Here is a 53,945-nt window from a genome sequence, read left to right as displayed (position 1 = left end):
GCTATTCGAAGGATGGGAAGACGATCTATATCGACCGGCATATGCCCAGCGAATGGGAATATAAGGGCCGCAAGATCAACACCGACCGTTTCCTATTGTTGCACGAGGAGGTCGAGAAGTCTTTGATCGACCAATTGGACCTGCACTATCTGCACGCCCACCAAATCGCCACTCGGGCGGAAGAAGCCGCAGTGCGAGCGGCCGGCATCTCCTGGCGTGACTATGACCGCTTCATGCAGAAGTACGTGAAGACGATGGACGATGAACGGCTTACCAAAGTGCCGGCAGACCTCGACCTCAAGCCCTACCGCGACGAACACGATACCGATCTGCTGGAGCGCATGGCGACTAGTATCGAGAAGGGCATTCACCCCGCAGGCGTCGACAAGGCCAAATTGCACGCCAAGATCAAGGGCCAACTTAAGACGGTCATGACCCACACGCATCAGCCGAAGGGCCGTGCGGCGGCGAAGGCCAACCCTGCCGCGAAGAAGGCGACGAGGCCGCGTTAGCCAAGGCAAGTCAGGACCACCGTGGAGAGCCACTGTGGCTCTCCTTTCGCGGACCGAGGCCTAGCCGTCTCAGGCGTGGTGTTGGGCTCACCGTTTTATAAGGCCTTCGGCCGATTTTAGGTGCCGCGCGAAAATCGCCAGCTTGTTGGGGTAGGTGAGCCGCACCTTGGCCTTGCAGCCGTCGCATTTGAAACTGGCGATCACTACAAGCCATGAGCCACTCTTCACCATTGGAGATGAACAGTTGGGGCATTGAAACTCCATCGGAACGTCGCGCAGTTTATCGGAGAGGGGCATGGCGTCCATTCTTAAAAGTCGGCGATCAGTACCCAACAAACTGAAGGGCCGAAAGTTTCATGGCTGGCCCTTTTGCGCATAAAATATAACGCGGATCGGGCTGACTGCCGAGTTGATCATTTCAAGCTATCCCAACTGCTCATTAGATCGGCGGAAAGCGCCCTGAAGCCAGGGCGAGAAATTGGCCGGCGCCATTTTATTAGCAATAACTAATGTGCTATGTCTGCGCATGTCGGGGGCTTTGCCATGACTAAGGCGCCCAAGGGGCACCACGATGCCGACCAGGTGATGACAACCTATGTCGTGAGCGTATTCGAGGCGCCGCACTGGCGCACCGTGCTGACTACCGAGGATAAGGCCAAAGCGCTGGCCTGGGCGAGAGAGATCGGCGACAAGGTGCGGGTCGAAGAGATCACGCCGAAGGTGAAACGGCACTAGAATAGTTTGATTAGCCTAGCGACCCGCGCGCCAACGCCGATGATCAATTGGCCGTCGTTGGCGGCAAAGTCCCAGCAGCAGAATGCCAGCCAACCAAAGAGCAGAAGCGAAAAGCGCATGCACCAAGCTCTAAATTAGCTGAATTGAATAATGCCTAAATGGCACGGACTTGAGGGAACGATCGCATTAGCTTCATGAGAAAAGGCCGGCGCCATCGAGGAGAGAGGGTTGCCTGATTTGGCGCCGGCCAGACGGTCCCACTAGGTCCGCCGCACTTTAGCGATAGCTGATTCTTGACGTCACGTCATGTGGTTCGGCCACTAAGCCTTTGCTTTCAGCTTCGCAGGCACCTTCTTTACTGCCGTCTCAGGCACTGACTTGCGGCCCAGGACGCGCGGGGCTCGAGTCCACGTGCCAATCTTCAGGAACGGGCTGAGCGGAGGTCGCCAAGCTCGTTGTCCTCGCCGGATAGTCGTTTGAGTTAAGGGACTTCCCGATGGTGCGAGGGCACTCCACACCCTGGCCCGCCCGTCCTCGGATTCGGCTCTGGTCAATTGCTACGTTTGCACAACCTGTCGCGTTCCAAAGTCGACAACAGCAAAAGTCCGCCACATGCGCGACACCGAACTGATCGAGCAGTCCGGCTGCTGACGTAAATAGTGGCGCGCGGAGCGCTGTTTTGCCTCGATCCTTGACAGGTCGCCTCATCGCGAGGCAATCCTTAGCCTTGAGGGCGAAATAGGGGACGACAAATGAAGAAGACATACGAAAAGCCTGTTCTGACCAAGCGTGATCGTCTCGGGTCCGTGACGGCCCTGGCGGTTATTTCTGGGCCGGTGGCCTGACAATCGGTCATTTCAAAAAGCCCGCGACCGAAGCCATCGGGCTTTCTGTTGCGTTCCCCGCTATAGTTCCATCGTGAGGGGATTGGCCAGATCCTAGCGGTAGCCCTGCGATTGTATGATGACCCGAACTCTGTCCTTCGAGATTCTCGCGCTGGTTGTTTGAGATTAAAAAGGGACAATGTTGCAGGGCTTCACAAAGTGTAGGAAGCTTCGGCTGTTCGTGACATTGTTGGTCGCCCTGTCTGTCACTGCGGGCTACGCTTTCTTTAAACGCAAAATATTATGGGAGTTTGTGCAGGCCTGCGCGCTCGCAAGTCCGCGCCTTGGCGTCGCCTTCCCCTGCGAAGAGGTGATACTGACCAAGCAAGGGGATTATGGATCGGTCCTCATCAAATCACCTCTACACCGGACCGAGTATCTGCTGGCCCCAATCACAGCAGTTGCGGGCTTGGAGAGCCCATCCGCCCGTTCCACTGATAGCGCCCAACTATGGAACCGAGCATGGGAAGCCCGACAGAAAGTTGAAGCAAGACTCGGACATGGCCTGCCCCGATCAGCCGTTGGCTTGGCCGTGAATTCCCGAATTGAGCGGTCCCAGGACCAGTTACACATCCACGTCGATTGCTTGCTAGAGTCGGTGGAAAGGACGCTTGCCTTAGATGGGCCGAAGAAAGACGGGCCTTGGCAACCGGTTCCACTGATCTTGAAGGGGCATCCATATTGGATAATGGCAGTGGATGAGCCGGATCTGCGAACCACTAACGTGGTCGGCCTGGTTGTTGCCGGTTTGCCTCAGGCACGACACGCTATGGATGATCTAAATGTACTCGTCGTCGGGGCAACGCTGGCTGACGCGAGGCCGGGATTCTATATTCTGGCGAACTGGGGAAAGGCAGCTGAGCGCCTCCTTGATCACAGATGTACTTCGCGCTAGGCCACCGCCAGCCGGTCATCCCCGGCGTTTAGCGAGGCGGTCGAAGCTGCTGCCGCACAAAGAGTATAATGCCCGCCACAATGAGGCAGCGGGCCAAATGCGACAGGTCGTCGTATTTCAGTAGTGGTAGTAGTGCCTATGGTGGTGATGCCTGTGGTGGTGGTAATGCCGGTAATAGTGCCGGTGGTGGTATCGGTAGTACGGGCGATATTGCTCCTCATAGTACTGGTCACCACCATAGTAATCTCGGTTGTAATAGTGGCGATAGGGGGGCGGAAATCCTCCGAAGCCACCAAAAAAGTCACCGTTGTAGCCCCCGAAGGGCGAGAAGAGAAATTGCGCTTGCGTCGGTTCAACTACAGCGGCCGTGCCAGCAATCGCGAGCACGGATGCGAGTATCAGCTTCCTCACGGTTACCTCCATCGGTTCGATTGTGAATAACGCGAAGGCTGGCCGACTCGTTCCTCCCGCGACCGGGCTCTGGATCAGTTTCCGCAGTCGCGTGCAAAAGCCCGCCACAGTGACGGCAGCGGGCTAAATTGCATCCGACGCAACGTGCTGCAGCTCATTAAGCAGCGCCGCCTTCGCTTAGGCTCGTTCCATTCCATACGGTTTTGTAAGCAGACCGCCATGCCGGCGCCAAAGTCGTTCACGAACTTGGGAATGTAGGGACAAGCTCGCTGAATGGAGAAATGAAATGTTTCGCAAAGTAGCCATTGCCACTGCACTCGTAGCCGTTTGCAGTATGCCAGCTTTCGCAGCCACAGAATATTGGGTGGCAAAGGATGCCACCACGAAGAAGTGTGAAGTCGTTACGAAAAAGCCGGACGGAACGAAATTGACGGATGCCGGCAAGAAAACCTACGCCACTAAGGGCGATGCCGACAAAGCCCTGAAGCTTCTGGCCGATTGCAAATAATTTGGTAGCGCTCTCTAGCGTAATCTTCAGACCCGTCCCAGGCGTGGCTTGGGGCGGGCTTTTTTTGAATACAAGGTACAAATAGAACTGCTGTGAGAGGCTTAGTAGGAAAGGTCATTGTAGGCATTGCGGCGCTGGCGTTCCTTCTCGCTGCGGCGTCAACCATCCATTCCTTGATTTTCGGCTGTCCGCATGGCGGCAAGTACCATTGTGAGCAGCGCATTAATCGCTACGTCTGTGGCTGTCCGGAATCGTAGCGCCGATGCCCGGAGATAGCCTGCGGCGGTTTGCCTGCAACTCGATAGCATAAATGAAGGGGAAAGCCGTCGCGCTAAGCCCGTTTCATCTGGCGGATTAACCACCTTCGCATCGCCGCTCGTTCAACCAGTCATTTCTCACCTTGGGCCGCCTCCCGTGCTGGCGTCACGTCTTGTCGCCGTTTGGATTTGGTACTGGTGCCTCTCGCACGTCTCGCGGCGGCGGATCGATATGCTTAGGCTCCGGGGCTGCTTCGTCATCGACAGGCGTCTTTTTCGGGTCGGGCGCGGGCCGTGGCTTTTTGGCTTGATTTGGCATCGGTTCCTCCGTCACCTGAAACCAAATAGCCGTTGTCTTTGTTCCGGTGTCGGCAACTTAAAGGCCCGTCACCAGAGGCAGCGGGCATCAACTGTCATAAGGGCAATGATCAGCAGCGTACCACGAATACGAAGCCGGTCTGATGGTCGACCTGGACCCGCCAATCCCCACCATGGATTTCGGCCATCGCATTTGCGATCGAAACCGCCGCCTGCTCGACCAGCGCTGCCGCCTCAACCATAGGCGACATGCCAGCGGCCATTCCCCGCAATTGCGCCAATGCCTCCTCGGCCCTCATAAGGACACCAGCACTTCCTGCGACTTCAAGTCGTCGTGCCACATGACGGTTTCGCCATCTTCTAACGGTTCCGGCTCGTCGCCTGCGTCCTGCTCGCCATCGAACAAAGAGACATCGCGCGCGGTGCCGTAGTCGGCCAAGGCAAGATGCTGGTCGGTGGCGCTCGACCAGCCGAGAGAAGGCTCGTGCTCGTCGCCGCTGTCCTCTAGGTCGGCATCGTCCATTTCACAATCGTCGTTCAGCCCGCCAGCTTGCGGGCCTCGATCCGTCCAGCCGATTGACGGCTCATCGTCTGCGGTTTCCTCCAGATCGCAATCGGCCTCCATGAGATCCAGCGCGGTAATCAGGCTCATAGCTCGGTCTAGGAGGTCGTTCAGGCGCTTCTCGACCGACTGGCGCCATATGCGAGGGTTCACCCCCTTCGGCATCCCGAGGGGCTTCAAGACGGCGCTCATGCTGCACCGCCTTCCGAGGCCCTAACCGCGTCTTCCAAGGCCTCGACCGGCAGGAACGACCAGAGCAGCGCGTCAATATCTTCGGACTGAAGGTCGCCATATCGGCCGGTGCAGAATTCAAGCAAAAATTCCGCCTTGATCCCATGTTCTTCCATGCTGGTGCACCGGTAGGCACAGACGGCGTTGATCGAACTGCGCTCTGCGTCGGAAGCTGCGTCGCGCTCTGCAAGGGCCTGTTCAAGACCAACGGCACTACGCCTCGCGCGCTCTTCCTTGATCAGCCTCTTCAACGTCCGCAGATCGGTCTGCTCGGCCTTGCGAAGCGCGGCGGTCGAGTGCTTCGCGAGGTCGGGAGCGACCTTGTGCAGCGCAATCAATTTCTGCGCCTGCTCACGGTAGCGGCGCTTTATGTCGTCACGCAGATCGTCTTCCACGCGCTCCAGTTCTGAATAGTGAAGGCTGTGCGATTGCCCTCCGCCGATTGAAAGCGGAACATAAAGCTCGGCTGTCTTCGGCAGGTATTCCTCTTCCAAGGGGGTGGCGCGTTCGATCGCTTCTTCGAAGCGAGCGTAGGCGGCATGCTTGGCCTCGATCAGCGCCAGCAATTCGGCCGATACCCCTGCCTCGGCGGGCACAGCCTTGGCAGGCGTCGAGAGAACGGTGATCGCAGAGACGAGCCCTGCGCTGGTGACGGCAAGGGCGGTGCGACGGTTCAGAGTGGGCATGCCTTCGGCGGCTGCCCGAACTGTGATGTTGGACATTGTAATTCTCCCTATGTTGAAAACTGGCAGTCTACGCAGCCAGCGCTGCGAGTTCGGTTTCGAGTTGACGACGACGCGGTTCGGTGTTGACGCGAGAAGACTGGTATTTCAGGTGATCGATTTCGACGGCGATGCGGTCGGCGCGGGTTTCGGCGACGGTCATTCCAGCCGACTTTGCTTCACGCCATGCCTGAGCCAGATAGAAGCCGAAGTCAGATCGATTGAGCTTGCGCGCCAGATGGGGACGAGCGGCGAAGTGGGCGTTCCACTTGGCCCAGGCTGCTTTCATGATCTGCGAGCGGTTGAACATTTAGGCTTTCCCGTGTACTCTTACGGTTCAAATATAAGCCTTTTTAGCCTACCCATTAACCAATGTCAACCATGAAGGTTTACTCGTCAGCTAAAAAAGCTTATATGGCAGCCAATTTGCATTAACCGAGGTACACTACGAATGATTTCCGGGGATCAGGTCAGGGCGGCGCGAGCGCTCCTTAACTGGACGCAGCAGGAACTGGTTGCCCGAAGTGGGCTATCGTTCACAACGATAAAGCGCATGGAATCGCTGGGTACCGGCCGAAGCTCTGCAGACAATGTGAGTGCTGTTCAACGGGCGCTCGAAGCCGGCGGCATCATGTTCATAGCCGAGAACGGTGGCGGCGCCGGGGTGAGGATGGCAAAGCCGGTGAATAGCGCGCAATAATTCTAAGGATAGCGGGATTATCCGATCGGCATCAGTTGCCATGCCAATCGACTCTGGGCCAGCTTTTCACGCCAACTACGCGAGGAGAAAGCTTTGTCCGAGATCCGACCCATTGCCCCAATAGACGTCACAGGGTTGAAGCCCGCTTTGCCATCCACATCATTACCCGTCTGCGAGATGGTGGACCCGCTGTCGCTTTTCGTTGACGGGGCCTATCAGCGGTCGATTGGAGAGAATGGACGCCGCCAGATTAGGCGAATGATTCAACGTTTCTGTTGGACGCGTTTCAAGCCACCCATCTGTGCCTACGGCCGCCACGAAGACAGGAACGTCTTAATGGTCCTTGACGGTCAGCACACAGCCATCGCTGCAGCCAGCAATCCCAATATTGACCGAATTCCGGTGATGATTGTTGATGCGCCAGAGACGTCGGCTCAAGCTGCGGCTTTCGTTGGTCAAAACACCGACCGGCTGGGTGTTACGCCACTCCAACTCCACCAGGCGGCTGTGGTGGCGAAGGATGAAGATGCGCTAACCGTCGAGCAGGTATGTGAGCGCGCTGGCGTGGTGGTCGTTAAAGGGCCGGCTGGCAATTCGCGCTACAAGTCGAGAGAGACGATCGCGGTAACAACCGTCAGTGGTCTTGTCACTCGCCAAACTGCTATGGGTGCTCGCCGCATTCTGGAGGTGCTGGCTAATGCTGATCTGGCGCCAATTACTGGTCATCACATACGAGCCGCCGAGTACTTGATGACCAACGCCGACTTTTGTCAGAAATTCGATCCTGCTGATTTGACTACCGCCATCGGCGAGCTCTTTTTGACGGCCGAGGATGAGGCCAAGGTGTTGAGCCACGCTCACAGGCTTCCATACTGGAAGGCTCTTGCCGTAATCTGGTTTCGAAAAACGAAGAAGCGTAAATTGCATCTTCGTGTTGCGGCTTAGGTCTTAGCCGACTCTGGAGCGTTTCGACTTAGGGTCGGCACCCTCACTTGGCGTGTCGGCCGCTTTCGGCGTGGCCTTTCTTCCGCCACCCGAGGCGCGTTCATAGCCCTTCACGTTTTCTACTGAGTAGCCCAAAGGAGTTCACATGGCCGCTACCGCAGTTCTGGTCTGGTATCTGGTAATCGCCGGTCCGCAGGGCGGCATGGTGGTGCTGCCCAGCACCTTCGACAAGCGCGAACAGTGCTCCGCCGCCATCGCCGAATATCAGAAGCAGCCGACACCGACCGGCTGGTCTGTACAGTGTGTGCCGAGCGCCTCCCCGTTCACCGACAATGGATCAGCCGAATAGCTGCGTTGTCGATTACCGGCTTACCGTGGCGGCTGGTAAAGCCCGCTGCCTACTGGTGAGCGGGCAGCGGGCCTTTGTTTCAGCGGGTGGAGGCCCACCGGGCTGCAAATGTGCCGTTCGCTGCCGATGGACGGTTAGCTGGCGCTGCCAGAAACAGCCACTTACGAATCCGTAAGGAACTCACGCGGGGCCCTTGTTTCAGGGTGTGCTAAATTAGGCCGATGAGGCTCCTGCTTATCGCTTTTGGCGTTCTGTTTTTTATGGCGCTTGCCTTTTGGGTGACAGTCAGTTTGATCCACGGGACGTGATCTCACTGTTCACGCCCCGAGATGCGTCACGCAGCCGGTTCACCCTCGGCTTCGCCCATGGTCCCCGTTGATTGCTGCGTTACTGCGTCTAGGAAATGTTCGGCATCCATCGCCGTCAAAATCGCGAGGCGTTCGCCGATCAAGCCATCGCTCCAGTTCCACCACTCCAATGCCAGCAGGCGCGCAATGACATCAGGCGCGAATCGGTAACGGATGACGCGAGCTGGATTGCCGACCGCGATGGCATAGGGCGGGATGTCCTTGGTGACGATGCTTCCGGCACCGAGAACGGCCCCGTTGCCGATCGTGACGCCGCCGAGGATGATACAGCGAGCACCAAACCATACATCATTGCCGACCGTGGTAGGTCCCTTGCTGAAGGCTTCAGCGCCATTGCGGATCTTTCCGTCAACGATTCGAAGCGGATAGCTGGTCACAGTGTCGACGCGATGCTCTGCCGCGCCGAGAAAGAGCACACCCGGGCCAACCGAGCAGAAGGAACCTATTCGTATTGGCGATTTCTCATGCGCACCCCAAAAGGAGTTTTTCACGAGCCCGTAGGTATGACGACCGATCTCGACACCGGGCAGCGGCGGCAAAGGATTCTTCTTTAGCCCCAGTTTTATGCGAAGCCCTCTAAGCAGTCCCACCGGCTTTTCCTCCCAGAAATTGCTCTGTCATAGGAGCCTGGTCGGTCATTAAACGGCCGTCCCGTCCTTCATGCTTCTAGTATATTAGCACTAGCGCATATATTCGCCAGCCGGCGCCCGCCCCGAAGCCCCGCCGGTTAGGCCCGGTGCGCTACTGCCCGACAAGTGTGCGCCGGGCCGCCGCAATTGCCCGTCCTTTTGCCTTCATTGGGGGCATCTAGCCAAATGTGCTATGATTCGCCTTATGGGCAAGAAAGCAAAACAGAAGGCCAAGCAGGCGATTGATGCGCCGTTAGAGGACGGGCTTGAAGCGGAAGCCGCCTACTATGCCCGCAAGGTCGGCATCACCAGAGACGAGGCTCTCACGATCATCCGGGAAGCTCACGGGCCGAAGCTTTACATAGTCCGCAAGGACAAGAGCACATAGGTCACTGCCGCACCGGCCCCGTGGTGTTCCACCGGATGAACGGAACTTCCCGCCCCAATCACTTCCCGCACTGCCCTCAACAGCGCCTCATGCAGGACACGCGTTGCCCGGTAGTGGTCGCAGTGTGGCGATATGAACGGCTTGATGATGCTTAGGTGCAGCGCTTCCGCTGCCACCAGAAAGCGCTCGATTTCAGCCTGCGATAGTTGTTTTGACGGTTTGGACCTAGCCATTGCGACACCTTTTGAGAGTCGCCCCACCCGTCCTCAAAAGAGGAACATATTCCTGTCCCGTCAAGAGGTATTGACTCTCGGGTTCTCATTTTGTTCACTGTCGGCAAATTGGAGACATCAACGATGAAACCGATCATTGCCACCGAATCTGAACAGCCCGAAATTTTCGCAACGGTAAGACGCGAGATGCCCGCAATACACCGGGCCGTCGACAAGATGGCCAAGCAAATGCGCGGCCTCTCAGATGTCAGTCAGAAGCAGGCCATTGCCGAATTGACGGCCATTTGGGTCTTGGCGAACTATCCGGAAGACCTCGATCTCGCTTTGTCGCTTTCTGAGGCGATACGCCATCAGACCGACATCAATATCCGGGAGAGCAAGAAGACCGCCGGCGGCGCGCGCCACTGATGTGAGCGACGAACCGATCAAGCTTGCCGAAGGCATGACGGCAGTGCCGCGCGACCGCGCCAGAGTGCTCGGTCATACATGCGAGCATGACGGCTGCGGCAAGGTCGCCGGATTGGGCTTCGCGCGTCCGCGTAGCGAACCGCACTGGTTTTGCTTCGAGCATCGCGCAGAAGGCGATCGGCACCTTTAGCGTAGGCTACTCGGGCAAACCCGGCTCATAGTGAACGATGGCATCGAGGATCGTGCGATAGAGGCTGTCTACCTCTTCGTCTATCTCAAGGCGTTTGATGCCCAGCGCCTTCGCATCGGCGATCAGCTTTTGCGTCAGTTCGTCAACGGAGATGACATCGGCCTTCGCTGACTCGGGGACGTTGTTGGCCAGCCATCGGTCCAGGAAGTTGATGCCGCGTGTGCTCATCTCGTCATAAGTTGCCGAGTGGCATGAGGTTCCTTCCTCCGAAAAATCCCGCAAAGAGTGACCCCAGGCTGTCCGAAGGCGGGCATGCCCGCCTTCGACGCTCGGCCTAGATTCAGCCGCCCATCATCTTTGCCATCGTGCAGAAATCTGAGTGCGACTTGTTGAGTGCAGTATCGCCGCAGTCTTTCAACACCGCCTTCTGTTCATCGGGTTTCATGGCCATCCATGCGGTCTTGAAGTCAGCCTTCGACTTCATCGTCTTCATGCCGGCATCCGTGAAGAACGGCGACATTTTCGCCGGATCATCGAGCGCGGACGTCCCGGTGCTGCTGCCCGCAAGCGCCGAGCCGGTCATCATTGCAAGCGCCATCGCGCCCATCGTGAGCATCTTGAAATTCATGGAATATTCCTCCTGTTAAAGGCTGCTCAGATAGCAGCTTGTTCCATCAACTCCGTTCTCGATAAAAAGTTTCGCCCTCAATGTCGCCCTTTCGACGTTGGCTTGAAGGGCTCGCCTCACTAGCCTCGTTGCCGGGTTCGCATCTGCAGCGGCGGGCGCCCCTAGGGATTGTCGGGACTTGCTGGGGTATTGTTTTGCGCCCCTGCCGGGTTAGCGGAGGCAGCCAACAGAGAAAGGAGATGACCCCTTACGAATCCGTAAGTCGTACTTTTCAGCCCGTCCTACTATGGGTGGCACATGAACAAACATCCCGCCGTGGAAGCCGATCCAGCCAACCGTCCTTACGAGGTTGAAGCGTTCGCCGAGAAGCATGGCTTAACGTTGAAGGCGGCTGACGTGATCTTGCTTGCGAACGGGCCATCGCGTGTCGCCTGCGACGCCGCAGCGAAGGCATTCCTCGCCGCAGTGGCAGGACGGTCCCAGTTCAAGGCCGACTGACGCCTAACAGCCATCGATCTTACTGGACCATGTCCTACGCGCCAACACGCGTCCCGAGCATCCTGGCGCGCGCCTTTGGCAAGCTGCCACGCGCTTTCACCCGTCCGCACAAACCGTAAAGCGCCCTCCGGTCCGGTCCAACGCAACTTACCGATACTGGCCCCCTTGCGGAATGACTCGAATAACCGACTGTCGGAAGCGTACATTCAGTCTATCGGCGATAAAGCTACGGGCATCGCTGATTGAGAGGTGTACCGCACTCTCGCAGGCTAACCAGTGTGGAAGGTGCTAAGCCTAACCAAACAGTTGGACTACCATGATCGCCGCCGCCGCAGCCATAACGGCTGTCGCAACCCATCCGATCAAGCGCATTGAGAGCGGCACAGTCACCTCGCCCATTATTTCACTGCGGGCGGTCATCAGCATCATGACGGCCATGACAGGGACAGCCACCACGCCGTTGACAACGGCGCTCCAATAAAGTGCCTTGATGGGGTTGATAGGTGTGAAATTGAGACACGCGCCAACGAGAGTTGCCACAGCGATAGTCGCATAGAATGCTCTGGCCGCCAGCGGTTTGCGTTCGAGACCGACGGGCCAGTTACGAGCCTCCCCCAAGGCGTACCCGGCAGAACCGGCAAGGACTGGAATTGCCAGAAGTCCCGTCCCGATGACGCCGAGCGCAAAGATGGCGAAAGCAAAGACGCCGGCGACCGGCCGAAGCGCTTCGGCGGCCTGGCTGGTGGATTCGATATCCGTTGTGCCGTTGGCATGGAGTGTCGCCCCAGCCGTGATCATGATCGCAAGGGCAACGATGTTCGAAAATGCCATGCCAACATAGGTGTCCAAACGGATGCGCTGAATCGCATTTTCGGCCTGTTCTGGGGCCTTCGTTAAGGGTTCTCGCAGCGGCTTAGTCTTCTGGTCTTCGACCTCCTGTGAGGCCTGCCAGAAAAACAGATATGGGCTGATGGTCGTGCCGAAAACAGCGACCACCGCAGTCCAGAACTGCGCATCAAGCGAGAACCTGGGAATGAAAAGGCCTTTTGCCACCTCTCCCCATGGTACATGAACGAAGAGCACCGTGCCGAAATAAGCAAATAGGGATAGGGTCAGCCACTTCAGAACAGAGACGTAGCGGCTGTACTTGAGGAAGATCTGCAGCACGACGGAGATCGCGCCAAAGAGGACGACATAAAGGAGCGCGGGGCCGCCAACGATGAGCTTCAGGGCGTCACCCATGGCGCCCAGATCGGCGCCAATGTTGATGGTGTTGGCGATGAGCAGAAGCACCACAACCGACTGGAGCAGCCAGTTTGGATAATACTTCCGCATGTTTCCGGCGATACCGCGCCCGGTGGTTCTGCCGATGCGAGCACTGATTTCCTGTACCACGGACATCAATGGATAGCTGAAGAGCATCGTCCATGTGAGCCCAAACCCGAACTGCGCTCCGGTCTGTGAGTATGTTGCAATCCCGCTCGGATCGTCATCAGAGGCTCCTGTAATCAATCCAGGGCCAAGGACACCAAGTAGCCCCGGCTTCGGGCCGACAACCGGATTTGCTGCTTTCGCGCTCAAGATAATGACCCGTCTAAATCTAGGAAACCGCTAGCCAACGTCCAGAATCGCCAAAAGCTCCCGATCTATAATCGGCCGTAGTAATATTTGCTGAAAATGAGTGCCGATCCCCCGCAGAGGATCGGGCCAACCAGCGTCACGATTGGATGACCCGGCAAGAGTATATCGAGCAGCAAGACGGCTATCGTGCTGGCCAGAGAAATCGCTAGCGCCGCGCCGACTAGAAAAACAACCCTTTGAAGGTGCGACATCGCTATCGCTTCTCCGTGCCGTGCCGCGCGCGTTTATTCTGGCAATAGTGGCTCATAATGTACAATCGCATTGAGCGCGGTTTCATAAACGCTGCCGCGTCCTCGGCGGGGTTGGTTGCGGGGATCTTGATGCTTGCGCATTGTGGATTCGGGGGGCATTCGCGTTCCCACGGTTGGTCCCACGCTAACTCCAACGTCGCGCTATCGGCGGGTGTGCTTTTAGAAGCCGTGTCGAGGCGAGCTTCAATCCGGAGGCATCCGCGACACCAAGCCAATGCACAGAGTGCCTGGCCAAGGTTTGGCCTGGGCATTTTCCAAATGGAGATTTCAAATGTTCAAATTCACTTCGGCCGTACTGCTTCTGTTGGTCAGCACGGCGCCGTTGCTCGCCGACGATTTGCCGGTCAACGCCGACGCGATCAAATGGGGTCCGGTTCCGCCATTTCTCCCGGCAGGCGCAAAAATGGCGGTGATCGCCGGAGACCCGTCGAAAGACGGAATCTTTGTTCTTAGGCTGCAAATGCCAGCCAACTACAAGATTCCCGCTCACAACCATCCGACTTCGGAATATGTCACGGTGCTGTCCGGAGATTTTAACATTGGCATGGGCGACAAGCTTGATGAGGCAAGGGGCATGCACCTGACGGCGGGCGGATTTGGCGTTGCACCGGCTCAGATGAACCACTTTGCCTGGACGACCAGCGCGACGATTGTTCAGGTCCACGGCGAAGGTCCGTTTGCGATCACATATGTCAATCCGGCGGATGACCCAAGCAAGCAATGATCTGCCGTTGCCCAAATAGGCAGTAGGATCAAAGGCGCGCTGTCCCGAGGACCGGACAGCGCGTATCCGGGAGACCCTAGTCGCGGCCCTATTATCTGTCTGCGGTAATGTTACGGATCGTTTCGTTTGCACGGGCCACGAGGTCGGCATAAGCGCGTCGAGCGGCCACTGCCTCGCAAGTGTATCGACCGTGCTTGTATTGGCCGTGAGCGGGGCCAATCGGCGCTCCACCACCGGCCCCATGAAACCGGCAGACACGATGCCCGCGTTTAGCTGGCGCCTTGCATGCAACCCCGCTGCGCTTGCTGCGGGCTTGGCACCGTGGCGCCGCGTGCGCCTTGTCCATGAGGTTACCGGTCATTTTCTTGAGCCACCCCAGCTCCGTGAGAGACGTTGCCGACGATAGCCTGGCCGCCTTCCCGCACCGTAACGTGCTTCACAATCACCCGCTGCTCGCCCTTGCTGCGATACCGCTTCAGCGCCTCTACCTGAGCGGCAAATGTCCTCGCAAGCCTGTTCACGCTTCGCTCGTAAGCCTCTAACTGGCTGTTGTTCGAGCTGTTAGCGGGCAACGTCGCTACGAGATTGGCAAACCGCATCATCGACATGTGAATTGCCGCCATCTGTGAGGCGATCAGCGCCTCAGTTGGATCTTGCGGATTGATCCCTCGGGCAATCGCCACGGCATAGTTCATCGTATCCGGATCAACTGCATTGTCCTTCTGCGCCAAGCCAGTCAGATCCTTCAGGAGACCCACCAGGAGCTGGTATTCCGTCACCCCGAAAGCTTCCATCATCAGGTCGTAGGCGACTGCTAGATCAGGATGGTTCGGCTGGATGCGCGCCTGCGTCGTCTGCTCACCTTGGACTTGGCTAGCCTTCAGGTACGGAGCCTTTCGGGTCGCTTCCTTGCGTTTGGCAAATGCCGACAACGCGGCTGCCTCCGGCGCAGTAGGCTGGTATGCGCATGGTGCATTCGTTGCTAGGCTCAGATTGTGGACCTTGCCCATCAGTGCCTGTCCCTACTCATCGCTTCTCAATGCACCATCTTCCTGGCCGTCAGCGTGCCGGTATAGGTGATCACCACGGCCTCGTTTGGCTCAAGCTGAATGCAGAGAGAGGCATTAGCACCCGATGCGGCGGGCAGGATCGACACGCCGCCTTGCGTGGCTGCGGTAATTGAAGTGCTGGCAGACGTGTAGACCGTCTCTGGGGATGGTCCGGCCGTGTAGGTGTAAGGGGAAGCACCAGGAGTGATGCCCGCCGCTCCTACAGGGTTGTAGCCCGCATTTCGTTCGATGCGCGTATTGCCCAGCCAAGCGCCGGCTATCTTGTTCGTGCATGCGACAAAAGAGTTGTCGTAAATCATCGCATCCGTCGGCGTGCCGTCCGAAAAGATGCCGTACAGGTGTCCGCCGATGCGATTGCCTTGGATGCGAATGCGAGACACGCTTGTGTTCAAGGAGAAGCCAGCCGTAGCGCCGGGACCATTGACTGTGTTGTTGATGAAATTGCAGTCGGCGATTGCAACGCCTGTGAGGCCCACTCCCGCCACAGCGTTGTTGATGATGAAGCAGTTGGCGAAGTTCATGTTGGTCACAGAGGCGCTAGCACCAGGCGCAAATTGTACGCCATACGTCCCTGAACTGCTGAACCAGCACTGCACAAAATCGCAGCCGGTGATCGCACCCGTGCTCGTCGGGGTAATGGAAAGACCCGCGCCCAATGAGGTGTCGAACCAGCAATTGGTGAAGCGGCAATAGGCAACGGATTGGCCGGCAGCCGGAGTGATTTGGCCTCCGTTGGTGCCAGCGAGAAACTGACAATTGGTGAAGCTGTAGTCGCCTCCATTGTCGATATAGAGGCATGCAAATGGATGGGCGACACCATTCCAAACGACGATGAGATTGGCGAACTGGATAGCGACGCCGCCGTGTAGGCGCAAGCCAATGCTGGATGAACTGCTGGTGCTGATGTTTCCGTTGTAAACTTCGACAGTCGAGACGGCAGCAGACAGGAAAATTCCCTGGAAAGTGCCGGTCATGTCGAAGTTCGATATATAGACGACGCTCGCCGAGATATCGATGTAGCTGCCGGCAGTGCGAGTAACGGTCGTCCCGAACGAGATCCGGTCTAACGTGAAATAGCCATTCGAGACGGTGAGAAGATTTCCTGTGGCCGAAGTCGTCTTAAGAACGACCTTGGCGCGGCTCTCTCCGATCCAAGTCGCGAACGAAGACGGCGTGATGGCGGCAGACACAAGATAGTTCCCGCTCGGGAAATACAGTGCCTTGCCCAGTGCGGCGGCAGCGGCATCAGCAGCAACGATGCCGGCTCGGCTGTCTGAAACGCCCGTGGGATCAACGCCAGTGAAATCGAGGATGGAGATGCGGTCCTGGTTCCAGGCTTGCCAGGACCGGGTTAGCGAGCCCGTGCCTCCTTGGGTGTAGCCTACCCATGACGGGTCAGCACCCGCGCCATTGGTCTGGAACAGATAGCCAGCAGTCGAAGCCGCCAGCCGCGCGTTCGTAGTAGCATTGCGAAAGATGACGTCGCCGCGCGTCGTCGTGGGGGAGAGCGCATCAAACCCGAGCTGAGCGGTGGGTTGTCCCGTGCCTCCATTGGCAACTGGAATTTGTCCGTTGATCGCTACGACGGGGTTGCGCGGGTCGGTCGCGTTAACGGCGATATTGGTGCCAGCTACCACAGACCGGACGCCATTGTTGGTTACAATGGGGTGTTGTGGGTCGGTGCCGTCGACGCCAATTCCGGTCCCGGCAACGACCGATGCTACTGCCCCGATATTAACCGCCGAAGGCACGGGGTCGGACAGGACATAGAACCCACCGTTGTACCAGAAAGAATGGTCATTCCCGGCATACATGTCGCCAGCCGCGAGAGGCACGTAGCCGGATGCCCCCGCTTTAACGATGGTGCGCGGATTGGTGCTGCCGATTTGGAGAGATGGCGTGGTTCCGACATTCGACCGATCGATGCGAAAGGTGAGGAGTTCGAAGAGATTGAGGTGATCGACGCTGGCCTCAGTCTGGACAACGTACGCATCGCCCGTGCCGCTAGTCTGATAGGTTGGGTTGATCTTGTTCCAGAAGCGCTTGGTCGCAGCCATCATCATGCGGCCGGTCTGGTCCACGTAAGCAGGCATGCTCCCTTGTGGCCAGCCGGCGGGTACGGGTTCGCTGTTTCGGTCGTCGCGTTCGGACCAGGCTACGTCTGCAATATCGGGCATTTTTGGCGCGCTAGGCTCCTGTGATTAGTCAGGGCCAATGGACCACGCGCGCGAGTCTTTGAGGATTGGAAGCGTGTGCCCTTGTGTGCACCTCTGTGCCCGCGTTTAGCCTCTGGAAAGGCACATGCCGCCTCAATCTTGTGAAATTGCGTAAACGGTATTAAATGCGCCGCTATGCGCGAAGGTAGCCGTCGCCATGCCGCTTGGGGCTTAAAGAGGGCCGGATTTGCACCCCTACGAACCGCCAAAGACGCTTACCGATATCGACCAAAGGTTGCTTGATATCTATTTGCTGCACGTAAGCGCTAACGCGAAGCTTGAGAGGATCGCGCACCTGCTTTCGTACGGGGTCGGTGCCTTTTTTGTCCTCGCCGTCATCATCATTTATAGGCTGGCTAAATAATGCGCCGCGCTCTGGCCTATGCACTTTGCACTGCTGCAATGATCGGGGTTTTTTTACTGATCCGGTTTATATTCAATAACACCGGCGACGGGTTTGGAGACGGCTTGGCCGTTGGCGTCGGGACAATGGCCTTTCTATTCTGGATAAACGAGCGCATCGACAGACGAGCCCGCCGGTAGCTACTGGAGCGGGTCTTGCGCACAGTCAGTTCAAGCGGCTGGCCTTTCTTTACTGGCGAAGGCCCTCCCGAATATACTGGCAGCGTACCCTGAGGTGTACCCCGAAGCAGCATGTTGCCGATATCCTCGGTGCCCGTTCCAAGAGCGCTTTGAACCATCTTATTGCCGAGATAGGGGCTGCGGAGAACGGTTCCGAGACCACGACTTACGCCCGCGCCGACCACCGCGCCACCAAGCGTAGGCAGGATAGCGGCAGGGTTGGCGGCGAGAGCCCCGATGCCCATTGCGCCACCGCCGGCTCCAGCCCCGCCGAGTAGATTATTGAGGAGTCGAGAACGTTCAGCGGTGCCGCTTGATGGCGCTTCCTTCAGGAATTGCTGTCCGATACGCCCAAGGTCCACGAGATCCGCGCCCTTGCCATAGGCCGCATTGCCATAGGATTTTGCTGCCTGGGTCATCAGAAGCGCGGGCGAGATGTCACCAGTCGCTGACTTTATCGCCAACGGCTCGACCGTCTTCAAGGCCTTCCATTGGCTACGGGCCGTGCGGAGGTCTGAAAGAACATCAGTAGGTGCCGAACGCTCCAGAGTGCCATCTATGGCGTCCCTGATTTGGCTAGCCGAATAGCTGACGTTCGGGTCCGCGGAATTTATCAGGCGGTCAAGCGGCGCGCCCTTGCGGGTGATGGCCTGATAAGTCTTGCCGTCAATGGCAGAACCTCCATCACCATACTGCTTGACGATCGTCAAAAGTTGGTTGCGCAGCGGTGTGACTTCGGACGGCTGGAGCGTCTGCTGGGCCTCGGCATAAATCTTCTTTATGTCGTCTGAAAACTGGCCATCCGCATTGATGGTCGGCGTGCGCGTGGCCACGCTGTCGAAGACACCCCCAATGCGCTTTTTCGCAGCGTCAATAATTTCTGGCGTGATCTCCTTCGCGGTTTCGCCGAAGGAATTGGCCACGGCGCTGTTGAAAGCGGTCTGCTGGGCTTCCTTGGCCGCTGTACCGCCACTCAGAGGCAGACGGTTAACCACGGAATCCAGAAACTTGATTGTCGGATTGGTTGAAAGTTGGCCGGGACCGACATTGATGCCGTATTTGTCGCGAGCGAGCTGGGCAAACTGCGCAACGCGCTGCGAAACACTCCCGCCGCCGATGAGCTTATTGACGCCAGCGCCTACTGCGGCACCAGCGGCAGGCATAATACCGCCTACAATCCCGCCAAATTCTGCACCTCGTTTAATCGCTTCGGGGTCACCTCCAGAGCGGACGCCGGCATCGGCGCCACCAAGCGCCGAACCGGATAGCGCGCCCAAAGCTGTGCGAGTGCCAATGCCGCCCGACATGCCAAGCGCGGTGCCAACGGCAGGAAACGCCGACGCAAGGCCCCCCATTGCCCCTACGCCGCCGGCAATCTGTGCGCCTGTGGCCAAGATCGGATGATTAGACTGAAATTGCTGGTCCTGGCCATTCTGTTGGTTGAGAGAATTCTGGTAGCGCTCGCCGAATGTTCCGCCCTGAAGCTTCCACGAATCGGGCAGGAATGGATTAATCGCTGGTGCGATCGCGGCATTCGTCGCCGCATCCATGCTGTTAAGCGCGCCACCGATGATAGGCACGCCCGTACCAGCTTGCCGAATGAGGTTGTTCCCCATCGACACGACGGGACTGCCGTATTTGTCGGCGAGGCCGATACCCTTATCGATCACGCCGCCAATGGTTTGGCCGATCGATCCGGGAGCTTCAGACGGAGCAGCAGCAACGGCAGCGACGGGAGCCTGCGCATCCAGATTGATGCCGAAAGCCTTGAGAGGGTCATCTTCCTGCGCAGACGGCTGCGGCTGTGTCGTCTGCGCCGCCGCGTTGTCATCCAGTTTAATGCCGAAGGCAGCGAGAGGATCAGCATCCGGCGCGGCCACAGGGGGCACAGGAGCGCGTTCGACCGCATCAGGGGCAGCAGACTGCGGCGCGGCTTGAGGTGCTGTCTGGGGTGCGGCCTGATCGCCAATCAGCGGCGTAAAATTGGCCTGCTGACCGCTGAAGGGTGGCGGGACGTAGTTGACGGTCTGGACCGGATTGGCGGGCGCGCCCTGAGCCAACTTGTTCACCGCGCCGACTGCCAGCGCTGTGGCGCCCTGACTTGCTAGCGCTAGCGCAGTCGAACGTTGGTCCGCAGGCACCGTAAGATTTTCGAGACCTTGCGGCTTGTGATTGGCCATCTGGAAAAGCGCGGCCTGTTTATCGGTCAGGCCATTTTCCCAAGACCCCAGCCATGCCGAGGCCGTTGCCGCCGCCAAGGTCAAAGTGCATGAGGTCCATCGCCCCATACTTGCCCTTACTGCCGCCGAAATAGCCGCCCCAGCGGAATTGATCACTTAGCTCGGGGTATTTCTCCTGCTGCACTTGGCGCGCAGCCTGAGCAAGCTGCTCGTAGGTCTGGAATGTCGCAGGCGTTTGATAATTAGGCAGCGGCTTGCCATCGGGGCCGATGATGCGAATGTCGGTCGCTTCGCCTTTGCCGTGAAATCGCGGATCTCCTGGACGATAGCCGGAATACGCCTCCACCTGCATACCGGTGCGGGCGGCGGCCTCCTTCAGGATATCGATCAGTGCCGGGTTTACCTTGTCAGCGCCACGCGCAACAAAGTTACCGACTTCGGAAAACTGCCCCGTCATTCTGAAACCCTCCAGCCGGGGGGCGAGCAGATCCCCAGTTTGTGCGCGGTATTAAGCGAGGCAACTAGGCGCGTCTTTTCGGCAGCCGAGAGCGAATCGAAGTAGCGCTGCCGATCCTGCTGCCCGAGCAAGTCGAAGGCATAGGCGACTGGATCCTGTTCGAGGCTCCAGGCAGCTACCCGATCCGAAAAATCGTGCTCGTCCTCACCCGATAGCTCGAAGGCTCGGGCCTGTGCGGTGCGCAAGCGCTCCAGCATGGCGGGATCATCCTTGGACGACGAATAGCTCGCCTCCTCGTTCAGGACAGGAAATCTGTTGATCGGCTGAGACTGGCCCATTGGTCAGCGTGCCGCCATGTCGCCGGGATGGAACACGCCGCTGAAATGGCCGCCCGCGTCGCGTAGCTTCTCCGCTGTGGCGCACAAAACTAGCTCGTTTACGGATATGCCACGTCTGGCGGCGGCATCGAAAAGCGCAGCCCTGAAGCCCGAAGTAACCCGGCCGCCATTGAGGGCAACGGGAACGATTTCGTCGTTCCGCGATCGACTTTCAGAAATGACATTCATTTTGGCGAGCAGAGACTCCCTGTTGTCAGACAGGGAAATTAGACCACGCTGGAAGGCCCTTGAGGATTGGAAACGTGTGCCCCTGTGTGCACCTCTGTTACCTATTCGGGGACGCCAACTTCGCGGATGAAGCGCAACACGTCGGGGTGCCCGCGCTCGCCGTTGCGAAATATCTCAAGGGTGTCCATTTCGCCTTGCCGCACCATCAGCAGGGCAATTCGGCTAATCTCGATCGGCGCGGACGGGCTAGTCTGCCGACCGATGCCATAGCGCTTTACCCAACAGCGAATTGTCTTGGTTGATTTGCCAGTTTCGTATGCCGCCGCCTTCACGTCGCAAATTTCGTCGCGGCGCATAAGGACAGCTTTGGGCTTTGGAGCGCTGTTCATCGATAGGCCCCCGCTCGGACAATGGCCGCCTGGCGGCAAGCTTCAATCGATTCCCTCACGGAAAGGCCGAACTGAGCCCGCAAGCGAGGCAATACAGCCGCAGGGCCATCCATGCGGCGCGCGGCAAGCCATTCTGCGGCCTGACTGATCGCTGCATTTCCCGGCGAGGGCTGCTGAGTTTTCGGGGTCTGGCTTTCTCCGATCATGCCGCACCTCTCATGGCAATGCGGCGGTCTTCTAGGAGGACATCGTTCCAGTCGGTCCCGATAGCCTGGGGGATCTCGATCCGCACCCTCAGACCCTTGCAAGCCAGCCGGTGCGCCAATGCATAGGCCGCCGCCTGGCCCCCGTACTTTGGGTCATTGTCGCCGAACACCACGACTTCGGACACGCCAGCCGGCACTATCCATTTCTCAAGCCCTGTTGAATTTACGGCCGACCAGCAAGGGATGCCGAATAGGACGGCTGCGGCCAGTGCTGTTTCAATTCCTTCGGCAATGCCAAGGACGTGGCCATGTGTGGCCAGTCGGATAGCGGCACCATCTGGCAACGCCCCTTGCATCATTCGCCGAGGCTCGCCGATTTCGGCTTTGCGCCCGTCGAGCGTCAGGAAAGTGCGATGGATATTTACCGGAACGCCCTCAATATCGACCAAGGCGGCAAGCATCGCCGGTCGAAACGACCCATCGTCGGAAAGCTTGGTCCGTGCCGAGTAGCGGAGCGCGTCAGGATATCGACCCCCTAGCCCACGCATCGACAGGAACCGCGCAACCGGGTCGTTGTCGCTGATCTCGACCGAACCGCGCCATAGGCGATCGAGGGCGGCTCGCTTTTCGTCCGGTGCTAGATCCTTTTTTTTCTGGGTCACGATAGGCGCCGCGCCAATGTGCTTTTCAATCTCCACCGCAGCCTCTTTGAAATCGAGGCCCAGGAACTGCATGACGAACTGGACGCCGTCGCCGGCACCGCACCGAGAACAGAAGAACGTGCCCTTGCCGTCCTTGTTGTCGAAGCGAAACCGGTCCTTGCCGCCGCACATAGGGCAAGGGCCATGCTTCCCGGTCAGATGAGTGGAAGGCACCCCCAGCGCGCCCAGGATGCCGTGCCAGCGCCCTTGCGCCCTGTAGCGAAGCTTCCCCGTCATGCGACACCGCCGAAGGCTTCCCTGCCAAGGCCCACGGGAAGCGTGTCGCTCTTATTTCCCGTTGAGGTTTTTCCGTCTTGGATAGGGTTATTATTCTGTATGTGGTTGTGGTTGTAGTTGCTTTCCAAAGGCTTTTCGAAGGCTTTAACCGTTGAGAAAGCCTCGCTTTCTGAAGGCTTTATGCCTCCCTTTTCTTCCTTGCGGGGACGACCGCCTTTTTTCCCTGCCGCTGAAAGGTTTTGGAACTTAGTTTCGGCCTTGACCCGTTCGGCCTCAACCCGCTTGTGGAACCACCCAGATCCGAAGAATGGGCGGATTGCAGGCCTTACTTTTGCCCACTGATCCAGGGGCAAGCGCGCGATGCGCGCAAGCCTAGTGTCGTCGTCCGGCAAACCATTCTGCTGCCAGTAGTGCATGATCAGCAGCAGATACGCGCCATGTTCCTCCGTGCTGAGATGCGACGTGTCCGCGAGATAATCGGGGATATGCAACGGCATCCAAAAAAGGTTGCTCATCGGACGACACCCCCGCTGGAGAGCGCCGAGGCAAACTCACCATAGTGGTAACGTTCTGCCTCTTGCCGAGCTGATATAGCTGCGGCCTTGTCTTCGAAGTGGCCGAGTTTTACGATCTGGTTGTCGAGACCAATAAACGCCTGCCATTTCTTCCGGCTGGCGATGAAGGACACACCAACCGTGCCACTCGTGTTGGATTTCCCCGGCTTGCGATTCCTGGCATTTTGCAAGGGGGTGGCTTCACGCAGGTTTTTCCACCGATTGTCGGCTCGCATGCCGTTTCGGTGATCGACAAGATGCTTCGGCCATTTGCCCGTCACCATCAGCCAGATGACGCGATGCGCCCGGTATAGCCGGTAGTCGATTTCGACCTGGGTATAGCCGTCAGCGGTCCTTGTTCCTGCTAGGGCGCCGCTCGCTACACCTCTGGGGACGCGCCACCGGAGCGCGCCAGTTTCGGGATCGTAGATCAGCAGTTCACGTGCGCGTTCTGCAGTGAGCGCCGGCTGTCTTTTCCGATATTCGGCGATACTTGTTTTTCTGGCCATCAGCGCACCCCCAGCCCTGCCATGCGGCAGACGTCGAATGCTGTGGCCGAGGGAACCCGGAAGCGTGCGGCGATGACGGCGACGGCATATGAACCGTCATCAATTCCAATTGATGGTCCGGAGCGATTTTGGTAGAAAGATGCCGCTACAGCATTCTCATCTACCGGAGCGGTCAGCCTGCCAGGGCTGGCCGTTTCCGTTTGGAGGGTCATTGCTCTCCCTCCTATGCCGCTACAGAAGTTGATTTGCGGCGGTGGCCCTCCATCCAGGCATCAAGGTCGGAGGGATTGTAGACCACTGTGCGGCCGAGCTTGATGTACTCGGGGCCGTCTCCGGTCAGTCGAAGCTTTTCGAGTGTTGAGACTGAGAGTCCGACGTGAAGCGCTGCACCATCGGTGCGAAGCATCTTACGGCCGTCTTGGGTGTTCGAGGCGTCCATTTCTTTCTCCGTGCAACGCCGCGAAAGAGCGGCTAACACTCTGAAAGTGAACGGATTCATTGATGATGGCTATTTACGCCACTCAATTGGTGGCGGATGCTGGAGTGAGACGGCGGAAGGGTGGCGGAAGGTGGCGGAAGGGTGGCGGAAGGTGGCGGAAGGGTGGTGGAAGGCTATGCGCCCTTTGCGGCTTTACGCGGAAACAACGCCGGGCGACCAACCCATACCTCTTTTCTTAACTTTGGAATCGAAACGCCAGGAAACTCTTCGCGCGCCATGGCTTCAAATTCCGCCTGGGTGAAGATCGGGCGTTGATTGTTTTCAACCGAGTTGAAAAGCTCAGTGGCCCATGCCTCCAGTTTTTCGATCTTATAATCTGTCTTAGTTGTTCTGTCGGGTTTCGGTTTGGCGGCATCCGCAAGCAATTGCGAATAACTGTCGAGGCTATCCTTACCGAAATAAATATATTGGTGCCCGTCACCGCCAATACCATGGCCATATGGATTGGTCGGACTCATTTGGCACCAAAAGAATCGGTTAGCGGCGCCTTCTGTGTGCCAGATGTAGTTGGGAAGAGGATCCCCCATTCGGCCGCCCGCTTTTGGGCGCAACGCAGAAATTAGGTGGCCTTCCGCGCATGCAGATATGATTGAGGCAATGGCATCGTTGAGACGTTTTTGGGCGCTCACCAATTTCTGGTTGGCCACTTCGGCGAGGTCCATCCCGACTTGCCACTCTTCCGCTGAGAAACTCAGCGGCTCAGGCCCGTGAGGTCCATACACAACGGGTTTCCTTTCAAATTCCGGCCGGAACTTCCACAACAGCGCGTTGATCGTCTCTTTAACTGTTCTCGAAGCGACTGCTTGTGAAGGTGCAAAGGCCGTGCTGCCGTCAGGCAGGACAATTCTACGCAAATTCAGAGGATTTGCAGTCGTTGGCTCGTTCCCAGTCCAAGCATCGCCATGTACTACTTTGCCCACCTCGTGAACGGCGCGCGCAGCGAATACATAGCCGGGCACGTTGGCAGGCCAAAGTGCTGAATTGCTCCAAAATTGGATACGCTCCTGCATCGCAGCACCTTCGCGATTGCACCCATGAGGGCCGCAGGGAAACCGGTGGTGCTAACCGGCTTGTCGGATGCCTCCTATCCCTGCGGGTCTGAGCCTTCACCCCTTGTCGGCGCGAAGTTTAATGACGTTCTCCGCCGTTGGCGGTTCTGGATCGCCCATGGCTTCGGAAATGCGCTTGCCGATCGCGTTCGACGCTTTGCGCAGCGGATCGGCTTCAAGGTGCGCATAGCGTTCGGTCGTGCGGGACTGGGTATGTCCTAGCAGCCTGCCCACGATAGGCAGGCCAAGATTGGCGCCGACGCCGATCGACGCGTGAGTGTGCCGCAAATCGTGGATGCGGACCCTGAAACCGGGATTGTCTGCCTGTGCGGCGAGGCCGGCCCGCTTGCGGACCATCGTCCACGGCCGCTTGAGGTCGGATCGCGGACGACTTTCTTTCTTGCCGTTCTTCAAGGTCTTGGGCTTGCCTGGAATAACGTAGCGGTCAACGCGCGGCAGCTCGGACAGGACCATTTGCGAAGGCGCATTAAGAATGATGGTCTTTTGCCCTGTCTTGCTATCAGGCAGCAACAGGAGCCCACGCTCCAAGTCGACCATATCCCATGTCAGGTGCAGGATTTCGCGCAGGCGGGCGCCGGTCAGGATGAAGAGCCGCACGGCAGCAGCCGCCGCAGGATCTAGTTTGACGCGTCGGTTGCCGGCCTTTGGGGCGTGTTTGATCTGCTTCTCAGGGTCTGGCTCCCACGCGATGCCGTCGGTCTCGGCCTCACGTATGGCGGTGCCGAGTCGCAAGATTTCATCGGAGGTCAGGAACCGTTCGCGCTTTGCCTCTCGATACTTGGCGATGCCGGCGGCGGGGTTCTCGATCTTGGGCAAGAGCTTGCCCTTTATCGCCCATCCATACATGGAACTAATCACGTCCCGAATCCTATTCGCGGTCGTCGGCTTGGCTTTCAGATCCAAGTGGAGCGCGGCAATATCGCTAGGGGTTACGGCAACAGCCTTGCGCGTTCCGAATTTTGGAATCGCATAAGCATTGAGCATATGGGCATACTGCGCGTGCGTGTTCGCTTTCTTCAGCGCTTCGACATGGTGCAGAAATCCTTCGGAGAGCTTGGCGAACGTTATAGCCGCGCGGTCGTCCGCTCTGTCCTTCGAGGGGTCTTGGCCCTTAACGACAGATGCTAACAGGTCTTTGGCGACGTCGCGGGCTTGATCGGGTGTCACTTTGCCGACCTTGGAAATAGTCACCCTCTTGACTGGAGCACTCCTTCCCGAGCCCGCGCGGTAACGGACGATATAGGACATGCCACCCGTAGCGCGGACGCGAAGCCCAAACCCGATCAACTCACTATCGAACACATAGAAATCTGTGCCGTTCGGCTTCGTGGCGTCGACCACTCGCTTGGTGATCTTGACGGACTTGGCTTCTTCGGACATTTCCGCCTACCAGCTTAGAGGGTCTGGGCACCGCCGGGGCACCGCAAAAACGGAAAGCCGGCGACACACACGGAAACAGCATAGCTGATTTGCGTTGAAAACAATAGGTTTATGGAAACATGGCGCAACGAACGGAAACAGAACGAAAGTCAGGCCCTATGAATGGCATTCAAGAGGTCGTCGGTTCGATCCCGATTGGCTCCACCAAACAGTCTTTCAGCCAACCACAGCCGGTGAATGGGTCGCTCGATCCACTGTTCGCGCTCGTCTTGGGCGGTTTCGGCGGCAGTCCTACACGCTCCGCTTTCTAGACCAATACCCCATCACCACTCGGCGAAGGAGCCGTCCTTGTGGCGCCAGATCGGGTTGCGCCAGCGGTGGCCTTCCTTGGCACGTTCCTTGACATACTCCTCGTCGATCTCGACACCCAGGCCCGGACCATCGGGGATGGCGACATAGCCATCCTCGTAGCGGAAGACGTCCTTGTTGGCGGCGTAGTCGAGCAGGTCGTTGGCGGCGTTGTAGTGGATGCCGAGGCTCTGCTCCTGGATGAAGCAGTTGTAGCTGACGGCATCGAGCTGCAGGCAGGCGGCGAGCGCGATCGGCCCGAGCGGACAGTGCGGCGCCACCGCCACGTCATAGGCTTCCGCCATCGCCGCGATCTTGCGGCATTCGGTGATGCCGCCGGCATGCGACAGATCGGGCTGGATGATGTCGACGACGCCTTCCTCGAACACCGACTTGAAGTCCCAGCGGCTGTAGAGCCGTTCGCCAAGCGCGATCGGCGTCGAGCCAAGCGCGGCGATCTCCTTCAGCGCCTCGCGGTTTTCGCTGAGCACCGGCTCCTCGATGAACATCAGCCGGTAGGGCTCGAGCTCCTTGACCAGGATGCGCGCCATCGGCCGGTGCACGCGGCCATGGAAATCGACGGCGATGCCGATATTGGGACCGACCGCCTCGCGCACCATGGCGACGCGTTCGACGGCGGCATCTATTCTGTCATGGCTGTCGACGATCTGCAGTTCCTCGGTGCCGTTCATCTTGAGCGCCAGGAAGCCGCGTGACACCACTTCCGTGGCGCCGGCCGCCACTTCCGCCGGCCGGTCGCCGCCGATCCAGGAATAGACCTTGATCGTGTCGCGCAGCTTTCCGCCGAGCAGTTCGTGTACGGGCACGCCGAGCGCCTTGCCCTTGATGTCCCACAGCGCCTGGTCGATGCCGGCGATGGCGCTCATCAGGATCGGCCCGCCGCGATAGAAGCCGCCGCGATGCATCACCGTCCAGTGGTCTTCGATCAGGCGAGGGTCCTTGCCGATGAGATAATCGCCAAGCTCCTTGACCGCCGCCTCGACGGTCAGCGCTCGTCCTTCCACCACCGGCTCGCCCCAGCCGGTGACACCGGCATCGGTCTCGATCTTCAGGAACAGCCAGCGCGGCGGCACGATGTAGGTGGTGAGCGAAATGATTTTCATGCTGGTCTCAGTTGTTCTTGAGTTTCTTGGCGCTGACGAGATCGCGCGCCGCCAGGTCGAGGATCCGGTTTGCAGCACCACGCGCCGCCTCGGCGTCGCGCATGCGCAGCGCCTCGACCACCTCGCGGTGCGCCGCCACGGCTTCCATGCGCCGGTCGAGTGAGATCACCGCTGTTGCCTCCAGCGAGAATTTCAGCCCGGTGTCGATCAGATTGCCGATCTGGCGAAAGATCGGATTGTGGCTCGCGGCATAGACTATCTGGTGAAAGGCGATGTCGCTGCGCGAGAAGGCGGCGAGATCCTCACCGGCGCCGGCCATCCCACGCCACGCCGCTTCGAGATTGGCGATCTCCTGCAGGGTCGCTCTCGTGGCGGCAAGCTCGGCGACCAGCGGCTCGATGGCGCGGCGCGTTTCGAGGATGGCGTCGAACAGCTTGTCGTCGAGCGCATGCGGCGCGTGCCAGACCAGCACTTGCGGGTCGATGATGTTCCAGTCGTCCTCATTGCAGACGATGGTGCCGACGCGCGGTCGCGACAGCACCAGCCCCTTGGCGGCCAGCACCTTCAGCGCCTCGCGGATGACGGTGCGGCTGACACCATATTCGACACCAAGTTCGTTTTCAGTCGGCAACGAGGAGCCGGCCGGATAGCGGCCGGAAAAGATGTCGGAAGCGATTGCCTTGGTCACATCGGGCATGACGCGCGGGCGGCGGGTGGCCGTGTCGCCTGAAGCCTTCTTAGAAGTTTCGGTCACCTCAGCCCTCCTCCAAGGCGGCGAACCCGCTGATTTCGCACAACCGGCCCGGCCTTACCGGATGCGGATGATTTGCGCCAGCGATCCTTGGTCAGAGCATGTATCTTAATTATCATACCAGATCAATTGACGAGTATGATAAAAGCGAATACAGACTCCGGCATCCGGGCTGAGCGCCCGGCCATCGCTGGGAGGTAATCATGCGACTTTTGAAGACCGCGCTCGTCGCGGGCGCGCTTGCCGTGCTGTCCGTCACGACCATCGCTGCATATGCTCAGGACACCAAGATCGGTTTCATCGTCAAACAGCCCGAGGAGCCGTGGTTCCAGGACGAATGGAAGTTCGCCGACCAGGCCGCCAAGGAAAAGGGTTTTACCCTGGTCAAGATCGGCGCCGAGGACGGCGAGAAGCTGATGTCGGCGATCGACAATCTCGGCGCCCAGGGCGCGCAAGGCTTCATCGTCTGCACGCCTGACGTCAAGCTCGGCCCCGGCATCGTTGCCAAGGCCGCCGCCAACAATCTTAAGCTGATGACAGTCGACGACCGTCTGGTCGGTGCCGACGGCAAGGCGCTGGAAGACGTGCCGCATATGGGCATTTCGGCGACCAAGATCGGCGAGGCCGTCGGCCAGGCGATCGTCGACGAAATGAAGGCGCGCGGCTGGAAGGCCGACGAGGTCGGTGCGATCCGCGTCTCCTACGATCAGTTGCCGACCGCCGTCGACCGTGTCGAAGGCGCCATCTCGGTGCTCAAGGCGAACGGCTTCAAGGCCGAGAACATTTTTGACGCCCCGCAGGCCAAGACCGACACCGAAGCCGCCCTCAATGCCGCAACGGTTGTGCTCAACGCCCATGCCGACATCAAGAAGTGGGTGTCCTTCGGCCTCAACGACGAGGCGGTTCTGGGCGCCGTGCGTGCTTCCGAAAGCGTCGGCATTCCCGCCGACGGCATGATCGGCGTCGGCATTGGCGGCGCGGATTCGGCGATCAACGAGTTCAAGAAGCCGACCGCCACCGGCTTTGTCGGCACGGTGATCATCTCGCCTAAGCGTCATGGCTACGAGACGGCGCTCAACATGTATGACTGGGTCGCCAACAACAAGGAACCGGCGAAGCTGACCTTGACCTCCGGTGCGCTGGCCAAGCGCGACGATTACCAGAAGGTCCGCCAGGGCCTCGGCATCGAATAATCCTCCCTGTACAAACAGGCGGCGGCTCATCCCGCCGCCTGTTTGTCATGACACAGAAGGATCGACGCCCGTGTCCTTTCTCGACTTCTCGCACATCACCAAGACCTATCCGGGCGTCAAGGCGCTGTCGGACGTCTCGTTCGGCGTCGACAGGGGCGCCGTGCACGGCCTGATGGGCGAAAACGGCGCTGGCAAATCCACCCTGATCAAGATCCTGTCGGGTGACCAGCATGCCGATGAAGGCGAGATCCGCATCGACGGCAAGGTCCAGGCCTATTCGTCGACCAGGGATGCCTTCGACAATGGCGTCATCGTCATCCACCAGGAACTGCAGCTGGTCCCCGAACTGACAGTTGCCGAAAACCTCAGCCTTGGCCGCTTCCCCGCCAGCGTCGGCATCATCGCCGGCCGCCGGATGCTGGAAGATGTCGGCGCCAAGCTGAGATCGGCGGGCATCGACATCGACATGCGCCGCAAGGTCAAGACGCTGTCCATCGGCGAACGCCAGATGGTCGAGATCGCCAAGGCGATCATGCTCGACGCGCGCGTCATCGCGCTGGATGAGCCGACCTCGTCGCTGTCGTCGCGCGAAAGCGAAATCCTGTTTGCCCTGATCGATCGCCTGCGCGGCGAGGGCAAGGTCATCATCTATGTCTCGCATCGGCTGGACGAGGTGTTCCGGCTCTGCGACAGCCTGACCGTGCTGCGTGACGGCAAGCTCGCGGCGCACCACGCTTCCCTGAAAGGCGTCACCCGCGACCAGGTCGTCGCCGAAATGGTCGGCCGCGAAATCTCCGACATCTGGGGTTTTCGTCCGCGCAAATCAGGCGATGTCAGGCTGAAGGTCGAAGGCCTCTCCGGAGCAAAGCTGAGGACGCCGGCCAGCTTCGAGGCGAAGGCCGGTGAGATCGTCGGCTTCTTCGGCCTGATCGGCGCCGGGCGTTCGGAGCTGATGCGGCTGGTCTTCGGCGCCGACCCGCGCTCGGGCGGCGTCATCACCGTCGACGGCAAGGTCGTTCGTGCCACCGATCCGCATGACGCGATCCGCGCCGGCATCGTGCTGTGCTCGGAAGACCGCAAGCATGACGGCATCATCCAAGGGCGCTCGATCGAGGAGAACATCAACATCTCGTCGCGGCGCCATCACACCCGCTTCGGTGTCTTGAACCGCGCCAGCGAGATCGCCACCGCGGAAACCTTCATCAAGAAGCTCAAGGTGCGCACGCCCTCGCGAAAACAGGACATCATCAATCTCTCCGGCGGCAACCAGCAGAAGGTCATCCTTGGCCGCTGGTTGTCGGAGCAGGGCGTGCGGGTGCTCATCGTCGACGAGCCGACGCGCGGCATCGATGTCGGCGCCAAAGCGGAAATCTACGAACTGCTCTACCAGCTTGCCGAAGACGGCATGGCGATCGTCGTCGTCTCGTCCGAACTGCCGGAAGTCATGGGCATCTGCGACCGCATTCTGGTGATGTGCGGCGGCCGCATCAGCGCCGAACTTAAGCGGGACCAGTTTGCCGAAAAGGCGATCCTGGCCGCAGCCCTTCCCGACACGAAAACTCCCGACGCGATCGCATCTTGAGGACTCTTGCCATGACCGACCAGTTGAAGAAGCTCCTGCTCGGCGAACAGGGCCTCGTCGTCATCTTCATCGTCGCCTTCGCGCTGGTGTCGCTGTTGGTGCCGAATTTCCTGACCGACCGCAACATGCTTGGCCTGCTGCAGTCGGTGGTCACCGTCGGCATCGTCGCCTGCACCATGATGTTCTGCCTCGCCGCGCGCGACTTCGACCTGTCGGTTGGCTCGATCGTCGCCTTCGCCGGCATGGTCGCGGTGATGGCGTCGAATTATACCGGTTCGATCCTGCTCGGCCTCCTGGCCGCGATCGCTTGCGGCGCCTTTGTCGGCTTCATCAACGGCGTCGTCATCGCCAAATTCCGCATCAACGCGCTGATCACGACGCTCGCTACCATGCAGATCGTGCGCGGCCTGGCGCTGATTGCATCCGACGGCCGTGCTGTCGGCATCAACAGCCCGGATTTCTACCAACTGGCGCTGTCGAAATTGCTTGGCATCCCGACGCCGATCTGGGTGCTGGCCGTCCTCTTCGGCATCTTCGGTTTTGTGCTCAACCGCACCGTCTTCGGCAAGAACACACTGGCCATCGGTGGGAATCCGGAGGCGTCGCGGCTGGCCGGCGTCAATGTCGACCGGACGCGCATCTGGATTTTCGCGCTGCAGGGCGTCGTCTGCGGCATTGCCGGCATCCTCTTGGCCTCCCGCATCACATCGGGTCAGCCCAATGCCGCTGTCGGGCTCGAGCTCTCGGTCATCTCGGCCTGCGTGCTTGGCGGCGTCTCGCTCGCCGGCGGCCGCGCCACCATGTCGGGCGTCATCGTCGGCGTGCTGATCATGGGCATTGCCGAAAACGCCATGAACCTGCTCAACATCCCGGCCTTCTACCAGTACATCGTGCGCGGCGTGATCTTGCTGCTCGCCGTGCTGCTCGACAATCTGCGCTCGTCGGCACTCGGCCGGCGTTGATCTGTTTTCCCTGGAGTGACAGCGATGGCTGAGCGTCTGTCCGGCAAACGCATCTTTCTGACGGGTGCCGCGCAAGGCATCGGGCTGGCCATCGCCGAGGCCTGTCTGGCCGAAGGGGCAAAGCTATTCCTGGTCGACCGCGACGGCGCGTTGCTGGACAAGACCGTCGCCGGCCTGGCCGCATCGAAGGGTGATGTCGGCCATGCAACAGCCGACATCAGCGACGGGGCCGCGATCCATGCTGCCGTCCAGCAGGCAACCGCCGAGATCGGCCCGATCAACGCGCTGATCAACAATGCCGGGATGAATGTGTTCTCGACGCCGCTCGAGGCGACCGAGGAAGAGTGGAATCGCAATTTCGACGTCAACGTCAAGGGCGCCTGGAACTGCAGCAAGGCGGTGCTGCCGGGCATGATCGCCAGCGGCGGCGGCGCCATCCTCAACGTCGCTTCGACGCACAGCTTCACCATCATTCCGCACACCTTTCCCTATCCGGTTGCCAAGCACGCTTTGCTTGGGCTGACCAAATCGCTGGCGCTCGAATATGCGGGGCAAGGCGTGCGCGTGAACGCGCTGGCGCCCGGCTATGTCGAGACGCAGAAAGCGACCGACTACTGGAACAGCTTTGCCGATCCGGCATTGGCGCGCGCCAACACTCTGGCGCTGCATCCCGGCGGCCGCATCGCATCAGTGCGCGAGATCGCGCTCGCCGCAGTCTTCATGATTTCCGACGAGTGCCCTTTCATGAACGCGGCCACCCTCGTCGTCGATGGCGGGCTGAGCCAGTTGCAGCATCCCGCCTGAATTCCGGAAAAACCATGACCAAGAGACGATCGCAGCACTGGTTCGGCGGCCTCGGCAAGGATGCCTTCATCCACCGCAGCTGGATGAAGAACAACGGCCTGCCCGACGACGCTTTCGACGGCCGCCCGGTGATCGGCATCTGCAACACCTTCTCCGAATTCACGCCCTGCCATGTCCATTTTCGTGGGCTGATCGAGCACATCAAGGCGGGCGTGCTCGAGGCCGGCGGCCTGCCGCTGGAATTCCCGGTCTTCTCCTGCGGTGAATCCAATCTGCGACCGACGGCGATGCTGTTCCGCAATCTCGCTTCGATGGATGTCGAGGAAGCGATCCGCGGCAACCCGATGGATGGCGTCGTGCTGATGGCCGGTTGCGACAAGACCACGCCGTCGCTGGTCATGGGCGCGGCGTCCTGCGACCTGCCGGCGATCGTCATCTCCGGCGGCCCGATGCTTAACGGCCGTTTCCAGGGTCGCGAGATCGGCTCCGGCACCGATGTCTGGAAATTCTCCGAGGACGTGCGCGCCGGCGTGATGAGCGCGCAGGATTTCGCCAATGCCGAGAGCGCCATGTCGCGCTCGCCCGGCCACTGCATGACGATGGGGACGGCCTCGACCATGGCCTCGATGGTCGAGGCGCTCGGTCTGGCACTGCCCGGCAATGCGGCCTATCCGGCGGTCGACGCGCGCCGCAGCCGCATCGCCCGCATGACGGGGCGGCGCATCGTCGAGATGGTCGATGAGAATCTCTGCCCATCGGCCATCCTGACGAAGCACGCCTTCGCCAACGCCATCCGTGTCAATGGCGCCATCGGCGGCTCGACCAATGCGGTCGTCCATCTGCTGGCAATCGCCGGCCGTGTCGGCACGGAACTCAGCCTCGACGATTGGGATACTCTAGGCCGCGACGTGCCGACCATCCTCGACCTGATGCCGTCCGGCCGCTTCCTGATGGAGGACTTTTGCTATGCCGGCGGCATTCCGGCCGTGATGAAAGAGATCGCCGACATGCTCGATCTTGATGCGCTGACGGTGACCGGCAAGAGTGTGGGCAAGAACATCGCCGACGCCGAAAACTACAATCCGGAGGTGATCCACCCGCGCGACAAGGCACTGACGCCGCATGGCGGCATCGCCGTGCTGCGCGGCAATCTGGCGCCTGACGGCGCCATCATCAAACCGTCGGCCGCCTCACCAGGCTTGATGAAGCATCGTGGCCGTGCCGTCGTCTTCGAGGACATCGATGACTACAAGGCGCGCATCGACGATCCCGCGCTGGACATCAACGAGACCTCGATCATGGTGCTGAAGAATTGCGGCCCGAAAGGCTATCCGGGTATGGCCGAGGTCGGCAACATGGCGCTGCCGCAAAAGCTGCTGAAGCAGGGCGTACGCGACATGATCCGCATTTCCGACGCCCGCATGTCCGGCACCGCCTTCGGCACGGTGGTGCTGCATGTGGCACCAGAAGCCGCTGTTGGTGGCCCGTTGGCTCTGGTCAAAAGCGGCGACGTCATCGAACTCGACGTCGAAGCGCGGAAGCTGCATCTCGAAGTCTCGGATCAGGAACTGGCGCGGCGGCGCGAGTCCTGGGCGCCGCCGGAGCCGGCAATGCGCGGCGGCTATCAGGGTCTTTACACCGACCATGTGCTGCAGGCGGATCGTGGCGCCGACCTCGATTTCCTCGTCGGCAGCCGCGGCCACGCCATTCCGCGCGAAAGCCATTGAGCGAACGGATGCCAAAGTTCCGGCCCGATGATTTCCACGGCATCCACGCCATCCTCTACGCCCTGTTCGACGGCCAGGAAAAACTCGACCGCGCGGCAATGCGCAGGCAGGTCGAGATCTGCCTGGCAAGCGGCGTGCATGGCATGGCGGCACTTGGCCTCGCGACGGAAGTTGCCAAGCTGACCGAGGCCGAGCGCCGGACGATTATGGACTGGACGGCTGAAGACACCGCCGGGAGAGTGCCACTCGCCTTCACCATCTTCGGCGCGTCCGTCGCCGAGCAGGTCGCACAGGTGCGCCACGCAGAAAGCGCTGGCGCCGATTGGGTGATCCTGCAGCCGCCGCCCGGCGGCTCCTATGGGGCGCCGGAGTACATGCGCTTCTTCGGCCGTGTCGCGGAGGCGACCAACCTGCCGGTGGCGATCCAGAATGCGCCGGCCTTTTTCGGCCGTGGGCTGACATCGGACGAAATCCGCGACCTCGTCACGCTGCATGCCAACATCAAGCTGATCAAGGGCGAAGGCCCGGTCACCGACATTGCCGGCCTGATCGAACGCACCGAAGGCCGGCTTCCCGTCTTCAACGGGCGCGGCGGGCTGGAATTGGTAGACAATCTCCGCATCGGCTGCCGCGGCATGATCCTGGCGCCGGACTGCATCGACCATGCCGTGCGCGCCTATGAGGCGTTTGTCGCCGGAGACGAAGCGGCAGCCGAGGCCGAGTATGCCAGAATGCTGCCGGCAGCGGTCTTCGTCATGCAAGGCATCGAGAACCTGATCTGCTACGGCAAGCGGCTGTTCGGCGCCCGCGCCGGCATCACCATACAGGACCGGGCACCAGCGATGCGGCCCAATGAGATTGGCCTCGCAATGGTCCGGCGCTTCGCCGACAATCTCGGGCGATTGCAGGGATAGAGCCAGGCTCGACGTGGGCGTCACCGCCTCACTGCCGCGCCGACCTCATCGAACAGGTTCTTGCCCATTCCGGTGAACTGTGATCCCTGTCCCGGAAACATGAAGACGCATCGCACTCCTCCGCTCCTGGATCGTCATCGGGCCGCGATCGGCGCGGCGGATTCGCCTGGAACAATCGTGATGTCGTCACCCGCGCCAGGCCGGCTCCGACCATGAAAGAAAGCGATCCACGACGCGGCCAGGTCGATCTGTGGTACGTGCCGCTCGACGACTTCGGCGTGGACGATCAGGCCGCCTGCCTGCGGCTGTTGAGCGGACCCGAACGTGATCGGCACGCCGCCTTCAAGTCCGAGCCGGCCCGGCTTCAGCATCTCGCGGTCCGCGGCCTTGTCAGGACCACCCTATCGCGCTACCGCGCTGGCGCCCCGGAACACTGGCGCTTTGACACCAACCGGTATGGCCGCCCCTTCATCGACGACAGGCTGGGCGTCAGCGGCCTTCATTTCAGCCTGTCCCACACCCACGGCCTGGTGGCCTGCGCGGTTGCCACTTTCGCGGAGATCGGCGTCGACGTCGAGCCTTGCGACCGCGACGTCGGTCTCGCCGAACTGGCACCGGCCGTCTTTTCACCCCAGGAGCGCCCGCGCTTCGAGGCTATGAGCGGGCAGGCGAGACAGGATTTCTTTTTCACTCTGTGGACGCTCAAGGAAGCCTATGTGAAAGCGCGCGGCATTGGCCTCTCCTTGCCGGTGAAGAAGGTTGAGCCGGACCTGGAGGTCTCTCCGCCCGTGGCTCATTTCGGCGACGAGATCGAGGACGATGCCTCGCGTTGGGCGTTCCGCAGCCAGCATCTGACGGACCGGCACATTGTCGGCATCGCGGCCGCAGTGCCCGATGGCGAAATCGAGATCGTGCCGAGGCGGACACGCGCCATCAATCCGCCTTTGCATGTCTGATCGTAACCAGTACGGCAGGCTTCAGCCGAGAAGCTCGGCGGCGACTTCGAGCGTGTTGCGGAACGACGTTTCGAGGTGGTTCTCCATCGCCTGCGCGGCGCCCTCGGCGTCGTGGCGCCTCAGTGCTTCGAGGATGGCCCCGTGCTGCTCGATCGTCTGTTCGCCATAGCCGGGCTTCGGGATGACGAGGTAGCGGCCCCGATCCATCTGCGCCTTGGAGATGTCGACGGCGCGCCAGATTCCCGGCAGGCCGCAGATTTCGGCGATGGTGCGGTGGAAGACGTCGTCGAACTGGATCGCGGTGGCATATCTGCCGCGCGATATGGCGAGCCGGTGCGCCGCCATATTGTCCTCCAGAAGTTCGCCGGCTGATGGCGTGAATTTGACGGCCGCGCGCCTGGCGCTTTCCATTTCCAGGGCGCGGCGGATGACATAGGCTTCCTCCAGGCCGACGCGGTTGATCGGGGCGACATAGGTGCCGGTCTGCGCCAGGATCGTGACCAGGCCCTCGTCACTGATGCGCTTGACCGCTTCGCGCACCGGTGTGCGCGAGACACCGAGGGCTTCGGCGATGGCCACCTCGTTGATGACTTCCCCCGGCTTCATCTGGCCGACGACGATCAGGTTGCGGATCTGATGATAAATCTGATCGCGCAACGGAAGCGTCCGATTGAGCGTCGAAGGATCCAGGTCCATTGCAAATCCACGTCTTCGTTCAGTAGAAACGGTCAGATTATATTGGAATGCCACGTGTTCGATAGGCCGGCGCGACGGCGGTTAGGCCGCGCTTGATCTGGCCGCATTGTGATGGTCCTGGGTGATCTGCACGCGCTGCCGTTGGGGAGCGCTGCAAGCGTCTCCGGCTAAACGTCAGGAGAAATCGAGCTGGACCTTCAACGTCCGCTGCGATTCCCTTTCGATCAGGTCGAAGGCCGCCTTGGCGTCCGCAGCGGCAAAGACCTAGGTGATCATCGCCTCCGGGGCGAGGCGCTTTTCCGCCAACCATTCCACCACCTTGGGCAGCAGTTGCCGGTTGAGGCGCGAGCCGACAACAGTCAGTTCCTTGCGCACCACCTCTTGCTGGCTGAGGCTGGACGGTGTCGCCGAGAACCCAAGCAGACCGATGCGACCGGCCGGGCTGGCAATGCGGCAGGCCTCGTCGAGAAGCGCCGGCACCCCGGCGCCGTCGATGATCACCGTCGGGCCAAGGCCGTCGTTTTCGTCTCTCACGGCGTCCGCGACCGGCTGGCTTGCTGAATGGATGACCGCATCCGCGCCAAAGCCCGATGCGCGCTCGAGGCGGGCCTCGTCGATGTCGGCAACGATGCAGCGCGCCCCAAGCAGCTTGGCCACCTGCAGCACGGTGACGCCGACGGTACCGGCGCCGTAGACCAGCACCGTGTCCTGCGGCCCGCAGCCGGTTCTGTCCAGCACATTGGCGGCGATCGAGAACGGCTCGGCGAGCGCTGCCAGGCCGAACGGCATATCGGCGGGAACGGCAACGACATTGCGGGCCGGCACGGCGACAAGATCGCGGAAGCCGCCATCTCGATGAACGCCCATGACCTCGAGATTGGCGCAGACATTCGGCCGCCCGACACGGCAGGGATAGCAATGACCGCACGAGACCACCGGATCGACCACGACATGGTCGCCTGCGCGCACCGAGGAAACGCCCACGCCGAGTGCGGTGACGACGCCGGCAAACTCATGGCCGATGATGCGCGGATAGACGGCAAACGGGTTCGATCCGTGCAGGATATGCATGTCCGAGCCGCAGATGCCGGCGCGCTGCACGCGCACCACCACGTCTCCGGCATCAGGCTGTGGCTCGGTGCCAGTCTGAACGGCGAGTGCCCCCGGCTTGCGGACGACGATATCAACCACGGCAGCTCACCTTTTTAGGATCTTGAGAGGAGGGCGACGGCGCGCAGGGGCGACCCCGATCCGCCCTCGATCGCCAGCGGCAGGGTGACCAGGTAGCAGACCGGCGGCAGCAGGCCGAGATTGGCGAAATTCTCGCCGACCAGTATATCCGCACCAAGCAGAACGTTGTGGGCAGGGAAATCGCTGCTGCCGAAGCGGTCGATCGACAAGCAGTCGGTGCCGACGATCCGGACACGGCGCTCGACCAGCAGCAGGCTAGTCTCGCGCGACAGTCCGGGCCAATCCTCGAGTACCCGGTGGCCTTGCTCCGGATCGCTCCAGAACCGGTCCCAGCCAAAATGGAAGAACACGGCGTCGCCGGGTGCGATCGCACCGTGCCGGTCTTCAAAGTCGCTGATCGCCTCCGGCCCGAGCGCCGTGGCCGGCGGTGTGTCGCGGGCGTCGATCGTCACCATGCGGCCGAAGAAGCGCTCGACCGGGACGTCGGCGATCGAGCGTCCGCCGGGGACGAAATGCAGCGGCGCGTCGAAATGCGTACCGGTATGCTCGCTCATGCAAAGCGCATGATTGCAGGCGACGTCGCCGCGATCGAACGATTCGACCACTTCCTGGCAGTAATGCGGATGCGTCGGCCAGACCGGCATGCCGGCGCGCATGCGGTGCGTGAGGTCTATAGGGTCGAGGTCGTCGTCAAACAGCATTGTGGATCCCATCCCTTAAGCAGCGCTTCGGCGCGGCACGATCGCCACGATGAGGATGATCAGCACGCCCGTCAGGAGAAAGCGTACGCCGGCCTCGATGCGAAACGTGTTCAGCATGGTGGCCATCAGGTTGAAGAACAGTGCCGCGCCCCAGATGCCGATCGCATTGGCCTGCCCGCCCGCGACGCTGGTGCCGCCGAGCACCACGACCGCGATCGATTCCATCAGATAGGCATCGCCCATGTTGAGCGCGGCACCGCCGGTGAAGCCCGACAACAGGAACCCGGCCAGCGCCGCTGCCGTGCCGCACAGCACATAGGCCGTTAGGCGCACCCGCCCGACCTCCACGCCCGCCAGTTTCGCGGCCGGTTCGCTCTGTCCGCTAGCCAGCAGGTGGCGGCCCCAGACGCTGCGTTGCAGGATGAGCGCGGTCAACAGCGTCAGCATCATCACGACGATTGGCATGAACTGGATGCCGGCGACCCGCCACGAGGTGAACCAGGACAGCATCGCTGGCGGCTTCAGGGTGGCCTCGCCGCCGAGATTGAAGGCGAACGATTGGAAGACGAAGCTCCAGGCCAGCGTCGCGATGATCGGCGGCAGCCGCAACGCCTTGATGGCAAGGAAATTGAGCGCACCGGCGGTCGCGCCGACCGCTAGCGCCACCAGCAATCCGGGCAGGATCATCGCATCGTTGCCGTTCATCACCGCCATCGAGACATAGGCCGCGAGTGTCAGCACAGACGGTACGGAGAGATCGATGTTGCCTGGCCCCGAGGCGACGACCAGCATCTGTCCGGTGCCGACGACGACGCTGAAGGCGCCAAAGGCCAGCGCTGCCGAAATCGTGGCGCCTGCACTGCCCCAGCCTGAATAAGCGGTAGTTGCCAGCCACATCGCCAGCGCGATGCCATCGAACAGGGCCTGTCCGACGAGGCTGGCGCGCATATGGCCACCCATCTGCAGGAAGTGCTGCGCACCGTCCGGCGGCTAAGTGTCGAACGGCCCGATCTTTTCAGGAGTTGACCGCAACCCGCATCGGTTCGAGGCGGAGAGAATTTCCAATTTCAGCAGCGGATTTGGAATAAACTAACTCTACAGAGTTTATAGAATAAGCAAAGTGCGCGGGCGATCTGGTTTTCCCGGACAGGACTCTGCCATGCCCGCTCCTCTGCGCCCGCTTTCAACCCTGTCAGGCACAGGCCGCCGCTGCGTTGCGGGAGGCCAGCCATGACCAAGGACATTCCCGACCGCATCAAGGTTCTCTGGTTCCTGCCGACGCATGGCGACAGCCGCTATCTCGGCACCACCGAAGGCGGCAGGGCCGTCGACCTGCCCTATCTGACGCAGGTGGCCAAGGCCGCCGACACGCTGGGCTATTATGGCGTGCTGCTGCCGACCGGCCGGGCCTGCGAGGATTCCTGGGTGATCGCCTCGGCGCTGGCGCCGCTGACCGAGCGGCTGCGCTTCCTCGTCGCCGTGCGGCCGGGCCTGCAGTCGCCGACGCTCGCCGCGCGCATGACCGCGACGCTCGACCGCATCTCCAATGGCCGCCTGCTGATCAATGTCGTCACCGGCGGCGATCCCTTGGAGAACAAGGGCGACGGCATCTTCCTCTCTCATGCCGAGCGCTACGAGGTGACACAGGAATTCCTGCAGATCTACAAGCGCGTGCTGAGCGGCGAGACGGTCGCGCACCAGGGCAAGCATTTCCACATCGAGGACGGCAGGCTGCTGTTCCCACCGGTGCAGACGCCCTATCCGCCGCTCTATTTCGGCGGCTCGTCGGATGTCGGATCGGTGGTGGCGGCGCAGGAGATAGACAAATACCTGACCTGGGGCGAACCGCCCGCCGATGTCGAGCGCAAGCTGGACGCCGTGCGCGAACTGGCCGAGAAGGCCGGCCGCAAACTCTCCTTCGGCATTCGCCTGCATGTCATCGCCCGCGAAACCACCGAACAGGCCTGGGCCGCGGCAGAGAGCCTGATCAGCCGACTCGACGACGCGACGATCGCCTCGGCGCAAAAGGTTTTTGCCCGCATGGACTCGGTCGGCCAGGCGCGCATGAGCGCGCTGCATGGCGGCAGCCGCGACAAGCTCGAGATCGCGCCCAATCTCTGGGCCGGCGTCGGCCTGGTGCGCGGCGGTGCGGGCACGGCCCTCGTCGGCGACCCCGACACCATCGTCGAGCGCATCGATGAATACCGGCGCCTCGGCATCGATACCTTCATCCTGTCCGGCTACCCGCATCTGGAAGAAGCGTATCGCTTTGGCGAGCTGGTGCTGCCGAAACTGCCGACCGATCATCCGGTTAAGGCCGCCGGCACGTCGGTCAACACCGGACCGTTCGGCGAGACCATCGCCGGCGACCACCGGCCGAAGTCGCTCGCCAGCGCCTCGTGAACGCGCTGCCTCCGGCCCACCGATTGCGCGTCGCCATCATCGGCGGCGGCTTTTCCGGTGCTGCCCTGGCCTGGCATCTGGCGCAGGCGCATCGGCCGGAGCGCCTGTCGGTCTGCGTGATCGAGCCGCGCCCGGCGCTCGGCGGCGGCCTTGCCTATTCCAGCGAAGAGCCATCGCACCGGGTCAATGTCCCGGCCGTCAGAATGAGCATGGCTCCCGACGACCCGCAGCATTTTGCGCGCTGGTTGGCCGACAGCGGTGAACTCGAACACGACCCGGATGCGCTCTGGAAGAATGGCGACGCCTATCCGCGCCGCCGCGTGTTCGGCCGCTATGTCGCCGAGCACATCGCCCCTCATCTCGACTCGGGTGCTGTCCGCCACGTCGAAGGTCAGGCCACGCGGGTGATACGAGAAGCCAACGGCGCCGGCTGGACCGTGCAGACGTCGGCCGGGCCCGTCGCCGCCGACATCGTCATTCTGGCGGCGACGCATCCTCAGCCCGGAATTCCCAATGCGCTGGAGTCACTTGCCGAAGCGCCGGGCTTCATCGCCGATCCATACGCCGCGTCGGCACTTGCCGGGATCGGTCCAGACGCCTCGATATTGATCGTCGGTTCCGGGCTGACCTCGTCCGACATGGTGGCCGAGCTTGATCGCCGTGGCCACCGCGGCCGCATCCTGGCGCTGTCGCGCCGCGGACTGCGCTCACGCGGCCATCCCGATGTCAGGGGCGAGCCTTTTGGCGATTTTGCCTCGGCGCCGGCCACATCAGCGCTTGGCTTGCTTGTGAACATTCGCGCGACGCTGGCGGCCGCGCACAAGGCCAACGTCAACTGGCAATCTGTCTTCGACCAGCTGCGCCTGCAGGGGCCGGTGCTGTGGGCAGCCCTTGCTCCGCCGGAGCGGGCAAGGCTGGTGCGTCAGCTGCGCGTGTTCTGGGACGTGCATCGCTTCAGAATCGCGCCACAAGTCGCTTCCGTGCTTGACCGCCGCGCCGCCGCCGGCACATTCGATATCGTCGCTGCCAGGCTTGTCGCGTCGAACGATGAGGGCGACAGCCTCGCGGTCAGCTTTCAACGGCGCGGGCAGACGCGGATCGAGACCGCCAGCTTCGATGCCGTCATCAACACGACAGGACCGGCGCATGGGCAGTCGCTGCAGCTCAATCCGGCGCTGCGCTCCCTCGCCGAGGCCGGGCTGATCAGGGTCGACCAATACGGACTGGGCATCGAGACGAATCTCGACAGTCGTGCTGTCGGCCGGGATGGCAGGGCGACCGCCAGCCTCTTCGTCGCCGGCCCATTGGCGCGAGGGACCTTTGGCGAACTCATGGGCCTGCCCGAAGTTGCCCGCCATGCCCAGGCAGTTGCCGGCGAAATCGCAAGATTGCTCGAAACGCTCCTGCCAGCCGAGGCCGTCGGCGCCAATGCCGCGGACGTTGCGGTCGCGCGCTGACAAGCGGAAGCCGGCCTGGCCGGGCAAAATTGGTATTTCCGACCCAAGAGGGCGCCAAAAACGGAAAATCCTACTTTGTATATATAATCAGTAGACATAATAAATGTATGGAAATCCGGCGTCGACCGGACCGATCAACGACACGGCCTGAATGGGAGACATTTCATGGCACATGCAGAGACCGACGCGGTCAAGTTCGCCTACTGGGTGCCGAATGTTTCGGGCGGCCTGGTGATTTCCAACATTGAGCAGCGCACCAACCATTCGGCAGAGTACAACCGCAAGCTGGCGCAGATCGCCGAAAAAGCCGGCTTCGACTATGCGCTGAGCCAGATTCGTTTCACCGCCGGCTACGGCGCCGACGAACAGCATGAATCCGTGGCGTTCAGCCATGATCTGCTGGCGGCTACCACGACGCTGAAAGTCATCGCGGCGATCCTGCCCGGCCCTTGGAATCCGGCACTGGCGGCCAAGCAGCTCGCCACCATCAGCTATCTGACCAATGGCCGTGTCGCCATCAACCTCGTTTCCGGCTGGTTCCGTGGCGAATTCCACGCCATCGGCGAGCATTGGCTCGACCATGACGAGCGCTACCGCCGTTCGGAGGAATTCATCCGTGCGCTGCGCGGAATATGGACCGAAGACAGCTTCACCTTCCGGGGCGATTTCTACCGCTTCAACCAATATTCGCTGAAGCCGAAGCCGCCGCAGGTGCCGGAAGTTTTCCAGGGCGGTTCGTCGCGTGCGGCACGCGACATGGCTTCACGCGTTTCGGACTGGTACTTCACCAATGGCAACACGCCAGCCGAGATCGCCAAGCAGGTCGACGACCTGAAGTCCAAGGCCAAGGCCAACAACCATTCGGTCAAGGTCGGCGTCAACGCCTTCGCCATCGTCCGCGAGACCGAGGATGAAGCCAAGGCGGTGCTCGCCGAAATCATCGGCAAGGCCAATCCCGAAGCCGTCAACGCGTTCGGCCACGAGGTCAAGAATGCCGGCAAGGCTTCGCCCGAAGGCGAGGGCAACTGGGCGAAATCCTCCTTCGAGGATCTGGTCCAGTACAATGACGGCTTCCGTTCCAACTTGATCGGCACGCCAAGGCAGGTCGCCGAGCGTATCGTCGATCTGAAGCGCGCCGGCGCCGATCTCATCCTGCTCGGCTTCCTGCACTTCCAGGAAGAGGTCGAATATTTCGGCAAGCACGTCATCCCGCTCGTTCGCGAGCTGGAAGACGCCGAACAGGCGGCATCACTGGCAGCGGAATAGGCATCCCACAGGCTGGCCGGACAGCTCCGGCGAGCAAACGAATGAAGGTTCCCAGGTCGCCCGACTAATCGGGCGGCAATGAGGATTTGTGCGCCTGCTGAAGCAATCGAGGACGATTGGAATGCCGTTGGCCAGCTATGCCCTTGGAATGATGGAGGCCTCGATCTATGCGCCGGAGGTCTTCGCACGCGGCCTGCCGTCAGCGGTCCGTCCCGCGCAGTCGTCCGAAGGCCACGCCGAGCCTACGGAGGCGGTCACGGCCGCCGCCGCTCCGCTGCTCTCGCTGCAAGGTATCGGCCTGTCGTTTGGCGGCGTCGTCGCACTGGCCGATATCGACCTGTCGGTTCTATCAGGCGAGATCCGCGCCATCATCGGCCCGAACGGCGCCGGCAAGAGTTCGCTGATCAACGTCATCAGCGGCGTCTACCGGCCGGATCGCGGCCATGTCCAACTCGATGGCGTCAGCTATGCCCAAGTGCCGACGCAACGGCTGGCGCATCTCGGCGTCGCAAGGACCTTCCAGAACCTTGCTCTGTTCAAGGGCCTCAGCGTCCTCGACAATGTCGCGTCCGGCCTCGCTTACAAGGTCCGCTCCAATTTTGCCGGCCAGATCGTTGGCATCGGCCGCTCTCGCGGCGAGCAGCGCGACTCGCTGAGCCGCGCCGATCAGATCCTCGAATTCCTCGATCTCACCGCCGTTCGCGACCGTCTCGTCGGCACGCTGCCCTATGGACTGCAGAAGCGGGTCGAACTGGCCCGCGCATTGGTCGCGCAACCGCGCCTGCTTTTGCTCGACGAGCCAATGGCCGGCATGACCGCAAGCGAGAAGAACGAGATGGCAGGTTTCGTGCGTGCCGCGCGCGACCGCTTCGCCACCACCGTCGTTTTGATCGAGCATGATGTCGGCGTCGTCATGGGCCTGTCCGACCGCATCGCTGTTCTCGACTATGGCCGCAAGATCGCCGACGCCACGCCCGACGAAGTCCGCAACGATCAGCGCGTCATCGACGCCTATCTAGGCGTTGCCTCCGACAATGAGGACGGGGCAGGCATATGATCACCGATTTCGACTACCAGTTCTTCATCGAAGTGCTCGTCGGCGGCCTGCTCTCCGGCGTCATGTATTCGCTGGTCGCGATCGGCTTCGTGCTGATCTACAAGACCTCGGGCGTGCTCAATTTCGCGCAAGGCGCGATGCTGCTGTTCGCCGCCCTCACCTTCGTCAGCCTTGTCGAGCGGGGCATTCCGTTCGCGCTGGCGCTGGTGATCACCTTCGCCATCATGGTGGCGATGGGGGTTGCGATCGAGCGCACGGTGCTCAGGCCTCTCACCAACAAGCCGCCGATCACCCTGTTCATGGCAACGCTCGGCCTGTCCTACATCATCGAGGGCGCCGCCCAGCTGATCTGGGGCACGCAGGTCCATGGCCTCGACCTCGGCATCGAGGACGTGCCGCTGGAAATCGGCGGCGTGCTGATCAGCCAGTTCGACATTTTCGCCGCGGTGGTGGCCGCCGGCATGGTTCTGCTGCTGTCGCTGTTCTTCCGCTACACCCGCATCGGCCTCTCCTTCCGCGCTGTCGCCGACGATCAGTTCGCCGCACTCGCGGTTGGGCTGCGGCTGCCGTTGATCTGGGGCACCGTCTGGGCCGCGGCCGGTCTCGTCGCGCTTGTCGCCGGGCTGCTCTGGGGTGCTCGCCTCGGCGTGCAGTTCTCGCTGTCGCTGGTGGTGCTCAAGGCGCTGCCGGTGCTGGTGCTCGGCGGTTTCGATTCCATCCTCGGCGCCATCGTCGGCGGGCTCTTGATCGGCGCCAGCGAGAAGCTTGCCGAGGTCTATATCGGCGACTATTTCGGCGGCGGCATCGAGAGTTGGTTCGCCTATGTCGTAGCCCTCGTCTTCCTCCTGATCCGTCCCTCCGGCCTGTTCGGCCAGAAGCTTGTGGAAAGGGTCTGAGCCATGACCGCGATCACAAGCGATTTCTCCTCCGCGCCGGTGCTGCCGAAATGGCTCGTGCCCGTACTGCTGCTCGCCTTCGCCTATGGCGTCATCCCGCTCATCGGCTCGAGCTATCTGTTCGAAGCCATCCTGCTGCCGTTCCTGGCGCTCAGCCTTGCCGGCGTGGGCTTGAACATCCTCACCGGCTATGCCGGCCAGGTTTCGCTTGGGAGTGCGGCCTTCATGGCGGCAGGCGCCTTCGCCGCCTACAATTTCAACCTGCGGGTCGAGGGCCTGCCGCTGGTCGGCAGCATCTTTCTGGCCGGCATTGTCGCCGCCGCGATCGGCATCGTCTTCGGCCTGCCCAGCCTGCGGCTGAAGGGTTTTTATCTCGCGGTGTCGACGCTCGCCGCGCAGTTCTTCGTGCAATGGGCATTGACCAAATTCAGCTGGTTCTCCAACGATTCGGCGTCCGGGGTCATCGACGCGCCTAAGCTGTCGATTTCAGGCTTCGCGTTCGACGGCGCAGTCGGCCGCTATCTCTTCGCGCTGACCATCGTCAGCATCCTCACCTTCCTCGCCTATCGGCTGGTATCGTCGCAGACCGGGCGCAACTTCATCGCCATCCGCGATAACGAGACCGCGGCCCGCATCATCGGCATTCCGGTGCTGAAGACCAAGCTTCTGGCCTTCGCCATCTCCTCCTTCATTATCGGCGTCGCCGGCGTCATCTGGGCCTTCGCCTATCTGCGAACCGTCGAGCCGGACGGCTTCGATCTCGACCGCTCGTTCCAGATCCTGTTCATCATCATCATCGGCGGCCTGGCCTCGATCCGTGGCGCCTTCTTCGGCGCCGCCTTGATCGTCGTCTTTCCGCTCGCTTTGTCGCGCCTCGGCGGCTTCCTGCTCGGCGATGTCTTTGACTCGGGCGTACTCGACATGAGCCAGCGCATCGTGCTCGGCGCCCTCATCATCCTGTTTCTGATCCTTGAACCCGACGGGCTGGTGGCCCTGTGGGACAGGGTCCGAAGACGGCTCCTGTTCGCCTGGCAGTCGACCTGAGCCCCGCATTCGCATTTGAAAATGAACCAGAGGCCGAACCAAGACGGCCCATACCGGGAGTACCCTAGCAATGACTTTCCTCAGCACCATCAAGGCGGCGGCGCTGTCCGCGGCGATGATCGTGTCGGTGGCCTTGCCCGTCGCCCACGCCGACGAACAATATTTCCCACTGCAAAGCTACCGCGTCGGCCCCTATGCGGCCGGCGGCACCGGCTTCTTCGGCGGCTTCATCGACTATCTCAACCTCATCAACATCCGCGACGGCGGCGTCAACGGCGTCAAGCTGACCTGGGACGAATGCGAGACCCAGTACGAGGTCGAACGCGGCGTCGAATGCTATGAGCGGCAGAAGAGCCATGCCGGCGCTGCCGCCTGGAACCCGCTCTCGGTCGGCATCGCCTATGCCATGATCGACCGCATCACCGCCGACAAGGTGCCGCTGATCACGGTCAACCACGGCCGCACCGACTCCACCGACGGGCGGGTGTTCCCTTACGTCTTCCCGCTGCTGCTCAATCCCTACAGCGAGACCTCGGGCATCGTGAACTACATCGCCGCCAAGGAAGGCGGCATCGACAAGCTGAAGGGCAAGAAGATCGTCGTGCTCTATCACGGCTCGCCCTACGGCAAGGAGACGATCCCGATCTATGAATTGCTGGCGCAGAAATACGGCTTCACCGTGCAGCAGATCGAGGTGCCGCATCCCGGCAACGAGCAGCAGTCGCAGTGGCTGACCATCCGCCGCGCCAAGCCGGACTTCGTCGTCCTGCGCGGCTGGGGCGTGATGAACCCGGTGGCGCTGAAGACGGCGGTCAAGGTCGGCTATCCCGTCGACCGCATTGTCGGCAATGTCTGGTCGAACTCGGAAGAGGATGTCATCCCCGCCGGCGACGCCGCCAAGGGCTACACCGCCATCACCACACAGGCTTCCGGCAACTCTTACCCGGTGGTGCAGGAGATCGTGAAGACCGTCTACGGCGCCGGCAAGGGTAACCTGGAAGACAAGTCGCGCATCGGCTCGGTCTACCACAATCTCGGCATCGTCAACGGCATCCTCAATGTCGAGGCGATCCGCGTCGCGCAGGAGAAGTTCGGCCACCGCACGCTGACCGGCGACGAAGTCCGCTGGGGCTTCGAACACCTCAAGCTCGATCCGGCCAAGGTCGAGGCGCTCGGCGCCAAGGACCTGTTCCACTCGATCAACGTCAGCTGGGACAACCACGAAGGCGAGGGCTACGTGACCTTCCAGCAGTGGGACGGCAAGAAGTGGAACGTCGTCTCCGACTGGATCGCGCCGGACTGGGCGCTGTTGCGGCCGATCATCGAGAAGTCCGCCGAGGCCTATGCCAAGGAGAAGGGCATCAAGCTGCGCACCGCTGATGATGCCAACGCCGTGACCACCAACTGATCAGCCAATGCCGGGCGTCACGGAGAACGTTCCGCGGCGCCCGGCTTCAATACGGTTCCTCGAACCGCGGAAGAAGAGCCCATGCCGGACAATGACGTCATCCTTGCGGTGGACACGATCCATGCCACCTACAACCACGCCATCACGGCGCTGCATGGCGTCAGCTTCGAGATCAGGCGCGGCGAGATCCTGGCGCTGCTCGGTGCCAATGGCGCGGGCAAGACAACCACGCTGAAGGCCGTCTCCAACCTGCTGCCGGCTGAGCGCGGCCAGGTCAACGCCGGCACCATCCGCTATGAAGGCTCGGATGTCTCGCGCCGCAAGCCGGGTGATCTCGTGCGCGCCGGCCTGGTTCCGGTACTGGAAGGCCGTCACTGCTTCAAGAGCCTCACCGTCGAGGAAAACCTGGTCGCCGGCGGCATCGGCCGCAGCGGCAGCCGGGCCGAGATCAATGCGGATCTCGAACGCATCTATGGCTATTTCCCCCGTCTCCAGGAAAAGCGCCGGACCTTGTCCGGCCTGACCTCCGGCGGCGAACAGCAGATGACGGCGATCGGCCGGGCGCTGATGTCTCGGCCGCGCCTGCTGGTCCTCGACGAACCGTCGATGGGGCTCGCCCCGCTGATCGTCCAGGACATTTTCCAGACGCTGAGAAAACTGAACCGCGAGACCGGCCTGTCGATCCTGGTCGCCGAGCAGAATTCGGCCGTCGCTCTGCGCTATGCCGACCACGCCACGGTGCTCGAAAACGGCGTCTCCGTTCTCTCCGGCGCGGCTGCGGATCTTCGCCAGCGCGAGGATGTGCGCGCCTTCTATCTCGGGCAATCGACCGCCGGGCAACAACCGTCGCCGGCTGCCAAACCAGCCCATCTCAATGCCGTCGCCTGAAACCAGATATCAAGGAGCAGTGAAATGACCGTCTCGACCGTCAAGACAGACCACGCCTCCGCTGCCGTGCCACCGGTCGCAAGGCCGTCGGCGCCGGCACACATCATCAAGGATGACGCCGAGGCGATCGCGGTCGCTCACGCGCTCGCCGCCGAATTCGTCAAGGACTCCTCCAAGCGCGACCGCGAGCGCATCTGGCCGGTTGCCGAGCTGGATGCCTTTTCGCAAAGTGGCCTGTGGTCGATCAACGTGCCGAAGGCCTTCGGCGGCCCGGAAGTGTCCTACGTGACGCTGGCCAAGGTGGTCGAGATCATTTCGGCTGCGGATTCCTCGATCGGCCAGATCGCGCAGAACCATCTCGGCGTCGTCGCCGCGATCCGTACCGTGTCGGATGCGGACCAGCAGAAACTGCTGTTTGCCGAAGCGCTGAAGGGCACGCGGTTCGGCAATGCCTTCTCCGAGTTCGGTTCCAAGCGCGCCGCCGATTTTGAGACCCGCTTCACCGATGCCGGCGACCATGTCGTCGTCAATGGCCGTAAATTCTATTCCTCCGGCGCTCTGCTCGCCCATCTGGTGCCGATCGTGGCGCTCGATGACGAGGGCCGTGCCTGGTATGCGATCGCCGACCGTGGCGCGCCGGGCCTGACCGTCATCGACGACTGGTCGAGCTTCGGCCAGCGCACGACTTTGTCGGGCACCGTCATCATCGACAACGTCAAGGTGCCGAAGACGCATCTGGTGCCCGGCTACAAGGGCTATGACAAGCCGACCGCCGATGGCGCCATCTTCCAGATCATCCAGGTGGCGGTGGATACCGGCATCGCGCAGGCGGCGATCGACGAGACGGTTCACTTCGTCAGGACCAGGAGCCGCGCCTGGATCGACAGCGGCGTCGACAATGCCTGGGACGATCCCTACACCATCCAGGCGGTCGGCGACCTGACGCTGCGCCTGCACGCCGCGCAGGCACTGCTCGAAAAGGCCGGCCTGGCAATCGACCGCGCGGTGGCCGAGCCGACCGCTGAGACGGTAGCGCATGCGCAGATTGTCACCGCCGAGGCGAAAATCCTGTCGACAGAGATCGCGATCGCCGCGACCAACAAACTGTTCGAGCTGGCCGGCACGCGCTCGACGCTGGCCGAGCACAATCTCGACAGGCATTGGCGCAATGCCCGCACCCACACGCTGCACGATCCGGTACGCTGGAAGTACTCGATCCTCGGAAAATATTTCCTCAACGGCGAAAACCCGCCGCTGCACGCCTGGAGCTGATTTCCCATCGGCGGGCCGAGTGGCCCGCCACTTCAAACTTCGACATCCAAGAGGCCCACTGCCATGTCAAACCCCACAGTCGTCGGCTTTTCCGGCAACATCACCCGGCCGTCAAAGACGCGCGCCTTCGTCGAACTGGTCACCAGGGACATCGCCGCCCGCCATGGCCTGTCGGCTGTTACCTACGACATCGAGGATGTCGGTCCATCGCTGGGCACGGCGAGGTGGGCGCGCGACCTCGACAGTCAGGCGCAGCCGATCCTGGCCCAGATCCTCGCCGCGGATGTGCTGGTGGTTGGCTCGCCGACCTACAAGGGCAGCTATACCGGCCTGTTCAAGCATTTCTTCGACCTGATCGATCCGGCAGCACTGCGGGGCAAGCCTATCCTTTTGACCGCCACCGGCGGCGGCGAGCGCCACGCCTTGATCGTCGAGCATCAGCTGCGGCCGCTGTTCGGCTTCTTCGAGGCCTTCACGCTGCCTACCGCCGTCTACGCCACCGACAAGGATTTCACCGACGGCGTGCTGCGCTCCGAGGCGATCCTGAAGCGCGCGGCGCAGGCGGTGGACGAGGTCGGCTTCGTGCTGGCCAATCGCTCGGCAGGCAGGGTCGCCGCCGAGTAGCAGCCGAAAGCGCATTTCACGGCTCTAAATCCGCAGGGGTAGCACCCTCGCTTACGTGCAATTTACGACCGACCGCTACAAAGTTCCTGTCTGATTCGCCTGGGACAGGAACACCATGAGCAAAGCCCTCACGACCTTCGCACTCGTCGCTTTGCTGACCGCCTTGCTCATGGCGCTGAGCCTTGCGGTGGCCAGGCACGGCTATCCCTATGGCGCGATCGGCGTCAGGCGCCTCGACGGCATTGCCGACGCCGGAACCTTCATTCCACTTGCGGCGGTCTTTTCCTTCAGCGCGCTGTTGATGATGATCCTGCCGATCAGGGCGGCAAGCATCGTGCTGACCCATGCCGCCGACGCGATCTTCTGGACAGTGATCGTGCTGTTTGCCGCCATTGTTGGTGGCCTTCTGGCGCGATGGGCGTTCGGCCAGGGCAACGCTCTTATGGCGTTGCTGAACTGGCGGTTCCTGTTTGCCGTGGCGGTCGTCGGCTGTCACTTCGTCATGAACGAACTGCGCCGCAACGTACTGTTGCGCAGCCTGTTCTTCGTGATCTTCGCCGCTGCGACGCTCGCCTGCCTGTTCTGGTCGTTCACGCTCTGAACGTGCTGGCTACTTTCCGGCCGCTATATGGCCAGCGGCCGTTTCCATCCATGTCCAGAGATAGGCGGCGAGGCCACGATCGACATGGATGCGCAGGTTGCCCTGATGGCGGTACACGATGGCGCCGATGCCGGCGAAGGACAATGTCGCGCTGACGCTCGCCTGATTTGGATCGAGCGTCGTCCCGCGTGCGATGAAGGCGTCAAGCGCCGGGCCCTCGACCTCGAACACCTGCAATCCGGCGCTGATCTCCGTCACGGCGAACCCTTGGCTGAACCACCCGGTGGCCATGCCGATGGGCATGGTCGACACGGCAAGCAGGCGGTCGCGGGCCAGGCGGGCCGAATAGCGTATGCCCTCGGCCAGACCGAATGCCCCGACGGCCCTTCCATCGAAGCCGGAAGCCCCGGCCCATGCCTCAAGGTCGCCGCTGACCAGACGCTGATGCAGCCCGGCAATCGCGACTATCTTGAGCCCCGGCACTTCGATCGTGGCGTTCCGCCAGTCCGGCGCGACGGACCATTTTTCCGCGAGATCACGCATGCAGCCGGTCTCCTGCCGGGTCGAAGGCGCAAGGCGCGGCGATCGTCGCCTTGCTGACCTTGCCGAGATGCTGGGTTTCGATCGTCTCGCCGTGGCGGGCCGCGCCACGCTCGATCAGGCCGAGTGCGATAGGGTGGCCTAGCGTCGGGCTCTGGTAGCTCGATGTGACGAAGCCCTGGCTGTGCAGTCTGCCATCGACCCGTCGGATGCCGTGTGCGCCAGTCGGCAGCGGCGCTTCGCCTTGCGGCACCGTCAGGCCAACAAGCTGCAGACGGTCGCCACGCGAAGCCTCCTCGGTAAACAGCGAGCGGCGGCCGACATATTCGGTCTGGCGTTTGGCGCGCGGGGCCTCGCTACCAAGGTCGTGTGGCAGCGTGGTGCCGTCCGTATCCTTGACGATGACGATAAAGCCTTTTTCGGCACGCAGGATCATCAACGCTTCGAGGCCGATGAGAACGGCATCGAACGCCTGGCCTGCCTGACGCAGATGCGCCCACAAGGGTTCGGCGCGATCCGCGCGGATGGAGATTTCATAGCTCCTGTCGCCGGTGAAGCTGACGCGGGCGATGCGGACCTCGTCACCGCCATAGCTGCCATGGCCGATCGCCATATGCGGCAGCTCGGCATCGTCGAGCGAGAGGCCGAGGTCGAGTGTCTCGAGCAGTTTTCGGGCATTCGGCCCCGAAACGGTCACCGTCGCCATTTCTGCCGTTGCATTGTGGATATAGACGGCGTCGCGGCCAAAACGGTCCTGGCGCCATTCCTCCAGTCGCGCATGCACAGCAGTGACATGCGAGGATGAGCACGAGACGACGAAGCGATACTCGTCCAGCCGCACCAGCACGCCGTCGTCAAAGACCACGCCGTTCTCCGACAGCATAAAGCCGTAGCGGCAGCGGCCCGGCTTCAGCGTCGACATGGTGTTGTAGTAGAG

General features: G+C 61.2%; 60 protein-coding genes and 1 pseudogene (2 of these 61 only partly in view). 29 read left to right on the top strand and 32 right to left on the bottom strand.

Going from position 1 to position 53,945, the window contains the following annotated elements; translation table 11 throughout:
• Positions 1-512: the 3' portion of a hypothetical protein gene (locus tag AC0V7N_RS02160; protein WP_475454293.1), read on the top strand. The gene continues 154 nt to the left of window position 1, outside the view; the window shows 512 of its 666 coding nt (coding positions 155-666); its start codon lies off the left edge, out of view; its stop codon occupies positions 510-512.
• An 87-nt stretch (positions 513-599) separates the two neighbouring features.
• Here the strand turns inward: AC0V7N_RS02160 and AC0V7N_RS02155 are convergent, their stop codons facing one another.
• Entirely contained in the window at positions 600-809 is a 210-nt protein-coding gene (locus AC0V7N_RS02155) for a hypothetical protein (protein ID WP_475454291.1), read from the bottom strand.
• Between the two features lie 246 nt (positions 810-1,055).
• Here AC0V7N_RS02155 and AC0V7N_RS02150 point away from each other — a divergent pair, with 246 nt between their 5' ends.
• Together AC0V7N_RS02150 and AC0V7N_RS02145 are read left to right on the top strand one after the other, a co-directional pair.
• Positions 1,056-1,247, top strand: coding sequence for a hypothetical protein (locus tag AC0V7N_RS02150; protein ID WP_475454289.1), 192 nt, complete (start codon positions 1,056-1,058; stop codon positions 1,245-1,247).
• Positions 1,248-2,270: 1,023 nt separating this feature from the next.
• Positions 2,271-3,026 carry a CDP-diacylglycerol diphosphatase gene (locus AC0V7N_RS02145; protein ID WP_475454287.1) on the top strand — a complete coding sequence of 252 codons (756 nt, stop codon included), beginning with the start codon at positions 2,271-2,273 and terminating at the stop codon, positions 3,024-3,026.
• 117 nt (positions 3,027-3,143) lie between these two features.
• Here AC0V7N_RS02145 and AC0V7N_RS02140 read toward each other — a convergent pair whose 3' ends face one another.
• The gene (locus AC0V7N_RS02140) at positions 3,144-3,437 is read right to left on the bottom strand and encodes a hypothetical protein (RefSeq protein WP_496627679.1); all 294 of its coding nucleotides are present in this window, start codon (positions 3,435-3,437) and stop codon (positions 3,144-3,146) included.
• 286 nt (positions 3,438-3,723) lie between these two features.
• Here AC0V7N_RS02140 and AC0V7N_RS02135 point away from each other — a divergent pair, with 286 nt between their 5' ends.
• On the top strand, positions 3,724-3,945 hold the full coding sequence (locus AC0V7N_RS02135) for a hypothetical protein (protein WP_475454283.1): 222 nt from the start codon (positions 3,724-3,726) through the stop codon (positions 3,943-3,945).
• Positions 3,946-4,630: 685 nt separating this feature from the next.
• Here AC0V7N_RS02135 and AC0V7N_RS02130 read toward each other — a convergent pair.
• The 4 genes from AC0V7N_RS02130 to AC0V7N_RS02115 are packed head-to-tail and all read right to left on the bottom strand — an operon-like array spanning position 4,631 to position 6,345.
• On the bottom strand, positions 4,631-4,771 hold the full coding sequence (locus AC0V7N_RS02130) for a hypothetical protein (RefSeq protein ID WP_475454281.1): 141 nt from the start codon (positions 4,769-4,771) through the stop codon (positions 4,631-4,633).
• A gap of 44 nt (positions 4,772-4,815) precedes the next feature.
• Entirely contained in the window at positions 4,816-5,274 is a 459-nt protein-coding gene (locus AC0V7N_RS02125) for a hypothetical protein (RefSeq protein ID WP_475454279.1), read from the bottom strand.
• Complete coding sequence (locus AC0V7N_RS02120; RefSeq protein WP_475454277.1) at positions 5,271-6,035, bottom strand: hypothetical protein; 765 nt, start codon at positions 6,033-6,035, stop codon at positions 5,271-5,273. Before AC0V7N_RS02120 ends, AC0V7N_RS02125 begins: the two co-directional genes overlap by 4 nt.
• Before the next feature lie 31 nt (positions 6,036-6,066).
• Positions 6,067-6,345, bottom strand: a complete 279-nt coding sequence (locus tag AC0V7N_RS02115) for a hypothetical protein (RefSeq protein WP_475454275.1) — start codon at positions 6,343-6,345, stop codon at positions 6,067-6,069.
• Between the two features lie 141 nt (positions 6,346-6,486).
• Between AC0V7N_RS02115 and AC0V7N_RS02110 the strand changes: the two genes are divergently transcribed.
• The 3 genes from AC0V7N_RS02110 to AC0V7N_RS02100 all read left to right on the top strand — a co-directional run bounded on the left by AC0V7N_RS02110 (position 6,487) and on the right by AC0V7N_RS02100 (position 8,029).
• Positions 6,487-6,735 carry a helix-turn-helix domain-containing protein gene (locus AC0V7N_RS02110; RefSeq protein WP_475454273.1) on the top strand — a complete coding sequence of 83 codons (249 nt, stop codon included), beginning with the start codon at positions 6,487-6,489 and terminating at the stop codon, positions 6,733-6,735.
• Between the two features lie 336 nt (positions 6,736-7,071).
• A complete protein-coding gene (locus tag AC0V7N_RS02105; protein WP_475454271.1) occupies positions 7,072-7,680 on the top strand; it encodes a hypothetical protein in 609 nt (202 codons plus the stop codon).
• 145 nt (positions 7,681-7,825) lie between these two features.
• Positions 7,826-8,029, top strand: a complete 204-nt coding sequence (locus tag AC0V7N_RS02100; protein ID WP_475454269.1) for a hypothetical protein — start codon at positions 7,826-7,828, stop codon at positions 8,027-8,029.
• Between the two features lie 334 nt (positions 8,030-8,363).
• Here AC0V7N_RS02100 and AC0V7N_RS02095 read toward each other — a convergent pair whose 3' ends face one another.
• Complete coding sequence (locus AC0V7N_RS02095) at positions 8,364-8,987, bottom strand: DapH/DapD/GlmU-related protein (protein ID WP_496627678.1); 624 nt, start codon at positions 8,985-8,987, stop codon at positions 8,364-8,366.
• A gap of 244 nt (positions 8,988-9,231) precedes the next feature.
• Between AC0V7N_RS02095 and AC0V7N_RS02090 the strand changes: the two genes are divergently transcribed.
• Positions 9,232-9,414, top strand: coding sequence for a hypothetical protein (locus tag AC0V7N_RS02090; RefSeq protein ID WP_475454265.1), 183 nt, complete (start codon positions 9,232-9,234; stop codon positions 9,412-9,414).
• 1 nt (position 9,415) lies between these two features.
• On the opposite strand, the pseudogene AC0V7N_RS02085 reads toward AC0V7N_RS02090, so the two are convergent.
• Positions 9,416-9,647, bottom strand: a pseudogene (locus AC0V7N_RS02085) (hypothetical protein).
• 123 nt (positions 9,648-9,770) lie between these two features.
• On the opposite strand from AC0V7N_RS02085, the gene AC0V7N_RS02080 reads away from it, so the two are divergent.
• A complete protein-coding gene (locus AC0V7N_RS02080; protein ID WP_475454261.1) occupies positions 9,771-10,055 on the top strand; it encodes a hypothetical protein in 285 nt (94 codons plus the stop codon).
• 196 nt (positions 10,056-10,251) lie between these two features.
• On the opposite strand, the gene AC0V7N_RS02075 is transcribed toward AC0V7N_RS02080, so the two are convergent.
• Both AC0V7N_RS02075 and AC0V7N_RS02070 read right to left on the bottom strand, forming a co-directional pair.
• Positions 10,252-10,473: a DUF768 domain-containing protein gene (locus tag AC0V7N_RS02075; RefSeq protein ID WP_475454259.1), complete on the bottom strand. Its 222-nt coding sequence runs from the start codon at positions 10,471-10,473 to the stop codon at positions 10,252-10,254.
• 112 nt (positions 10,474-10,585) lie between these two features.
• Positions 10,586-10,873: a hypothetical protein gene (locus AC0V7N_RS02070; protein WP_475454257.1), complete on the bottom strand. Its 288-nt coding sequence runs from the start codon at positions 10,871-10,873 to the stop codon at positions 10,586-10,588.
• Positions 10,874-11,170: 297 nt separating this feature from the next.
• Here AC0V7N_RS02070 and AC0V7N_RS02065 point away from each other — a divergent pair, with 297 nt between their 5' ends.
• Positions 11,171-11,371, top strand: coding sequence for a hypothetical protein (locus AC0V7N_RS02065; RefSeq protein WP_027031480.1), 201 nt, complete (start codon positions 11,171-11,173; stop codon positions 11,369-11,371).
• A 294-nt stretch (positions 11,372-11,665) separates the two neighbouring features.
• Here the strand turns inward: AC0V7N_RS02065 and AC0V7N_RS02060 are convergent, their stop codons facing one another.
• Positions 11,666-12,952 carry an NRAMP family divalent metal transporter gene (locus AC0V7N_RS02060; RefSeq protein ID WP_475454255.1) on the bottom strand — a complete coding sequence of 429 codons (1,287 nt, stop codon included), beginning with the start codon at positions 12,950-12,952 and terminating at the stop codon, positions 11,666-11,668.
• Positions 12,953-13,534: 582 nt separating this feature from the next.
• On the opposite strand from AC0V7N_RS02060, the gene AC0V7N_RS02055 reads away from it, so the two are divergent.
• The gene (locus AC0V7N_RS02055; protein ID WP_475454253.1) at positions 13,535-13,987 is read left to right on the top strand and encodes a cupin domain-containing protein; all 453 of its coding nucleotides are present in this window, start codon (positions 13,535-13,537) and stop codon (positions 13,985-13,987) included.
• Positions 13,988-14,337: 350 nt separating this feature from the next.
• Here AC0V7N_RS02055 and AC0V7N_RS02050 read toward each other — a convergent pair whose 3' ends face one another.
• The 15 genes from AC0V7N_RS02050 to AC0V7N_RS01980 form a co-directional block, all read right to left on the bottom strand.
• A complete protein-coding gene (locus AC0V7N_RS02050) occupies positions 14,338-14,997 on the bottom strand; it encodes a hypothetical protein (protein ID WP_475454251.1) in 660 nt (219 codons plus the stop codon).
• 26 nt (positions 14,998-15,023) lie between these two features.
• Entirely contained in the window at positions 15,024-17,234 is a 2,211-nt protein-coding gene (locus AC0V7N_RS02045) for a right-handed parallel beta-helix repeat-containing protein (protein WP_475454249.1), read from the bottom strand.
• A 419-nt stretch (positions 17,235-17,653) separates the two neighbouring features.
• Entirely contained in the window at positions 17,654-20,113 is a 2,460-nt protein-coding gene (locus AC0V7N_RS02040; protein WP_496627677.1) for a hypothetical protein, read from the bottom strand.
• On the bottom strand, positions 20,055-20,492 hold the full coding sequence (locus AC0V7N_RS02035; RefSeq protein WP_496627676.1) for a hypothetical protein: 438 nt from the start codon (positions 20,490-20,492) through the stop codon (positions 20,055-20,057). The genes AC0V7N_RS02040 and AC0V7N_RS02035 overlap by 59 nt, the downstream gene beginning before the upstream one ends.
• Positions 20,489-20,830: a hypothetical protein gene (locus tag AC0V7N_RS02030; RefSeq protein WP_496627675.1), complete on the bottom strand. Its 342-nt coding sequence runs from the start codon at positions 20,828-20,830 to the stop codon at positions 20,489-20,491. Before AC0V7N_RS02030 ends, AC0V7N_RS02035 begins: the two co-directional genes overlap by 4 nt.
• Before the next feature lie 329 nt (positions 20,831-21,159).
• Entirely contained in the window at positions 21,160-21,447 is a 288-nt protein-coding gene (locus tag AC0V7N_RS02025) for a MerR family transcriptional regulator (protein ID WP_475454243.1), read from the bottom strand.
• A gap of 202 nt (positions 21,448-21,649) precedes the next feature.
• Positions 21,650-22,591 carry a DUF7146 domain-containing protein gene (locus AC0V7N_RS02020; protein WP_475454241.1) on the bottom strand — a complete coding sequence of 314 codons (942 nt, stop codon included), beginning with the start codon at positions 22,589-22,591 and terminating at the stop codon, positions 21,650-21,652.
• Positions 22,588-23,106 (bottom strand): DUF1376 domain-containing protein, encoded by a 519-nt coding sequence (locus tag AC0V7N_RS02015; protein ID WP_496627674.1) that lies wholly within the window; start codon positions 23,104-23,106, stop codon positions 22,588-22,590. The genes AC0V7N_RS02020 and AC0V7N_RS02015 overlap by 4 nt, the downstream gene beginning before the upstream one ends.
• Complete coding sequence (locus AC0V7N_RS02010; RefSeq protein WP_496627673.1) at positions 23,103-23,654, bottom strand: HNH endonuclease; 552 nt, start codon at positions 23,652-23,654, stop codon at positions 23,103-23,105. Before AC0V7N_RS02010 ends, AC0V7N_RS02015 begins: the two co-directional genes overlap by 4 nt.
• Positions 23,654-23,866 (bottom strand): hypothetical protein, encoded by a 213-nt coding sequence (locus tag AC0V7N_RS02005; RefSeq protein ID WP_475454234.1) that lies wholly within the window; start codon positions 23,864-23,866, stop codon positions 23,654-23,656. The genes AC0V7N_RS02010 and AC0V7N_RS02005 overlap by 1 nt, the downstream gene beginning before the upstream one ends.
• A gap of 11 nt (positions 23,867-23,877) precedes the next feature.
• On the bottom strand, positions 23,878-24,093 hold the full coding sequence (locus AC0V7N_RS02000) for a helix-turn-helix transcriptional regulator (protein WP_475454232.1): 216 nt from the start codon (positions 24,091-24,093) through the stop codon (positions 23,878-23,880).
• Positions 24,094-24,266: 173 nt separating this feature from the next.
• Positions 24,267-25,163 carry a hypothetical protein gene (locus AC0V7N_RS01995; RefSeq protein WP_475454230.1) on the bottom strand — a complete coding sequence of 299 codons (897 nt, stop codon included), beginning with the start codon at positions 25,161-25,163 and terminating at the stop codon, positions 24,267-24,269.
• A 96-nt stretch (positions 25,164-25,259) separates the two neighbouring features.
• On the bottom strand, positions 25,260-26,603 hold the full coding sequence (locus tag AC0V7N_RS01990; protein WP_475454228.1) for a site-specific integrase: 1,344 nt from the start codon (positions 26,601-26,603) through the stop codon (positions 25,260-25,262).
• 323 nt (positions 26,604-26,926) lie between these two features.
• The gene (gene dgoD, locus AC0V7N_RS01985; protein WP_475454226.1) at positions 26,927-28,075 is read right to left on the bottom strand and encodes a galactonate dehydratase; all 1,149 of its coding nucleotides are present in this window, start codon (positions 28,073-28,075) and stop codon (positions 26,927-26,929) included.
• Positions 28,076-28,082: 7 nt separating this feature from the next.
• The gene (locus AC0V7N_RS01980) at positions 28,083-28,772 is read right to left on the bottom strand and encodes a FadR/GntR family transcriptional regulator (RefSeq protein ID WP_475460169.1); all 690 of its coding nucleotides are present in this window, start codon (positions 28,770-28,772) and stop codon (positions 28,083-28,085) included.
• Between the two features lie 257 nt (positions 28,773-29,029).
• Here AC0V7N_RS01980 and AC0V7N_RS01975 point away from each other — a divergent pair, with 257 nt between their 5' ends.
• From AC0V7N_RS01975 to AC0V7N_RS01945, 7 genes are all read left to right on the top strand, one after another.
• Positions 29,030-30,019: an arabinose ABC transporter substrate-binding protein gene (locus AC0V7N_RS01975; protein ID WP_371008292.1), complete on the top strand. Its 990-nt coding sequence runs from the start codon at positions 29,030-29,032 to the stop codon at positions 30,017-30,019.
• Positions 30,020-30,089: 70 nt separating this feature from the next.
• The gene (gene araG / locus AC0V7N_RS01970; protein WP_475454224.1) at positions 30,090-31,601 is read left to right on the top strand and encodes an L-arabinose ABC transporter ATP-binding protein AraG; all 1,512 of its coding nucleotides are present in this window, start codon (positions 30,090-30,092) and stop codon (positions 31,599-31,601) included.
• An 11-nt stretch (positions 31,602-31,612) separates the two neighbouring features.
• Positions 31,613-32,563, top strand: a complete 951-nt coding sequence (gene araH / locus AC0V7N_RS01965; RefSeq protein WP_475454222.1) for an L-arabinose ABC transporter permease AraH — start codon at positions 31,613-31,615, stop codon at positions 32,561-32,563.
• Between the two features lie 24 nt (positions 32,564-32,587).
• Positions 32,588-33,367 (top strand): SDR family oxidoreductase, encoded by a 780-nt coding sequence (locus AC0V7N_RS01960; protein WP_475454220.1) that lies wholly within the window; start codon positions 32,588-32,590, stop codon positions 33,365-33,367.
• Positions 33,368-33,381: 14 nt separating this feature from the next.
• Positions 33,382-35,094, top strand: coding sequence for an L-arabinonate dehydratase (araD, locus tag AC0V7N_RS01955; protein ID WP_475454218.1), 1,713 nt, complete (start codon positions 33,382-33,384; stop codon positions 35,092-35,094).
• Positions 35,095-35,102: 8 nt separating this feature from the next.
• Positions 35,103-36,008: a dihydrodipicolinate synthase family protein gene (locus AC0V7N_RS01950; RefSeq protein ID WP_475454216.1), complete on the top strand. Its 906-nt coding sequence runs from the start codon at positions 35,103-35,105 to the stop codon at positions 36,006-36,008.
• A gap of 212 nt (positions 36,009-36,220) precedes the next feature.
• Positions 36,221-36,964: a 4'-phosphopantetheinyl transferase family protein gene (locus AC0V7N_RS01945; protein WP_475454214.1), complete on the top strand. Its 744-nt coding sequence runs from the start codon at positions 36,221-36,223 to the stop codon at positions 36,962-36,964.
• Between the two features lie 21 nt (positions 36,965-36,985).
• Here AC0V7N_RS01945 and AC0V7N_RS01940 read toward each other — a convergent pair whose 3' ends face one another.
• The 4 genes from AC0V7N_RS01940 to AC0V7N_RS01925 form a co-directional block, all read right to left on the bottom strand.
• Complete coding sequence (locus tag AC0V7N_RS01940) at positions 36,986-37,660, bottom strand: GntR family transcriptional regulator (protein ID WP_475454212.1); 675 nt, start codon at positions 37,658-37,660, stop codon at positions 36,986-36,988.
• A 264-nt stretch (positions 37,661-37,924) separates the two neighbouring features.
• Complete coding sequence (locus tag AC0V7N_RS01935) at positions 37,925-38,851, bottom strand: Zn-dependent oxidoreductase (protein WP_475454210.1); 927 nt, start codon at positions 38,849-38,851, stop codon at positions 37,925-37,927.
• A gap of 14 nt (positions 38,852-38,865) precedes the next feature.
• The gene (locus AC0V7N_RS01930; protein ID WP_475454208.1) at positions 38,866-39,552 is read right to left on the bottom strand and encodes a cyclase family protein; all 687 of its coding nucleotides are present in this window, start codon (positions 39,550-39,552) and stop codon (positions 38,866-38,868) included.
• Positions 39,553-39,567: 15 nt separating this feature from the next.
• Complete coding sequence (locus AC0V7N_RS01925) at positions 39,568-40,500, bottom strand: ABC transporter permease (protein WP_475454206.1); 933 nt, start codon at positions 40,498-40,500, stop codon at positions 39,568-39,570.
• 282 nt (positions 40,501-40,782) lie between these two features.
• Between AC0V7N_RS01925 and ssuD the strand changes: the two genes are divergently transcribed.
• From ssuD to AC0V7N_RS01870, 11 genes are all read left to right on the top strand, one after another.
• Positions 40,783-41,955 (top strand): FMNH2-dependent alkanesulfonate monooxygenase, encoded by a 1,173-nt coding sequence (gene ssuD, locus AC0V7N_RS01920; protein WP_475454204.1) that lies wholly within the window; start codon positions 40,783-40,785, stop codon positions 41,953-41,955.
• A complete protein-coding gene (locus AC0V7N_RS01915; protein ID WP_475454203.1) occupies positions 41,952-43,412 on the top strand; it encodes an FAD/NAD(P)-binding protein in 1,461 nt (486 codons plus the stop codon). The genes ssuD and AC0V7N_RS01915 overlap by 4 nt, the downstream gene beginning before the upstream one ends.
• Before the next feature lie 165 nt (positions 43,413-43,577).
• A complete protein-coding gene (gene sfnG / locus AC0V7N_RS01910) occupies positions 43,578-44,678 on the top strand; it encodes a dimethylsulfone monooxygenase SfnG (protein WP_475454201.1) in 1,101 nt (366 codons plus the stop codon).
• A 121-nt stretch (positions 44,679-44,799) separates the two neighbouring features.
• Entirely contained in the window at positions 44,800-45,735 is a 936-nt protein-coding gene (locus AC0V7N_RS01905) for an ABC transporter ATP-binding protein (RefSeq protein WP_475454199.1), read from the top strand.
• Positions 45,732-46,631 carry a branched-chain amino acid ABC transporter permease gene (locus AC0V7N_RS01900; RefSeq protein WP_475454197.1) on the top strand — a complete coding sequence of 300 codons (900 nt, stop codon included), beginning with the start codon at positions 45,732-45,734 and terminating at the stop codon, positions 46,629-46,631. Before AC0V7N_RS01905 ends, AC0V7N_RS01900 begins: the two co-directional genes overlap by 4 nt.
• A 3-nt stretch (positions 46,632-46,634) precedes the next feature.
• A complete protein-coding gene (locus AC0V7N_RS01895; RefSeq protein WP_475454195.1) occupies positions 46,635-47,675 on the top strand; it encodes a branched-chain amino acid ABC transporter permease in 1,041 nt (346 codons plus the stop codon).
• Between the two features lie 70 nt (positions 47,676-47,745).
• Positions 47,746-49,083 (top strand): ABC transporter substrate-binding protein, encoded by a 1,338-nt coding sequence (locus AC0V7N_RS01890; RefSeq protein WP_475454193.1) that lies wholly within the window; start codon positions 47,746-47,748, stop codon positions 49,081-49,083.
• Positions 49,084-49,164: 81 nt separating this feature from the next.
• Positions 49,165-49,971, top strand: a complete 807-nt coding sequence (locus AC0V7N_RS01885; RefSeq protein WP_475454191.1) for an ABC transporter ATP-binding protein — start codon at positions 49,165-49,167, stop codon at positions 49,969-49,971.
• Between the two features lie 24 nt (positions 49,972-49,995).
• Positions 49,996-51,243 (top strand): SfnB family sulfur acquisition oxidoreductase, encoded by a 1,248-nt coding sequence (locus AC0V7N_RS01880; RefSeq protein WP_475454189.1) that lies wholly within the window; start codon positions 49,996-49,998, stop codon positions 51,241-51,243.
• Positions 51,244-51,306: 63 nt separating this feature from the next.
• Positions 51,307-51,867: an FMN reductase gene (gene msuE / locus AC0V7N_RS01875; protein ID WP_475454187.1), complete on the top strand. Its 561-nt coding sequence runs from the start codon at positions 51,307-51,309 to the stop codon at positions 51,865-51,867.
• Between the two features lie 115 nt (positions 51,868-51,982).
• A complete protein-coding gene (locus AC0V7N_RS01870) occupies positions 51,983-52,468 on the top strand; it encodes a hypothetical protein (RefSeq protein WP_475454185.1) in 486 nt (161 codons plus the stop codon).
• Between the two features lie 9 nt (positions 52,469-52,477).
• Here AC0V7N_RS01870 and AC0V7N_RS01865 read toward each other — a convergent pair whose 3' ends face one another.
• A complete protein-coding gene (locus AC0V7N_RS01865; RefSeq protein WP_475454183.1) occupies positions 52,478-53,011 on the bottom strand; it encodes a hypothetical protein in 534 nt (177 codons plus the stop codon).
• Positions 53,004-53,945 carry the final stretch of a sarcosine oxidase subunit alpha family protein gene (locus tag AC0V7N_RS01860; RefSeq protein ID WP_475454181.1) on the bottom strand. It continues 1,944 nt past the right edge of the window, so the window shows 942 of its 2,886 coding nt (coding positions 1,945-2,886); its start codon lies off the right edge, out of view — the gene reads right to left on this strand; its stop codon occupies positions 53,004-53,006. Before AC0V7N_RS01860 ends, AC0V7N_RS01865 begins: the two co-directional genes overlap by 8 nt.

It is taken from the genome of Mesorhizobium kamtschaticum (assembly GCF_056174585.1).
The sequence above is the reverse complement of the archived record's forward strand: the minus strand, read 5'-3'. Positions and strand labels throughout refer to the sequence as shown.

What these genes read in the sequence shown, in the direction of transcription:
- AC0V7N_RS02155 (WP_475454291.1), bottom strand. Translation starts at nt 809, where the DNA reads ATGCCCCTCTCCGATAAACTGCGCGACGTTCCGATGGAGTTTCAATGC.
- AC0V7N_RS02150 (WP_475454289.1), top strand. Translation starts at nt 1,056, where the DNA reads ATGACTAAGGCGCCCAAGGGGCACCACGATGCCGACCAGGTGATGACA.
- AC0V7N_RS02145 (WP_475454287.1), top strand. Translation starts at nt 2,271, where the DNA reads ATGTTGCAGGGCTTCACAAAGTGTAGGAAGCTTCGGCTGTTCGTGACA.
- AC0V7N_RS02135 (WP_475454283.1), top strand. Translation starts at nt 3,724, where the DNA reads ATGTTTCGCAAAGTAGCCATTGCCACTGCACTCGTAGCCGTTTGCAGT.
- AC0V7N_RS02130 (WP_475454281.1), bottom strand. Translation starts at nt 4,771, where the DNA reads ATGTCGCCTATGGTTGAGGCGGCAGCGCTGGTCGAGCAGGCGGCGGTT.
- AC0V7N_RS02125 (WP_475454279.1), bottom strand. Translation starts at nt 5,274, where the DNA reads ATGAGCGCCGTCTTGAAGCCCCTCGGGATGCCGAAGGGGGTGAACCCT.
- AC0V7N_RS02120 (WP_475454277.1), bottom strand. Translation starts at nt 6,035, where the DNA reads ATGTCCAACATCACAGTTCGGGCAGCCGCCGAAGGCATGCCCACTCTG.
- AC0V7N_RS02115 (WP_475454275.1), bottom strand. Translation starts at nt 6,345, where the DNA reads ATGTTCAACCGCTCGCAGATCATGAAAGCAGCCTGGGCCAAGTGGAAC.
- AC0V7N_RS02110 (WP_475454273.1), top strand. Translation starts at nt 6,487, where the DNA reads ATGATTTCCGGGGATCAGGTCAGGGCGGCGCGAGCGCTCCTTAACTGG.
- AC0V7N_RS02105 (WP_475454271.1), top strand. Translation starts at nt 7,072, where the DNA reads ATGGTCCTTGACGGTCAGCACACAGCCATCGCTGCAGCCAGCAATCCC.
- AC0V7N_RS02100 (WP_475454269.1), top strand. Translation starts at nt 7,826, where the DNA reads ATGGCCGCTACCGCAGTTCTGGTCTGGTATCTGGTAATCGCCGGTCCG.
- AC0V7N_RS02090 (WP_475454265.1), top strand. Translation starts at nt 9,232, where the DNA reads ATGGGCAAGAAAGCAAAACAGAAGGCCAAGCAGGCGATTGATGCGCCG.
- AC0V7N_RS02080 (WP_475454261.1), top strand. Translation starts at nt 9,771, where the DNA reads ATGAAACCGATCATTGCCACCGAATCTGAACAGCCCGAAATTTTCGCA.
- AC0V7N_RS02075 (WP_475454259.1), bottom strand. Translation starts at nt 10,473, where the DNA reads ATGAGCACACGCGGCATCAACTTCCTGGACCGATGGCTGGCCAACAAC.
- AC0V7N_RS02070 (WP_475454257.1), bottom strand. Translation starts at nt 10,873, where the DNA reads ATGAATTTCAAGATGCTCACGATGGGCGCGATGGCGCTTGCAATGATG.
- AC0V7N_RS02065 (WP_027031480.1), top strand. Translation starts at nt 11,171, where the DNA reads ATGAACAAACATCCCGCCGTGGAAGCCGATCCAGCCAACCGTCCTTAC.
- AC0V7N_RS02055 (WP_475454253.1), top strand. Translation starts at nt 13,535, where the DNA reads ATGTTCAAATTCACTTCGGCCGTACTGCTTCTGTTGGTCAGCACGGCG.
- AC0V7N_RS02050 (WP_475454251.1), bottom strand. Translation starts at nt 14,997, where the DNA reads ATGGGCAAGGTCCACAATCTGAGCCTAGCAACGAATGCACCATGCGCA.
- AC0V7N_RS02045 (WP_475454249.1), bottom strand. Translation starts at nt 17,234, where the DNA reads ATGCCCGATATTGCAGACGTAGCCTGGTCCGAACGCGACGACCGAAAC.
- AC0V7N_RS02035 (WP_496627676.1), bottom strand. Translation starts at nt 20,492, where the DNA reads ATGACGGGGCAGTTTTCCGAAGTCGGTAACTTTGTTGCGCGTGGCGCT.
- AC0V7N_RS02030 (WP_496627675.1), bottom strand. Translation starts at nt 20,830, where the DNA reads ATGGGCCAGTCTCAGCCGATCAACAGATTTCCTGTCCTGAACGAGGAG.
- AC0V7N_RS02025 (WP_475454243.1), bottom strand. Translation starts at nt 21,447, where the DNA reads ATGAACAGCGCTCCAAAGCCCAAAGCTGTCCTTATGCGCCGCGACGAA.
- AC0V7N_RS02020 (WP_475454241.1), bottom strand. Translation starts at nt 22,591, where the DNA reads ATGACGGGGAAGCTTCGCTACAGGGCGCAAGGGCGCTGGCACGGCATC.
- AC0V7N_RS02015 (WP_496627674.1), bottom strand. Translation starts at nt 23,106, where the DNA reads ATGAGCAACCTTTTTTGGATGCCGTTGCATATCCCCGATTATCTCGCG.
- AC0V7N_RS02010 (WP_496627673.1), bottom strand. Translation starts at nt 23,654, where the DNA reads ATGGCCAGAAAAACAAGTATCGCCGAATATCGGAAAAGACAGCCGGCG.
- AC0V7N_RS02005 (WP_475454234.1), bottom strand. Translation starts at nt 23,866, where the DNA reads ATGACCCTCCAAACGGAAACGGCCAGCCCTGGCAGGCTGACCGCTCCG.
- AC0V7N_RS02000 (WP_475454232.1), bottom strand. Translation starts at nt 24,093, where the DNA reads ATGGACGCCTCGAACACCCAAGACGGCCGTAAGATGCTTCGCACCGAT.
- AC0V7N_RS01995 (WP_475454230.1), bottom strand. Translation starts at nt 25,163, where the DNA reads ATGCAGGAGCGTATCCAATTTTGGAGCAATTCAGCACTTTGGCCTGCC.
- AC0V7N_RS01990 (WP_475454228.1), bottom strand. Translation starts at nt 26,603, where the DNA reads ATGTCCGAAGAAGCCAAGTCCGTCAAGATCACCAAGCGAGTGGTCGAC.
- dgoD (WP_475454226.1), bottom strand. Translation starts at nt 28,075, where the DNA reads ATGAAAATCATTTCGCTCACCACCTACATCGTGCCGCCGCGCTGGCTG.
- AC0V7N_RS01980 (WP_475460169.1), bottom strand. Translation starts at nt 28,772, where the DNA reads ATGCCCGATGTGACCAAGGCAATCGCTTCCGACATCTTTTCCGGCCGC.
- AC0V7N_RS01975 (WP_371008292.1), top strand. Translation starts at nt 29,030, where the DNA reads ATGCGACTTTTGAAGACCGCGCTCGTCGCGGGCGCGCTTGCCGTGCTG.
- araH (WP_475454222.1), top strand. Translation starts at nt 31,613, where the DNA reads ATGACCGACCAGTTGAAGAAGCTCCTGCTCGGCGAACAGGGCCTCGTC.
- AC0V7N_RS01960 (WP_475454220.1), top strand. Translation starts at nt 32,588, where the DNA reads ATGGCTGAGCGTCTGTCCGGCAAACGCATCTTTCTGACGGGTGCCGCG.
- araD (WP_475454218.1), top strand. Translation starts at nt 33,382, where the DNA reads ATGACCAAGAGACGATCGCAGCACTGGTTCGGCGGCCTCGGCAAGGAT.
- AC0V7N_RS01950 (WP_475454216.1), top strand. Translation starts at nt 35,103, where the DNA reads ATGCCAAAGTTCCGGCCCGATGATTTCCACGGCATCCACGCCATCCTC.
- AC0V7N_RS01945 (WP_475454214.1), top strand. Translation starts at nt 36,221, where the DNA reads ATGAAAGAAAGCGATCCACGACGCGGCCAGGTCGATCTGTGGTACGTG.
- AC0V7N_RS01940 (WP_475454212.1), bottom strand. Translation starts at nt 37,660, where the DNA reads ATGGACCTGGATCCTTCGACGCTCAATCGGACGCTTCCGTTGCGCGAT.
- AC0V7N_RS01930 (WP_475454208.1), bottom strand. Translation starts at nt 39,552, where the DNA reads ATGCTGTTTGACGACGACCTCGACCCTATAGACCTCACGCACCGCATG.
- AC0V7N_RS01925 (WP_475454206.1), bottom strand. Translation starts at nt 40,500, where the DNA reads ATGCGCGCCAGCCTCGTCGGACAGGCCCTGTTCGATGGCATCGCGCTG.
- ssuD (WP_475454204.1), top strand. Translation starts at nt 40,783, where the DNA reads ATGACCAAGGACATTCCCGACCGCATCAAGGTTCTCTGGTTCCTGCCG.
- sfnG (WP_475454201.1), top strand. Translation starts at nt 43,578, where the DNA reads ATGGCACATGCAGAGACCGACGCGGTCAAGTTCGCCTACTGGGTGCCG.
- AC0V7N_RS01905 (WP_475454199.1), top strand. Translation starts at nt 44,800, where the DNA reads ATGCCGTTGGCCAGCTATGCCCTTGGAATGATGGAGGCCTCGATCTAT.
- AC0V7N_RS01900 (WP_475454197.1), top strand. Translation starts at nt 45,732, where the DNA reads ATGATCACCGATTTCGACTACCAGTTCTTCATCGAAGTGCTCGTCGGC.
- AC0V7N_RS01895 (WP_475454195.1), top strand. Translation starts at nt 46,635, where the DNA reads ATGACCGCGATCACAAGCGATTTCTCCTCCGCGCCGGTGCTGCCGAAA.
- AC0V7N_RS01890 (WP_475454193.1), top strand. Translation starts at nt 47,746, where the DNA reads ATGACTTTCCTCAGCACCATCAAGGCGGCGGCGCTGTCCGCGGCGATG.
- AC0V7N_RS01885 (WP_475454191.1), top strand. Translation starts at nt 49,165, where the DNA reads ATGCCGGACAATGACGTCATCCTTGCGGTGGACACGATCCATGCCACC.
- AC0V7N_RS01880 (WP_475454189.1), top strand. Translation starts at nt 49,996, where the DNA reads ATGACCGTCTCGACCGTCAAGACAGACCACGCCTCCGCTGCCGTGCCA.
- msuE (WP_475454187.1), top strand. Translation starts at nt 51,307, where the DNA reads ATGTCAAACCCCACAGTCGTCGGCTTTTCCGGCAACATCACCCGGCCG.
- AC0V7N_RS01870 (WP_475454185.1), top strand. Translation starts at nt 51,983, where the DNA reads ATGAGCAAAGCCCTCACGACCTTCGCACTCGTCGCTTTGCTGACCGCC.
- AC0V7N_RS01865 (WP_475454183.1), bottom strand. Translation starts at nt 53,011, where the DNA reads ATGCGTGATCTCGCGGAAAAATGGTCCGTCGCGCCGGACTGGCGGAAC.